Origin of the sequence: Pseudoalteromonas sp. P1-11 (assembly GCF_001399995.1) — a bacterium.
Classification (GTDB): domain Bacteria; phylum Pseudomonadota; class Gammaproteobacteria; order Enterobacterales; family Alteromonadaceae; genus Pseudoalteromonas; species Pseudoalteromonas atlantica.
Genome location: NZ_LJSP01000006.1, coordinates 57,672 through 115,342, shown reverse-complemented (window position 1 = coordinate 115,342; position 57,671 = coordinate 57,672). Strand labels below are relative to the sequence as shown.

Below are 57,671 nucleotides of genomic sequence, written 5' to 3'. Positions count from 1 at the left end.
ACGCTAAACCCTCAGCAGCGCGAGCAAGCACCCAGCGACATTGCAGCGACATGGCAACATGGTTTAGCACAAAATGCACTTGCAGTAGATCAGCAATGGCTGCAAACGTTAGAAAACCCTTACATTGAAAACCTTGTAAATAAAGCACTTAATAATAATCAGGCTTTGCTGCAAAGTGCCTACGATGTACAAATACAAAAGCAGCAATTAATAATTTCAGGCTCTGCGCTTTGGCCCGATCTTGATTTATCTGCGCAAACTAGGCGCAGTAAAGACAATAGACCTGTAAGTTATGATAATGCCAGCTCTGTCACTTTAGAGCTAGGCTATGAAGTAGATGTGTGGGGTAAGTTATCTGATGCTAAACGCCAAGCCAACCTAAACTACTTAACGCAACAAGCTAGTTTTGAGCAAGCTAAGCAGCAATTGGTGGCCGATGTTGTCACCGGCTGGTTTGATTTAGTAACCGCCCAGCAGTTACTCGATTTATATAAACGCCGAGAAGAAAACGCACAGCAAAACTTAGATATTATTGAATCGGGCTACCGCCAAGGTATTAATGAAGCACTCGATGTATATTTAGCCCGTAATGAGCTTAATAACGAGCGTACGCGTATTGCTAATCAACAAGCCACGCTTGTAAGCGCGTCGCGTTCTTTAGAGCGCTTATTAGGCGGCTACCCCAAAGGCGATATATCAGCAGAGGTTGAACTGCCTGTTTTTCTTTCGCCAATTAATACCGGTATTCCCTCTGAGCTAATTACACGCAAGCCTCAATTGCGCGCAAGCTGGTACCAGTTATTAGCAAGCGATGCAGGCCTAGCCTATGCACATAAACAGCGTTTCCCTAGTTTAAACTTATCAGCAAGCGTGAGTGATAGCACCGATAGAGTGAGCGATTTATTCTCGCCATCAAGCTTAGCGTGGTCTTTATTAGGCAGTATTTCTGCGCCAATATTTAATGGTGGCCAGCTAAAAGCAAATGAAGAAGTAGCACGCTTAAATGCACAAAAACAAGAACAAGCATATTTAGATACCTTGTACGATGCATTCAGCGATGTTGAAAACGCAATTACTCAGCAGCAATCCTTGCAAGCCAGTTATAAAAGCACGCTAGAGGCGCAAGAAAACGCCCTTGCAGCAGAGCAACTGTCGTTTGAGCAGTACCAAAGCGGCTTAGTAACTTACACTACAGTGCTTGATGCCCAGTCGCGCTCTTTTGATGCGCAAAGCTCACTCATTGAAACAAAAAACCAGCTAATTGCTAACCGAATAAACCTATACGTTGCCCTTGGCGGCGATTTTAACGCCCCAACAAGCGAACCTAAGAGCAATAACGATGAAAACTAAATCAGCAAAACTTTTAATCCCAGCCGTAGTGATGGTGGCCACCATTTTAATTGTTATGTTTATTAAGGGTAATCCACCTGAAGCAAAACGTTTTGGCTCACCTCCTAAAGCCACGGTGAGCGTATCGGTAAAAAAGATTGAGCCACAAGATTACTTAATTTTTATCGATAGCTATGGCACGGTAAAGCCGCGTACTCAAAGTTTGTTAGTTGCTCAAGCATCTGGGCAAATTAATAAAGTAAGTGATGATTTTAGAGAGGGTGGTTTTTTTGAAAAAGGCGATGTACTGCTACAGCTAGACGATAGAGATCATCAAGCTGAGGTCAAATCGGCGCAGGCAGCATTACTTACTGCAGAGCAAAGTTTGTTAGAAGAAAAAGCCCGCGGCCAACAAGCAATTACTGATTGGAAGCGTTTAGGCGGCTCATCGCAAGCGAGCAGCTTAGTACTTCGCGAGCCCCAACTAGCGGCTGCACAAGCACAAGTACTTTCAGCACAAGCCGCACTTGAAAAAGCACAGCTTGATTTAGAGCGTACCCAAATTACAGCGCCTTACGCTGGGCGTGTGCTTAGTCGTAATGTAGACCTTGGCCAAGTGGTAAGCGAAAACACAGAACTTGCAACTATTTATGCCATAGACAGCGTTGAAGTGCGCTTACCAATTAAAAATAAAGACCTTTCGTATATTAGTTTGCCAGAGCAATACAGAGATGGCAGTAAAAACCAAGCCGGCTCACTCGTTAAGTTTAAATCTGACTTAGTGGGCGAGCAAACATGGCAAGGGCAAATAATACGCACTGAAGGCGCTATCGATGAAGGCGCACAGCAATTGTATATTGTTGCGCAGATAAATGACCCTTACAAAGCCACGGCTAATAACCAATACCCAATTAAAATTGGGCAATACATTACTGCGCAAATTAGCGGTAAAACAGTGCCTGATGCGTTAATAATCCCTAATAGTACTATTTACCAAGGCAGCTACGTGTATGTGGTTGAAAAGGGGCTGTTAAAGCGTAAAAACATTACACTTGCATGGCAAAATGCTACACAAGCTATGGTAAAAACAGGCCTTAATGCAGGCGATAAGTTAGTAATTACACCGCTTGGGCAAGTAAGTTCAGGCACAGCAGTAAGCATTTTAGGCGAAACCGATACGCAAAATATGCGAGCAAAAGGCCCAGATGGCGCAGGTAAAGGTAAGCGTCCATCGCGTGAGCAGCTAGAAAAAAAAGCGCAAGAAATGGGAATTAGTGTTGAAGAGCTAATACAAAAACGCCGCGCTGCACAAGGAGATAAGCCATGATTGCTTGGTTTACAAAAAACCATGTAGCAGCCAATTTATTGCTTATTACGTTAGTGCTATCGGGTTTATTTAGTTTATCGAGTCAAATACCGCTTGAGGTGTTTCCATCGTTTGAAACAGATCGCATAAGTGTAAGCGTTACTTTGCGCGGCTCAACCCCTGAGGATGTAGAGCAAGGGGTTACCATTCGAATAGAAGAAGCCGTTCAAGATTTAGAAGGTATAGAGCAAATATCTAGCCGCTCATCAGAGGGCTCTGCGTCGGTAACCATAGAAGTAGAAAGTGGCTACGACCCACGCGAATTATTAGCCGATATAAAAAGCCGTGTAGATGCTATAAACACTTTTCCGGCCGATGCTGAAAAGCCCATTGTGGCGCTTGCCGAGCGAAAACGCGAAGTAATAGCTGTTACCGTAGCGAGCGATTACGGTGAAAAAGAAACCTTAGAATACGCCGAGAAAGTACGCGACGATATTTTACGCCTTCCTAATGTTACGCAGGTTGAGCTAAGTGGTGTACGCGATTACGAGCTCGCCATAGAAGTAAGCCAAGATACACTACGCCAATACAACTTAACCCTTGCGCAAATATCTACCGCTGTGGCTAAGTCGAGCTCTGATATTTCGGCTGGTAATTTAAAAACAGAAGGGGGCGATGTACTTATAAGCTCAAAAGGGCAAGCTTACCGAAAAGATGAATTTGCAAACATTGTAGTTAAAAATCAAAGCGACGGTACAGTAATACGCTTAGGTGATATAGCAAACATTAATGATGACTTTGAAGAGACCCCAGTACGTACACGCTTTAATGGTAAACAAGCCGCCTTTATAGATGTATACCGCATAGGGCCGCAAAGTGCGATAGATGTCGCAGATGATGTAAAAAACTACATAGAGTCCAAGCAAAGCTCGTTACCACAAGGTTTTGAATTAAGTTACTGGGATGACGACTCTCAAGTTGTAAAAAGCCGTATTGCTACGCTAACCAGCAGTGCCCTACAAGGGGGCATTTTAGTACTGGCTTTACTAACCCTATTTTTACGCCCAGCCATCGCATTTTGGGTGTTTATTGGTATTCCGGTTTCGTTTATGGGCGCATTTATTGCGATGCCTATTTTTGGTGTAACCCTTAATATTATGAGCTTATTTGGCTTTATTTTAGTACTGGGTATTGTGGTGGATGACGCCATAGTAACGGGGGAGAACGTTTATACTCATTTAAAAACCGCAGAGTCGGGCGAACAAGCTGCCATTTTAGGCACGCAAGAAGTTGCAACACCAGTTACCTTTGGGGTACTAACAACCGTAGCGGCCTTTTTACCTTTAGCGTTTATTGAAGGCGCACGGGGTGCCTTATTTGCACAAATTCCGGTGGTGGTTATTCCGGTATTACTGTTCTCGTTAATTGAGTCTAAGTTTGTGCTGCCAGCTCATTTAAAGTACATAAAACTACGTAATCAAAAAACAAAATCATCAAAGCTTGAAGTACTTCAGCAGCGTTTTGCAGACGGATTTGAAAGCGCTATTTTAAAATACTATCAGCCTATTTTAGCTAAAGCATTGCGCAATAAATTAGCGACGGTGAGTTTGTTTGTTGGCGTGTTTTTTATAATTTTAACTTTAATAACCAGTGGTTGGACTAAGTTTGTATTTTTTCCGCGTATCCCAAGCGAAACCGTACGAGTAACATTAACCTTGCCAACAGGCACGCCGTTTGAAGTTACCAATAAGTATGTAATGGATATGTCGCAAAAAGCGCAGTTATTGCAAGACAAATACCGCGATGAAGATACCGGCGAAAGCGTTATATTAAATATTTTAGCCTCAACCGGTGGCCGTGGTGGCGTGTCTAACTCAGGCAGTGTGCGCTTTGAAATAACCCCTGCAGAGAGCCGCGACTCAGACATTGGCTCACGTGAGCTGGTAAGTGAGTGGCGCGATTTAATAGGGATTATTCCTGGCGCCGAAAGCGTAACCTTTAGGGCTGAAATAGGACGCAGCTCAGACCCTATAGATGTTCAGCTAAGTGGTACATCGCTCGATACGTTACAAAAAATTGCCGAAAGTGTTAAAGCACGCTTAAGTACTTACCCAACCGTATTTGATATTGCTGATAGCATGTCTGATGGTAAAGAAGAGTTGCAAATAGAGCTTACCGAGCAAGGCTTTGCCTTGGGCTTAAATCGAGTTGATGTAGCAAACCAAGTACGTAACTCGTTTTTTGGCTCGCAGGTGCAGCGTATTCAACGCGGTCGTGACGATGTACGCGTTATGGTACGCCTACCTATTGAAGAGCGCCGCTCTGTAGCCGACTTACAAAATATACTTATTACTACGCCTACGGGCGGCTCGGTGCCACTTTCGCATGTAGCCACATTAATTGCAGGGCAAAGCCCATCTACGATTAACCGAATAGACCGCTACCGCACACTTAACGTGACCGCCGACATAGAAAAAAGCAATACCAACATGACCGCGCTGCAAGCCGACCTAACTGAGTATTTAGATGAATTAATGCAGCAATACCCAGGTGTTGATTACAAGCTAGAAGGTGAAGCTAAAGAGCAAAGAGAGTCGTTTGGCTCGCTTGCTTGGGCATTGTTATTTGTATTTTTTATTATTTACTCACTATTAGCGATACCGCTTAAATCGTACATGCAGCCAATTATTGTAATGAGCGTAATACCGTTTGGCATGATAGGCGCTGTAATAGGGCACTGGGTTATGGGGATGGAGTTAACCATTATGAGCTTACTTGGTATGTTGGCACTTATTGGTGTGGTGGTTAACGATTCACTTGTGTTGGTCGACTTTATTAATAAAAAACGCAGTGAAGGCGGCAAAATTATTGATGCGGTTAAACTTGCAGGGGCTGCACGTTTTCGCCCAGTAATGCTCACAAGTTTAACCACCTTTATTGGTTTAATGCCGCTACTATTTGAAAAGGCGACACAAGCACAGTTTTTAATTCCAATGGCAGTAAGCCTTGGCTTTGGTATTGTGTTTGCTACGTTTATTACGCTTATATTAGTGCCAGTAAACTATATGCTGATGGAGCGTTTTCAAAGCTGGTTTAGATAAATAACGAAATGTGTTCTAGGACTAAGCTGTGGTTGATTAATATCAATTGCAGCTTTTTTTGCTAAAAATTTATAAAGGTAATAAAGGGTATTTAAAAACAGGGGAGTAGCAAAAAATGCAAAAACAGAAAAATAAGAAAAGTGTTCCCCAAGCGTGCGGTGTCCGGCGTCAGTCCTGAAACCAGAAGGTTTCAGGGCGGAAAGCTGCGGTCTACCGTAGGCTTCTCGGTACATGCCGAGCTTGCACAATAGTAGACGAACAGAAATCCTGGTATAAAATTTATCGGCTCAGGGACTTAACCAAACTCCGGCACCCCAGGGAACAAGTTCAGTATATAAGACATAATCCATTCCTTAAACCCCAAACGTAAAAAATTGAACCGTTCGAGCAGTTTTTGCCCGCTGGTAACTCGCTATTTACTTATCATGCTACTTTTTGAGCAGGATCATACAATTAATTGGAGTTGCTTTTTATCGAGTGGTAGCATTGCCTTAACTAGCAAAGCGAAGATATAAACATGAGCGACTTACCAGATTACCAAAAAGCCCAGCTGCTTTTAGAAAAAAACGAAATTTTTGTCTCACCGGCAGAAGCGCACGGCGTAATTAGCGGATTACTAGCCTGTGGTTTAAGTATTGATGACAAAGAATACTTAGGCTTATTAAGCGATGTATTTAATGATGGCCAAGCGTTTAGCAACGACCTAAAGCAGTTTTTTGGCACCATTTATAAGCAAGTGGTAGCAAGTTTTAACGATGAAGCTTTTGCGTTCGATTTATTTTTACCAAGCGATGATGAAACACTCATCGATCAAGCCAATGGCCTCGTATCATGGGTTGCAGGGTTTATGCTTGGATTTGGTTTAAAGCAAAAAGATTACGGTAAGTTATCGGCAGATGTAAAAGAAGTTATTAGCGATTTTAGCGAAATTACACGCTTAGATACCATGTTTGACGAAACCGAAGAAGACAGCCAAGCCCTGCATGAAGTGATTGAATATGTACGTGTATCGGCATTGCTTTGTTTTGCCGAGCTTGGCAAAGAAAAAGCACCTAAAAAAACACTACATTAATCTAAATAAAACGGGTTGTTAAAGCATGGTTGAAATACAAAAGTCAGAATTTAAAGCACGCCGTGAGCGTTTACTTGCGAAAATGGATGCAAATAGTGTGGCCATTATTCCTGCGGCCAGTGAAGTAACGCGTAGCCGCGATACGGAATATGCATTTAGACAAGACAGCGACTTTTTTTACTTAACCGGCTTTAACGAACCCGATGCCGTTTTAGTGCTGTGTAATAACAGCGATACGCCAAGTACGTTATTTTGTCTTGATAAAGATAAACTGGCCGAAATTTGGCACGGACGCAGAATTGGCTTCGAAAAAGCTAAAAATGAGTACTTATTCGACGAAACTTACGCATTAAGTGAGCTAACTGAACAATTAGTAGATTTGGTTAACGGTCAGCAGATTTTATTTTATGCACAAGGCGCTTACCCAAGTTTTGATACCAAAGTATTTACCTTGTTAAACACACTTCGCAGCGCGCCTAAAAAAGGCTATCAGGCACCGAGCACTATAAAAGATGTGCGTGGTCTTATTCACGAAATGCGCTTGTTTAAATCGCCAAGCGAAGTAAACATTATGCGTGAAGGCTGCGAAATAAGTGCCCGTGGGCATATGCGCGCAATGCGTTATTCGCACCCTGGTGCTACAGAGTTTCAGCTAGAGGCAGAGCTGCATCATCATTATGCAATGAACGGAGCCCCGCACCCAGCGTACGGCACCATTGTTGGTAGTGGCGATAACGCTAATATTTTGCACTACACGCAAAATAGCGATGTGCTAAAAGATGGCGACCTAGTATTAATTGACTCAGGGTGTGAGTTACAAGGTTACGCTGCCGATATCACGCGTACTTTTCCGGTTAATGGCAAGTTTAGCGAACCTCAAGCCGCGCTTTATAACATTGTACTTAAAGCGCAAGAAGTGGCTTTTGAAGAAGTTAAACCCGGCGGGTTTATGTCGCATGCCAATAAACGTGCAATGGAAGTAATGACTCAAGGATTACTTGATTTAGGTATTTTAACCGGCGACTTTGATGAGCTAATGGCAAAAGGTGCCTGTAAAGAATATTACATGCACGGTCTTGGCCACTGGTTAGGCCTTGATGTTCACGATGTAGGCGATTACAAACAAAACAACGTTGAGCGCGCATTTGAGCCAGGCATGGTGTTAACCATAGAGCCTGGGCTTTATATTAGTGAAGATTCAAATGCACCGCAGCAATATAAAGGCATTGGTATTCGTATCGAAGATAATTTACTTATTACTGAGTCAGGGCATGAAAACCTCACCCTGAGTGTGCCTAAAACCATAAACGATATAGAAGCACTTATGCAAAGTGCAAAAAGCGCATAAGCTTGGAGAAATAAAGTGGCTAAGCAGTTTGATGTCGTTGTTATTGGGGGCGGGCTTGCAGGGGCAAGTTGTGCGCTAAGCATTGCTAAAACAAACCCTTCACTCGCTATTGCGGTAGTAGAAGCAAACCAAGTAACAGGCGATTACCACCCAAGTTTTGACGACAGAAGTATTGCCCTTGCACAGCAGTCGGTTGAGTATTTACAGCAGTTAAATTTATTTGAGCCAAGTGCGCCATATACAGCAGCAATAAAAAAAGTAAGCGTGTCGGATCGTGGTCACTTTGGTAAAGCGCATATTAGTTGCGACGAGTTTGCTAAACCGTCATTAGGCTACGTGGTTGAGGTAAACCCGTTTGGCCGCGCACTGTATCAGCGTTTAACGCAAGCGAGTATTGCACTTTATTGCCCCGATAGCGTAAGCGCTATTAAGCAAAGCCTAAACAGTAATGAGGTTACTTTACAAAGCGGCGAGCAACTTAATACTAAGCTACTGGTTATTGCCGATGGTGCGCAATCTCCAACCCGTAACTTACTGGGTTTAGGCTTTAATACTCAGCCCTATGAGCAAGGCGCTATTATAGCCAATGTTGAAGTAGCAGGCGGGCATAACAACCATGCGTATGAGCGCTTTACCGAGCACGGCCCGATGGCACTTTTACCAATGAGCAATAGCCGTTATTCGTTAGTGTGGTGCATAAAGCAACAGCACGTTGAGCAGCATACAGCCTTAAACGAAAATGATTTTTTAAACGCGCTGCAAAGTGCATTTGGTTATCGGGCAGGGCAATTTACAAAAGTGGGCACACGCACAAGCTACCCGCTAGTATATGGCCAAGCTGAATCATTAACAGCGCATCGTACGGTAGTCATTGGTAACGCTGCTCATGCTATTCACCCCATTGCAGGGCAGGGCTTTAATTTAGGCCTGCGTGATGTACAAGTACTTAGTAATTTAATTGCAACAAGTAAAAACGAGTTAGGCAGTTATGCGTTTACCCGTGAGTATTCACTAAAGCGTAGCAGCGATATAAATACCGTAATGAGTTTAACCGATGCACTGGTTAGGCTTTTTTCAAACTCGTCACGGGTATTAGCGCTTGGGCGCAGCATTGGGCTTTTCTCAATGGATTTATTTCCCGCATTAAAAGCACCATTGGCCAAGCAGCTAATGGGGCAAGTTAAACAAGGTACACGTTTATGAAGCAAGCACAGGTTTGTATAGTGGGTGGTGGCTGCGTAGGCTTAACCCTCGCGTTAGGACTCGCTAAAGCCAATGTAAGTGTTGTGGTGCTAGACGCCGCGCCAAAGCAATTACCGCTAAGTGATGAATACGCCTTGCGGGTAAGTGCGCTGAGTATTGCAAGCCAAAACCTGTTTGAGCAATTAAACGTGTGGCCACACATAATGGCAGAGCGAGCGTGTGCATATACGCATATGGACGTACGCGATGCCGACAGCTTTGGTAAAATAACCTTTAATAACGAGCAACTTGAGCTTGAACACTTAGGACATATAGTTGAAAACGATATTATTCGTTTTGCACTTATAAAAGAGCTAGAGCAACAACCAAGTGCCACACTGATGTTTGATACTGAGTATCAACAAATACACCAAAGTGAGTCCGACGTATTTATAACCCTTAAAAGCGGCGAGCCTATTATTGCTAAGCTGCTGGTGGCGGCCGATGGCGCAAATTCGGCTATTCGTAAACAATTTAATATGGCGCTAAGCTTTAAAGATTACGACCATCATGCATTGGTTGCTACGGTTAAAACCAAAGAGCCACACGCAAACACCGCACGCCAAGTGTTTTTACCAACTGGACCACTGGCTTTTTTACCACTTAGCGATGCAAATACCCACTCTATTGTGTGGTCTACCAGCCCTAATCATTGCGATGAATTGCTAGCAATGGACGACACTACTTTTAATAAAGCTGTAATGGCAGCCATAGATGGCCAATGCGGGCTGTGTGAAGTGCAAAGTAAACGCGCAGCATTTCCACTTAAAATGCGCTACGCCCAGCAATGGGTAAGCGGCAAAGTGGTATTAATGGGCGATGCAGCACACACCATTCACCCACTTGCAGGGCTTGGTATGAACCTAGGCCTAAAAGACGCCGCGTATTTAATTGAACTACTGACAAGTGATAGTAAAGAGTTTGCGAGTACCCGTACACTTCGCGATTACGAGCGCACCCGCAAGCTCGATGCGCAAAAGCATATAGCCATGATGCAAGGGCTTAAAGAGTTATTTGAAGGTGCCAACCCGGTTAAAAAGCTGATACGTGGAGTCGGGCTGTCACTCGTTGATAACCTAGGCCTAATAAAACACCTATTCGCCAAAGAAGCGATAGGCAAATAACGTAGGTTGGGAAGAGCGAAGCGAAACCCAACAGATAAAGTAAAGTGGTTAGTTTTTAGCTATCAGCTATCAGTAAAGAAAAACCGATGTTTAGTTTAAACATCGGTTTTTTGTTTTTAAGTGGCTTTAAACAGATTAAAAATTGCGCTTTTCACGCGAGCAAGCTCAGCGTCTACATGCAAAGTTTAACACTGAGCTTAATTTTACCTGTAGGCGTTTAGCTTGCTGACGCGACGAGCGTAGCTCGTAATTATCGTTAGTTAAAAAGCGCTTTGCGTTAAATCAGTTACAAATTGGCTTGGGCTTCATTTACCATATCTTGTAGTGCATCAATTAACAGTGGGTCGCGCGAGTTTTGTTTAGCAAGTTTTAGTGCGTGTTTCATACTGGCAACAGCTTCTTTAAACTGTTTGTCAGCCGTGTAGCCTTGCGACAATCGCATGTGGGAGTAAGCAGCATTAGGGTAATCACGAGTAAAGTGTTTAAGTGTAGTTATCGCTTTTTTAGTGTTATCAAACTTTTGCAGGCTGTGGGCAAACTCTACGTACACATCTTGTGGAATTTTAAGCTCAAATCCGTACTTATCGCTCAGTGCTTGGTAGTAACCTGTGATAAGTGATACATCGGCAAACTTTCCGTGCTCATCAGTTACGTTAAAAATTAGGTCACTAAATAAGTGAATTAGGCTATCGCTAAGGGCTGGCAGTATAGTGCCCATATGAGTAAAAGTAGGGTAATGCTTATATTCCCATTTTAGCTGTGTGGGCATTTGTTGTTCTAAATTTACTAACGTATTTAATGCGCCTGTATAAAAACGTGCGCCTTCACTCGCTACACTAATAAATAACTCTTGAGTGCCTTTAGGGTTTTTAGTGTATTTAATAATATTATTTTTTAACTCTTCGTCACTCCACCAACTATTTGGGCTAATAGCTATGTAGTTGTTAAATAATTCAGGCTGATTAACTAAAGTGTAAAGCGCTAATGTACCAGCATTAGAGTGACCAATTAAGGTGTTGTAGCCGTTAGTTGAGTAATTGCTATTTATGTAGGGCATGAGCTCGTCAGACACAAACTTTAAAAAATTGTCGGTTTGTCCAGCATCGGGCCATTTATTTTTTACAAAGGTTTGAAACTCAGTTTTCGGCTCACCATCTACTTTAGGTAAGTAATCACGCACGCGGTTTGTTGTATCAATACCAACAAGCATGGCATTAGGTATTTGTTCGTAATCAACTAAGGATTTTATAACACCTGACGCCGTATGAAAGTGCTCAACACCATCTAGTAAATAAATAATATAAAGCGGCTGATCGTCTTTTACAGTGTCAGGTATGAAAATTCTGATAGGCCTGTCTTCGTTAAGTATTTTTGATTGTAAAATGACTTTTTTACCAACGGTTATTTCGGTTGTAGCAGTGTCTGCGTGGCTTAAAAAAGAGGTACTAAAAGTAAGTGCAAATACAAATGATAGTAAGAGCTTCATAAATATCCTTATTAAATAATGTGTTGCTTAATAATTGCACGGCTTTAGGTTTGAGTAAATGTTTATATTTTAGGCGCAAATGGAGGGGGTAAGTAATTAAAAGCTGCGCTTTTTACGCAAGCAAGCTTTGCGTTTACACAAACCCAACGCACTTATCGTAATTCTGCTTGTTGATGTAAAGCGAATGCATATTAATATGACCCTGATTGATAGCTGATAGCTGATAGCTGATAGCTTTAACACTTATCTATCAAAGCTTAAAAAACCTGCTTGCTTAATTATCCATCTAAGCGTAAAATGCGCGCTCATTTCGGCTTTTACACTATTAATTCCTTGCCTTAAACCGACCGGCCGAAACGGTAGAAGGCTCTATTAACCGTAAGGAATATCCATGCGTCATTACGAAATCGTATTCATGGTTCACCCTGATCAGAGTGAGCAAGTATCTGGTATGATCGAACGTTATACTGGTTCTATCACTGAAGCTGGTGGTACTATCCACCGTCTTGAAGACTGGGGCCGTCGTCAACTGGCTTACCCAATCAACAAGCTTCACAAAGCTCATTATGTTCTTATGAACGTTGAAGCACCTACTGAAGTAATCAGCGAGCTAGAAACTACTTTCCGCTACAACGATGCAGTGCTTCGTAACTTAGTTATGCGTACTAAAAATGCAGTAACTGAAGCGTCTCCTCTTGCAAGAGAAGAGAAGAAAGAAGCACCAGCTGCTTAATTGTTTTGAGTCCTAGCATGGCACGTAGTCAGCAGTTAATGTAATGGTTAGCCCATATATGAATCAGCTGGTTATATCGGGGGTTGTTTGTAAAACACCCAAGTTTAGCCAAAGCCCTGCAGGCATACCGCATTGTATTTTTGTTGTAGAACATAAATCGATGCAAACCGAAGCAGATCTTAACCGTAATAGTTACGTTAGGCTTCAGGTTGTTGCCAGTGGTAAGCAAATGCAACAACAGACTCAACATTTGCACGTTGGGCAGGCATTGCAAGTGAGTGGTTTTTTAAATCGCCACGAAGGTCGTAACGGCCTTAGCCAATTGGTTTTGCATGCTCAGCATATAGAAAGAATTATTTGAGGAATTAATCTCATGGCACGTTATTTCAGACGTCGTAAGTTCTGCCGCTTTAAAGCGGAAGGCGTACAACAAATCGATTACAAAGATCTAGCTACTCTTAGAAACTATGTTACAGAAAGTGGCAAAATCGTACCTAGCCGTATTACAGGTACTAGCGCTAAATACCAGCGCCAGCTAGCAACTGCTATTAAGCGTGCTCGCTACTTAGCCCTTCTTCCATACACTGACTTACATAAGTAAGCAGCGGATTAACAGTTTTTAAAAGGTGTAGAAACATGCAAGTTATTCTACTAGATAAGATCGCTAACCTAGGTGGCCTAGGTGACCAGGTTGTTGTTAAATCTGGCTTCGCACGTAACTTCCTTTTCCCGCAAGGTAAGGCAGTTCCTGCAACTAAAGCAAACATTGAAACGTTTGATGCTCGTCGCGCAGACTTAGAAGCGAAAATCGCTGAACAGTTAACTGCAGCACAAGCACGCGCTGACAAACTAGAAGCATTAGCAGAAGTTACTTTAGTATCTAAAGCTGGTGACGAAGGTAAGCTATTCGGTTCAATCGGTACTCGTGACATCGCTGACGCTATCTCAGCTGTTGGTGTTGAAGTTGCTAAATCAGAAGTTCGTTTACCTCACGGTACTATCCGTGAAACTGGCGAATTCGACGTTGCAATCGCAGTACACTCAGACGTAACAGCTACTATTAAAGTAATCGTTATTGCTGAAGCTTAATTTTTAATTAAGCCCAAAAAGCCGTGCTTTTAGCGCGGCTTTTTTGTATCTAAAATTCCTCTTTAATACCCATCTAATAGCTCTATATAAAATTATTTAACTATTTTTATTATTAGTTTAAACCTTTCTTGTCTGTCTTTGCGTCTTAGTAATCAATACACTCATTAATACACGTTTTTAAATAAAAATAATTAAAAGGCGACATCACGGATGTTACACACAAAACCCGAGCACACGCCCCTATGCGACCTTGCTCTCATTGAGCGTGTTAAAGCGGGGGATCAAAATGCTTATAAGGCATTATATGAGCTGCATATAAAGCGTGTTTACGGTTTATGTTTGCGCTTATTGGCCGATGAAGCGCACGCTGAAGATGCCGCTCAAGAAGTGTTTGTGCAGGTGTGGCATAAAATAGCGCAGTTTGACGGGCGCTCACAATTTTCTACTTGGCTATATAGCGTAGCAAGCAACATTGCGATTAGTTATGTACGCAAGCATAAAAGCTGGTTAAACAAAGTTGTGAGCATAGAACAAAGCGGTATGGATGAGCAAAGCGCGCAAAGTTGTAAGGGATTAAACGGGTTAGATAAATTAATTGTTCGCCTACCAGAGCGCGCCCGCATGGTGTTTGTTTTATATGCCATTGAAGGCTACCGCCACGAAGAAATAGCCCAGCAATTGGGAATGGCAGTGGGGTCGAGTAAGTCGCAATATCATCGTGCAAGGCAGTTATTACAAGAGTGGTACGAGTATGAGTAAACAAAATTTTGATGACTACTTAAACGAGTCTTTAAACAATTTAAATAAAGACATAGCGCCCAATAAAGCACTTTGGCAGGGCATTGAACACGCCATAGTGACAGCTAAGCCACCTGCTGTTAAAGCGCCACTATGGCCTAAATTAAGCGCTATTGCTGCGTGCAGTGCAGCTGCGTTATTAGCAATAAATATATTTATGAGCAATAACGAGCCAAGCCAAGTGGTTGCTATGAGCGATTATTTTAAAGCGCAAAAGCAAAGTTTATTAGTGCAGTACAAAAACCAGGATGCACTTACCAATAACTGGCAAGCACAGTTACAAGAGCTTGAAGAAGCAGAGCAAGCAATTAAACAGGCACTTGAAAACGAGCCGCAAAATCAGGCATTACTGACCATGTTGGCGCAAGTTTACCAGCAACAACTCGACTTAATTAACAAGGTGCATGCACCGCGTTGGCAGCAAATATAGGGGAATAACATGAAAGCAATTTTACTTGGGCTAAGCCTATTACCACTGAGCGTTTTAGCGGGCGAAAAAATAGATAAGCAAATAGAGGTGCCAAGCGGCGGCACTATTTTTATTGAAAACCAACGCGGCGATGTAAACATAACCGGCTGGGATAAAAACGAATTTAAAGTCTCCGGCGAGCTTGATGACAAGGCCGAAGGGTTTGAGCTTAAAACGACAGGCGATAAAACCGAATTTATAGTAAAAATGCCACGCAATTTGGGATGGGGTAACAATGGAGATGGCTCTAACTTAACGGTATTTATGCCAAAAAGCAGTCGCTTAGAATTTGCTGGCGTAAATGTGTCAGTGACTGCAAAAACACTTAAAAAAGGCGCTGAGGTTGATGTTGTTAATGGTGAAATTACGGTAGATGACATTAGCGGCACTGTTAAATTAAGCACCGTTAATGGCGATGTAAACGCACAGAACTTAAGCGGCAATATTCAATTTGAAACCGTAAACGGTGAAATAAACGATAAGCAATCAAGCGGAGAGCTGCGCTTTAGCGCCGTAAATGGCGATATTAAATCAAGCACAACCGCAAACGACGTACGATTAGAAAACGTAAATGGCGATATCGATTTTACATTATCGAGCATAAAAAGCTTACGTATTAATACTGTAAACGGCGAAGCTGAAATACACATCAGCGAACTGCTAAAAGGGGCTGATGTTCGCTATGAGTCGGTAAGTGGTGATGCTGATTTTTACTTCCCGCAAAGCGTGTCGGCTCAGTTTGAGATTAAAGCGCACGCCAACGGTAAAATTATTAATAAAGTTACCAGCGATAAAGTTACTAAAGCTAAATATGGCCCTTCTAGTGATTTAGAGTTTAGTGCCAATGGTGGCAGCGCAAGTGTTGAAATGGATACTATAAGCGGGCGCATTGAGCTGCGAACTAAATAACGCTAATTAGCGTTAATGATTACAAAAAGCAGGAAAAGATTTCCTGCTTTGCTATTTGCACAGCCCCGCCAAGTCGATAGAATAGAGCCATTCAATTTTAGTACTGTGAAGTTATGGCCAAACCAGATAAGCAAGTCGATACCCTTAAAGTTCCTCCCCATTCAATAGAAGCTGAACAATCTGTTTTAGGTGGCTTAATGCTTGATAACCAAGCTTTTGACCGCGTAGCAGAGCTGGTTGTTGCGCAGGACTTTTATACCCGCACCCATAAGCTTATTTTTGAAGCCATGACCGCGCTTGCTGAAGTGGGCGATCCGATAGATTTAATCACAATTTCAGAAAGTCTTGAAAAAAATAACCAACTAGCAGGCATTGGTGGTTTTGCTTACTTAGCTGAAATAGCTAAAAACACCCCAAGTGCTGCGAATATCGATGCATACGCCAATATTGTGCGTGAGCGCGCGGTAGTACGCGAAATGATTGGCGTAGCTAATGAAATAGCCGAAGCTGGTTTTAACCCAGAAGGGCGCACCAGCCACGACTTATTAGACTTTGCCGAGAGTAAAGTATTTAAAATTGCTGAGCAACGTACAAAAAGTACCGAAGGCCCGCAAAGCATTCATAACATTCTTGAAAAAACCGTCGATAAAATCGAAGAGCTATACCAGTCGCCGCAAGACGGTGTAACCGGTGTAAGCACTGGGTATGCTGATTTAGATAAAATGACAGCAGGTATGCAGCCTTCTGATTTAATTATTGTTGCAGCACGTCCTTCAATGGGTAAAACCACGTTTGCGATGAACCTTGCTGAGCATGCCGCAATGACGCAAGACAAGCCTGTGCTTATTTACTCATTAGAGATGCCCTCTGAACAAATTATGATGAGGATGTTGGCATCACTTGGTCGTATTAACCAAACTAAGGTACGTACTGGCCAGCTAGATGATGACGATTGGGCACGCCTTTCATCAACTATGGGGCTGTTGATGGAAAAAGGCAAAATGTATGTTGATGATGCATCGGGGCTTACACCTACCGATGTGCGTTCACGTGCAAGACGTATAGCGCGCGACCACGGTGGTATTAGTATGATCATGGTCGATTACCTTCAGTTAATGCGTGTACCTAGTTTATCAGATAATCGTACTTTAGAGATTGCCGAAATATCGCGTTCATTAAAAGCGCTCGCTAAAGAGTTACAGTGCCCGGTTATTGCGCTTTCGCAGCTAAACCGTACGCTAGAGCAACGTGCCGATAAACGCCCAATTAACTCAGATTTACGTGAGTCGGGTTCGATAGAGCAAGATGCCGATTTAATCATGTTTATATACCGTGATGAGGTATACAACGAAGACAGTACAGAAAAAGGCATCGCCGAAATTATCATAGGTAAACAGCGTAACGGCCCAATTGGTAAAGTGCGCTTAACCTTCCAAGGGCAATTTTCTCGCTTTGATAATTACGCGGGGCCAGCAGTTGATGATGAATACTAATGCGCCTAGCCACTGCCGAAATTAACCTAACCGCCCTTGCGCATAACTTATCGCAGGTAAAACGTTTTGCGCCAAATAGCAAAATAATGGCGGTATTAAAAGCCAATGCGTATGGGCATGGTTTAGTAAAAATTGCCCAGCACTTAAATAGTGCTGATGCTTTTGCTGTTGCCCGAATTGATGAAGCCCTCGCACTGCGCGCCGGTGGTTTAACAAAGCCAATAGTACTGCTTGAAGGTTTTTTTAATAAAGCCGACTTACCTATTTTATTGGCTAATAATTTTCAAACTATTGTGCACGACGAAAACCAGCTTGCAGCAATAGAAAATGCCACCTTAGATGCGCCAATTACTTGCTGGCTAAAAATAAACACCGGCATGCACCGATTAGGCATAGCACCTGAGCAGTTTGACGCATTTTATAGCCGCTTGCAGCGCACACCCAATGCTAAAAGCACCATTAATTTGATGACCCATTTCTCGTGTGCCGATGATACGCACAATACTAAAACGGCACAGCAAATTAGCTTATTTGATACGCTTGTAAAGGGCATAGACCAAGCACATTGTTTATCAAACTCGGCCGGTATTATAGCTTGGCCAGCAGGACACGGTGATTGGATACGCCCAGGACTTATGCTTTATGGGGTGTCGCCAATGGCAAACTGCACAGGGCAAGAGCACAATTTAAAGCCGGTCATGCGTTTAACCACAAAGGTGATTGCAGTGCGTGATGTTGCCGCCCATGAGCGAGTAGGGTACGGAGGCCGTTGGCAAAGTGACAAACCAACCCAATTAGCCGTAGTGGCTATGGGTTATGGCGATGGCTATCCGCGTCATGCCAAAGAAGGCACACCGGTTATGATTGCAGGGCAGCGTTACGGTATTGTAGGCAGTGTGTCTATGGATATGATAAGCATTGATATAGGCGAAAACGAGCACAATGTTAAAGTAGGCGACAGCGTTACAATGTGGGGGCCGGAGCTTCCGGTTGAAGAAATAGCCCACTGCGCCGATACTATCCCTTACGAATTACTGTGTAATATTACGCCGCGCGTAAGTTACGAGTACCAGCGATAGTTAATAAGTGATATTTATTCTTTAATAAAGTAAATATCACTAAAGCCCATACGGGCAAATTCTTGGTCACGAAAGTTACGTACAGCCGAAGAGCCTTTTGAGGTCATTTCTATTTGGCGTACCATGTTTAAGTAGTTAGTTAAATCAATACCTTCGGCAGCGGCAATAGCTTGATACATGTCGTGGTATTTGTCTTTTGCGAAGTTAATTTCGCGCGGTTGGTTTTTAAATGTATAGGTTATTCTGCGTGCCATAATAAGCTCAGCTAATTGAGTGTGAGTGTAATTTTACACTGTATTGAACTGGCATTGAACGATTTGTTGAAATCAAATAATTAAAAGTAGAGTTTAAAATGAAATTATCAGTAGAGATCAGTAAATACCCACTTCATCAAGATTACATCCCGTTTATTAAGGGCTTTATTGACCGTTTAAACGAATACGACAACTTAAAAGTGATCACCAATACGCTTTCTACGCAAATTTTTGGCGATTACGATTTAGTAATGCAAGTGCTAAACACCGAAATTAAACGCTCGTACGAAGAGTTTGGTAAGGCTATTTTTGTTTGTAAGTTTTTATCTGGCGATTTATCTCCAGAGTAATCGCCTTTATTTAACGTGTATTAAAAACGGTAACCGCACACATGGATTTTTTAACACAAACCTTAAGTGGTTTTACAGCAATGTCGCATTGGGAATATATTGCGGTAGGGTTGTCTATTGCTTATTTATTACTGGCAATAAAAGAGAGCCTATGGTGCTGGCCTGCCGCTTTTTTTAGCACGCTTATTTATACCATAATGTACTGGAATGGCGCGCTGCTTATGGAGTCGCTACTCAATTTTTATTACATGTACATGGCTGTATTTGGCTGGATGGTATGGCGCAAAGGCAAAGCAGATAATATTAGTATTACCTCATGGTCTACACAACGCCACGCCATTCTTATAGGCGCTACGGGCTTAGCGGCCATTATTATTGGCTATGTAATGCAAAACTACACCCACGCCGATTTTGCCTACCTAGATAGCTTTACAACCTGTTTTGCGGTGGTAACCACGTATTTAGTTGCTAAAAAAGTACTCGAAAACTGGCTGTATTGGATTGTTATTGATGCGGCCTCTATGTATTTGTATTACGAAAAAGGCTATTACCCAACGCTCGCGCTATTTATTTTTTACACTATTATGGCCGCGTGGGGATTTAAAACCTGGTACGAAGAGTACGAGCAAAGCCAAGCTAAGCCATTAGCGCAATTATAACGCATGCACCGTAATCCAAATATTGCCGCGTTATGTAGTGAGTTTGTGGCACCTGAGCACGTGCTACAAACTACTAAATTAGTGAATGGTTTAAGTAACGACAATTACCTAATAAAAACTTCACAGCAAAACTACTTATTAAAATGCTACAAATCGCATTGGCCTAAAATAGGGCTACAAGCCCAAACTGCACTTAGCCAGCATAACGTTTGCCCTAAACCCATTTGGCTCGATAAGGCTAACAGGCGAGCTGCATTTCGCTATATTTGTGGTGATATCGCTACTAATAATTACAGTATTGACCTAGTTGAAAAGTTGGCACGCGTTCATAGTTACCCTCTAGCTACACAGCCAATGGACATTGCAAAAGAGCTTGTGTATTACGCTAATAGCAACATATATCAACAGCACAGCCGCTTAATTGAAGATACGCTAAGCGCCATTAGTGATATGCCCTACAGCAGTGGCTTTTGTCATAACGATTTAGTTAAAGATAACCTAATAGTAAATTCAAGAGGCATGTATTTAATTGACTTTGAATATGCGCAAACAAACGACGTGTATTTTGATTTAGCGGCACTTGCGGTTAGCTTAGAGCTAAATGGGCACGCAGAGCACACTTTGCTTGAGCAATATAGCGCCCAGCAAGCAATACCCAGTGAGTTTTATTGCGCTTATGACAAGCTACGTTACTTTAAAGTGGTGTTTTTGGTGTTGTGTATAGGGTGGTATGAGCAGCGCGACATAAATAATAAGGCAAGCACATTACGCGCGCAGCTAAATAAGTTATTAAACGAGATAAAAGGTTAAAGCCCGCCAAAACGCGCGGCAAGCTCTTTGTACTTTGCTACTTCGTCAGCATCAAATTGGGGTTCACCGTTTTCATCTTCAGACTTGGCAATAAGCAAGCTCTCACGAGCAAGGCGTTTTACCCGCTCGGCTTTTACACCTAAAAACTCAGCCACTTGCTCAGTCGACATTAAACTCATAATTACATCCTCTATATAATCCGTAAGCATTCAGAACATGTTGCCAAACGGTTACTATTTTTTTATCGAATACCAATAAATAGCTTGTTTTTGGCAAGTTGTGAAGTGTTTTATCAAAAACAGTTTGATTTATAGGCATATAACTCAATGATGCTGGTATTTATTTAAAGATCTCTTTATTATTGCCAGTGCTAAAGCATTGATATCGCGAGTTAGTGTTTTAGCAACAAATGTGCTCTTGTGGTGAAATGGATATCACGTGGTCCACCCTTTGGTGAGCTATATAAAACAAGCGCAGTAATAGTGAGCTTATAATGCATTTTTGTAAGTTCACATTACAACTTAAGGTAATTATCCCCTAACTCATTAGTAGTTATGATTATTGGCCGCCCGTAGCTCAGCTGGATAGAGCGCACCCCTCCGGAGGGTGAGGCCAGAGGTTCGAATCCTCTCGGGCGGGCCATTTTACAAATCACTTCAATATTATTTATCTTCCATACCTTACACCGAAAAAGCCCCCTTGAGGAAATATGCGCTTAAATGCATATTTTTGTATTAATATATAATAATTATTCATATACTTGTAACAAATGTAATTTACTCTTGGATGTTAGACTAAAACTCATAACGTTTTGGCTGTGTTTTATTCTAAAGTGATGCTTATTAGCTTTTGAATCATAGGGATATTTTTTATGCATTTATTAACCTATGTTTTGGCGGCCTATTCGTGTATACAATTTTTAATATTTATTGGATTAACTCTGTAAAACCTGTAATTACAGCCTTAGTATTGATTGCTGTTATTTTGGCAATATTTTTTGTCGATACATTTTGCTCAATTAATATCTCAATACCTGTCTTTTATATTGTTGTTATAATTTTTTACTCTAATAAAGAATCGTTACAGCGAGTATATGGTTTAAGTGCAGCCTGTATGCTGCTAACCGTTTTAGCCTTCTTACTTGGCCATTATAACAACATATGGTCTATCGAATTTGCCCACTGCTTTGTTAACCTAGTTGCTATTATTAGCACCACCTTTTTGATCAGAAAAAACAAATTAAAAAGTGAAAAATTACGCTACAGCGAAGAGCTTTTAACGCAAACTCAAGAGCTGAGCAAAACAGGCAGTATTCGCTTCGATTCCCCAACAAAACAAGTTACTTGGTCACATGAAACGGCCCGTATTTTTGATTATGATTTAACTAAACAGCCAACCTTGGCATGTATTTATCGACGAGTACATCGTGCCGATATAGTTAATTTAAAAGAAGCGTTAACTGAATTTAGTGATGAATCATCCCTTGTTTCTGTGCAATTTAGGCTAATGCTTTCAAATCATAAAATTAAATATGTTTGTATGCTGTTAAAAAGGGTACCCCTTGGCGATACAAGCGCTGTATACATTGGCGCAATTCAAGATATTACAAAGTTTAAGTTAAATGAATTTGCTAAAACCAAAGCCCAGTCTGATCTGGCTCATGCAAACCGTGTAAGTGTGCTTGGAGAGCTGACGACTACGCTTGCCCATGATATTAATCAGCCGCTCTCAGCAATTACTATAAATAGCGAAGCTGCAGGACGCTGGCTTGCGCAAAGCCCGATAAACACGCACGAAATAAAACAAAATTTACTTGGAATTAATAAAGGGGCTCAAAAGGCCAGTGACATTATTCAGTGCATTTATGCACTTGCTAAAAAATCACCTATCGATAAAACCTTAGTGCCAATCAATAGTATATTTAGCGAATCGTTTGCGCTTATGGATGGGTTAATTAATAAAACAGATGTGGCAATTGATTATCAAGGGAACTCGGCTGATTGCGCTTTATTTGCTAATAAAGTGGCTCTTCAGCAAGTGATAATTAACCTCTTACTTAATAGTATTCAGGCGTTTAAACATGACCAAGCAGATAAAAAAATTAGTATTACGGTACAAATTAATGGCTCAAATATAGAGATAATAATGAAAGATAATGGGCCTGGTTTTAAAAGTGATAGTGCGTCAAAATTTTTTAATGCGTTTTACACAACCAAAAAAAATGGCATGGGAATGGGGCTTACTATCTGTAGCACTATTATTAAAGATCATAACGGGATCATTAAGATTAGTAACAATCCAACAGGGGGAGCATGTGTCATATTAAGCCTAAAGGCTCAATGTGATGGGGGAGAAGTATATGAATAAGCCTTTAGTAATAGTGATTGATGATGAACAAGCAATTCGTGAGGCTATAGGCAGCCTTGTGCGCTCTGTAGGATTAGACTTTTGCGGATATGGTTCTATTCACGATTTTAATGCTACTGTAGATCAAACTCGCCCTAGTTGCCTAATTTTAGATGTGAGAGTTAATTTGGATAATGGGCTAGATTTTCAAAATAACTTAAAGCAATTAGGCTTACAAATCCCCATTATTTTTATAACGGGTTATGGCGATATTGCTATGTCGGTTAAGGCAATGAAAGCCGGTGCTATCGACTTTTTAACTAAGCCATTTAGAGAGCAAGATTTACTTGATGCAATAATGCAAGGCCTACAAAAAAGCCAATCGCATCTAAAGCTGCTGCAATTACAACAAAAATATAAGCAGTTAAGTATGCGAGAAAGAGAAGTAATGAGTATGGCTGTAAGTGGTTTACTTAATAAACAAATTGCATCTGAGCTTAATTTAAGCCTAATAACAGTAAAAATTCACCGTGCGAATGCGTCTAAAAAAATGCAAGCCAGTTCATTTGCCGAATTAGTAAGAATGAACGAAATGTTACTTTCTTCGATGAATGGTTAATGAATAAATACCCAATAAAACACCTCATTAACTTTAGGATCAATCACCCTATACCAAGGTATAGGCAGTACATACGCACGTACAGATACAGTAACATTTGAGTACAATTTTCATTATAAAGTTTACAGCGTAGCATTGCGCACAATTTAAACTACTGTGAAATATAATGGATATTAGAAAAGTAAGCATCGCAAAACGAGCTGTATTATTTTGCGCATTTTTAACATTAGTATCATGCCTAATTGGTAGCGGTGCTTTTTTTGTTTTATCTAAAGTTAACTCTATAACGAACACCATTAATGAGTATTGGGTGCCAGGCCTTATACAAGCGCAAGAGCTAAGTAATGATATTGCGAGTATTCGCTTAGAAGGTCAGCGCATTCGTGCCACAGAGCTCTCTTCAGTGATTGCCACGAGTAAACAAATTATTGTGCAAAACGAAGCAAATATTACAACCACCTTATTTACTTTAAAAAATGCACATAATGATCCAGAAAAAACCGCAATAGCTAATCAGCTCAGTACTGCGGTTAATACTTATTTTCAAAGCCTAAATGAGCTTATTGGCAAAATAGAAAACAATTCGCTAAGCCAGCTGCGCTCAATTGAGCTCAATAAAGAGCTGGCTGTTAAAGGCAGTGAGCTATACCGCCACTTAGGCGCACTTATTAAATATAATGAAGTGGGCGTGAGCAAAGCAACTCGCTCTGCGGATCAAACATTTAATAACGCAATCATAATTCTTGTTGCTGTTATTTTAGCCGCTGTGATAATTAATATATTGCTGGGAATGTTGTTTATTCGCAGTATTGTTACTCCACTAAATCAGGCTGTAATACTGTTAAATAGCATTTCACAGGGCAATTTAAACAACCAAATTGAAATTAACGAAGCACATAATGACGAAACCAGTCTGCTTTTTCATAGCATGCGCGCTATGCAGCATAGCTTATCAAGCATGGTTGAAAAAATTACCTTAAGCTCACAAAACCTGTCCTCAGCTGCATTTCAAATTAATGAAGTGATGGCGCAAAGTAATAATGATTTACGCTCGCAAAGTGAGCAAATAGATCAGTCTTCAGAATCAATTTCGCAAATGAATATTGCGATTGACGAAGTTTCGCATAATGCCAGTGTCACCTCGGCGTTATCGCAATCATCCGATCAAGATGCGCAGCAAGCAAAGGCTAATTTAGATGAGTCAATGCGCGCAATTTCTGAGTTAGTAAATGAAGTACTAGCCGTATCTAGCAGCACCAGCTCACTTGAAAAAAGCACAGATGAAATAGCCAGTGTTTTGGTCGTTATTCAAAGTATTGCCGATCAAACCAACCTACTTGCACTTAATGCCGCTATTGAAGCTGCTCGTGCAGGAGACTATGGCCGCGGTTTTTCTGTTGTTGCAGAAGAAGTGAGATCGCTTGCTCATCGTACGCAAGAGTCTACTAAAGAAATTGAGTCGTTAATTAGTAACATTCAACACCATACCAAAAACACCGTGGAGTCTTTAAAAGAAAGCTCGCAAAAAGCAGGCTATACCCTCACTCAATCTGAGCAAGTAAGCACCTCACTTGATAAAGTAACGCGGGCAATTAGTGAGATAAACGGTAAAAATATTGTGATTGCTACAGCCACAGAACAACAAGCTATGGCAACGAAAGAGCTCAACCGAAATATAGACAATGTAAAAGAGTTATCTACCTCTACGGCCAGTGGCGCAAATCAGACATTTGTTGCTACGCAGGAACTTAATAATTTAGCGGCAGATCTTAATGATGCTGTGATGAGCTTTAAAATTTAACTGTTAAGGTTATAAATACATGAATAGCATTATTGGTGTTGAGCTAGATAAAACTAAACCTAAGCTAAATATAAAGTCGTTTTTAGTTAATAAAACCTTTAAGTGGGCAAGCTTTTGGGGCGGAACATTATTGTTACTTTGCTGCTTTTTGTACATGAGTTATACGCAAATTCAAAAGCACACCATAGCGCAACAGTACAATCTTAATTTAGCATTAGAGTCACGTATTTATGATGGTCTTATTTTTCCGCGTTTAAGCTCGCTAAGAAAAATCGATCAGTTTATAAATCAGCAGGTGATTTTACAAAAGCAAGAAGTGTTCGCTTATAACCAGTCGCTGCAATACTCTCTGGCAAATATAAACGTATACAACTCTTTAGGCGATATTGTCCTTGGTGCAGAGCACGTAGAGCTTGAAAGCTTTATTAAAGCAAAACCACCTTTGCGTGAAACGTTATACGCCGATCAAGGCAATAACTCTCTGCATATTATTATTCCTACACAAAGAAGTGGCGAGTTGTCGGGCTGGGTCTCTACACAAATGCCACTGGATGCAATTACTGCACTTTTTGCCTCTATAGATGTGGGTAAGCATGGCATATTAGCTATACGTTTAGATAATACTTATAGTGATTTAATCCATTACCCACGCCTTTTACCTAGCTCTGAGCAAAACTACCCTAAGCTTTTAGATAGCATGGTGAGTACGTCAAACTCAGGCACGCTAAAAAGTGCTGATTACTACGATAAAAAGAACCGTTTATATAACTATAAGCGCATAGGCGACACCGCCCTTTACCTAGTCACCGGCTTAGCAGTAAAAGATTACTTAGCCGAGTGGATTATTTATGTATACATAGCCATTGGCCTAAGTGGCGCTATGTTGTTTTTAGTTTATTGGTTTAACAACAAGTTAGGGTTATCGGTAAAGCGTGAATACACCGCACTAGAAAGTTTAAAACTACACGAGATACAAACCAAGTTATTGCTCGATAGCATAGGCCAACCAATTATTATTGTGAATTTAGACGGGGGGTGTCGCTATTTAAATAAAGCGGCTTATAAACTCACGGCTATAGCTCAAGATGTGGTTGATGAAAATTACACGCTAAACGAGTTGTTTGGTCATAATGCGACATTTATACCTAGCTTGCTTGATAACATAAATAGTGCAAAAGAGTTCTCGGCTGAGCTATTAGAGTACACGAATGATCACGGCGATACCTTTTCGTTAGAAATTAGAGCGTACCCAAACTTGCAAGAGCAAAAGCTGCTTGGCGCATTTATTAGTGTTCACGATATATCTGAAAAGAAAGCCGCAGCCGAAAAACTAGCTTATATGGCGATGCATGACCCGTTAACAGGTTTAATTAACCGCTGGAAGCTAACCGAAGAGTTTGATAAAGCTGTTGCTAAGGCCCGTTACACGAAACAAGAAGTTGTGCTCATTTTACTTGATTTAGACAACTTTAAAGCGATTAACGACTCATTAGGGCATGGCGCTGGCGATTTAGTGTTAGTTGAAGTGGCAAAACGTTTGCAGCAATTTAATAATGAAAGCCATTTGATATCGCGTTTAGGGGGGGATGAATTTTTACTATTAGCCAATACTCAAGGGCTTGCTCAGCTAAATATTCTGTTAAAAGAAATGCTATTTTTGTTTAATACCGCATTTGTAATTGACGACTACCAAGTTGTTATTACGCCTTCTATTGGCGTTGCGCGTTATCCAGAGCATGGAACAAGCTTTGAAGAAATGCTAAAAGCGGCTGATGTTGCGCTTTATGATGCAAAAGACAGTGGTAAAAATGCATATAGTTTTTACGCACCGCATATGGGTGAAGAAGGGGTTCGTAAGCTCTATGTACAAACACAATTAAGGCAAGCATTTGAGCAGCAAGATCTGTATTTAGACTACCAACCACAGTTTGATATAAATAGTCGTAAAGTTGTTGGTGTGGAAGCCTTATTACGCTGGAAGCATGCAGAGCTTGGGCAAGTTTCACCTGCTGAATTTATACCGGCAGCGGAGCGAAGTGGCTTGATTATTCCTATTACGCAATGGATTTTAAACCAAACATGCGAGCAAGCCGCAAAGTGGGAAGCGCAATATAATCAAAAAATTGTATTAGCTATTAACTGCTCTGCGCATCACTTTACACAGGGCTGCCTTGTAAGTGATGTAAAGAGTGCGTTGTCTGAGTCAGGATTAAGCCCTGAACTACTCGAGCTTGAAGTGACCGAATCGGCATTATTAGAATCATCAGAAAAAGTAACAACTATCATTTCTGCTCTAAAAGAGCTTGGTGTTAAATTTGCGATAGATGACTTTGGTACCGGTTACTCTAATATGGCTTACTTAAAGCAATTTGCCGCTGACAAATTAAAAATTGATCGTTCGTTTATCTCTAAACTTGATAGTAAAAGTGATGTCTCTATCGTAGAGGCCATTATAACGCTTGCTCATAATTTTAATTTAATAGCGATTGCAGAGGGCGTTGAAATGGAAAGCGAACTCAAAACTTTACAAGATAATGGCTGCAACCAAGTACAAGGGTTCTTATTGTCAAAGCCAATATCGAGCGATTCAATACATAGTATGTTGGCAACACAATGTAATGCTTAATACTTACTATAAAATAACTAGATTTGTACTTTTTAGTATGGATCTAGTTATTTATTATTTGCTAAATCTCAAAAAGTAGACTTTTAGGGTTAAACAATGCTATTTAGTAGGCATATTTAATTGTAGAAAACGCTTCTGCCATGCTCATCGCGTTACCCATTTCAGAGCTCACCCCAGGTATGTTTGTTGACAGTGTTACCAAACAGCATGAAGGGCTCAACAGTATAAAAATAAAAACCAGTGGCTTAGTGCGAAACCAGGCAATTATAAAACGCTTAGTAACCGAAGGCGTTTTAGAGCTGCTTATCGACTTTACCAAAGGCGATGCCGCCATACCCGATAAGTACAAACCTAAGAGTGCGCCCTCACAAAAGAGCACCACATCAAGCAGTAAAACAAAGCCACCTGTTGTAAAACCTGCGATTACCCTTGAGCAAGAATTTGCCAAAGCTAGCATCAACTTTGAGCAGTATAATCGCAAGCTGCAAGCTTTGTATGGTGATGTAACCACAGGGTTGTCGGTTAATTTAAAGGTGATTGATGAAATGGCTAACGATATAGTCAGCTCGGTATTTAGAAATACCAGTGCAATGACCATTTTAACCCGCATAAAAGACAAACATAGTTACAATTGGCGCCACATGATTAACTGCGCTATTTTCACCGCCGTGTTTGCTAAATATTTAGGATATAAAGAAGAAGCCGTGCAGCAGCTTGCTATGGGCGCGTTACTTCACGACTTAGGCCAAGCTAAACTCCCGCAGGGGATTATTTCTAGGCCAAGTAAACTCACTAGCAGCGAAATGGATATTATTAAACGCCATGTGGCTCAAGGTTTAGGTTTGGTTAAAGGTGAAAAAGGCATTACCCCCCTTATACTCGACATGATAGTTAACCACCATGAACGATTAGATGGCTCAGGCTATCCGCGTGGTATTACAGCTGAAAAGCTTAGCCGCCCAGCGCGCATAATGGCGATTGTTGATGTGTACGATGCGCTAACAGCCGATAGACCGCATCAAGAAGGGGATGAACCCATTAATGCGCTGCGTTATTTGTTGGCTAACAAAGAGCTATTTGATGCAGAGCTAGTACAGCACTTTATTAAATGTTTAGGTGTGCACCCAGTAGGCACTATTGTTAAATTAACTAATGAGCGATTAGCTCTCGTGCTCGAGGGCAATAAATCAAATCCCATCAAGCCTAAAGTTAAGCTATTTTATAATGCTAAACACGGGCACCACGTCACCCCTAAAGACTTAGACTTAAATGAGCCTGATCAAAGTATTAAAATAGTGTCGAGTATCAAGCCACTCGACTATCAAATTAATTTGGCTCGTTTGTTAAAAGAGCACTTGTTGAATTAGCTTTTTTACAGCGCTTAAGTTTTTCGCGTTTAGCAGAAATATAAGCGCCTAAAAAACAACTCGCCATTAACGTTAGCCATAATAATGTTCCTTGCTGTACATGCAGTGCAATACAGCAAAAAGCTAACGACACTAATGCATTTAGCATGGCCCCTAACCAGTAATGGTTTACGGGGTTATCGCATTGGCCGGCTTGTGTGCAGGCACAATAGTTTGCTTTATAAAAACAAAACACACTGGCGCCACAAAAAATGAGCCCTGCAATAATAAGTAAAATGATCACCTATTTGCTTCCTTTGTGATTTTGTAATGAGTTTAAAATGCAGGGAATTACAAGTCAATCTAAATGATAATTAATTACAATTAGAGTATAAGCTCTAATAACACATTTCTGCTCCGATGAGTTTTAAATAGTTGTTAAAATGTAGTTAAAAAACGTGTTTTTTGGTGTTTTTTGTCGCTTTGTTACAGTTTTTTATAAAAAATTAAGGTAGTGTAGCCAAGTTTAAAATCCTAATAACAACACATAGATACCCAAACGCTTGTTTGGTTAAGGACACAACAATGAAATTTTCTAAAACTCTTATTGCAGCTTCGCTTGCATTTGTTTCGGCTGATAGTTTTGCAGCCGCGTTTCAATTAGCAGAGCAAAACGCGTCAGGTTTAGGCCGTGCATACGCAGGTGAAGCATCTATCGCAGATGATGCGTCTGTTGTTGCTCGCAACCCTGCATTAATGACTTTATTTAAAGATAAGCAACTTAGTGTTGCTGCTATTGGTGTAATTCCAGATGTGAGCTTAGAAGGGACGCAAACCAATAACGGTATTGATCCAAGTGCCCTAGATGATGACAGCATAGCACCAAGCGCAGTAGTACCTGCCGCTTACTTTACTATGCCGTATAACGATAAAGTATCACTAGGTTTTGGCGCGTTTTCTAACTTTGGTTTATCTACAGAGTTTAACGATGACTACGTAGCGGGCCAAATTGCAGGCGAGACAGAAATTTTCACCGTTAACCTTAATGCAAGCGTTGCTTATAAAGTAACTGAGCAATTTAGCTTTGGTATTGGCTTAAACTACATTTATGCAGATGCAACCGTAATCCGTAAAGTAGGCGCTAATACAAGCGGCTTTGATTTTGGTGCTGATGCAGTAAACCTTCAAGGTGACGACACAGGCCTAGGTTTAAACGTTGGTTTAATGTACCAACTAGACGAAAATAGCCGTTTTGGTTTTAACTACCGCAGCGAAACAGACATCACATTTGAAGGTGATTTCTCAAATGACTTACCAGTAGCTGTAGGCGGCACTGGTGGTGCACAACTACCGGGTTCTGTAGAGCTAACGTTACCAGCTATTGCTGAGTTTTCTGGTTCTCACCAGTTAGATGAAAAACTTGGCTTACACTACAGCGTATTATGGACAGGTTGGAGCAGCTTTGAGTCACTAGAAGCGCAAGTAACTGCACCAACAGGCGACAAGTTTGTTGCTTTTGAAAAGCAAGAGCAGTTTGATGATGCGTTTCGTTACTCTATCGGTACAGATTACCAATACAACGAAGACTTACTACTTCGTGCAGGTGTAGCGTTTGATGAGTCGCCAGTATCGCAAACTCACCTTTCTATCTCTATCCCTGATACAGACCGTTTTTGGTTCTCGTTTGGTGGTAACTACACTATCGACACGCAATCAAATGTTGATTTAGGTGTAAGTATTATTCGTGGTAAAACACAAACATTTACTGAAGCTGATGAGTCAGGCAGTGAGTGGGGCTTTGAGTCTAAAGGCCACGCTGTACTTGTTGGCGCACAGTACAACTACAAGTTTTAATGTAGCTATGCCTTGTGGTTAATCGCAGGGCACAAAAAAGCCGCTCACTTTAACAGTGAGCGGCTTTTTTAATGCCTGCTAAATTGCTTTAGCAGGCAACTAAAATTATAAGCTTTCTATTTTAGTTTTTTGCTCAAGTAGCTTGGTTTTAGCATCAGTGAATTCAGCAAGCTTCGCGTTCTCTTTTGCAAGTACGGCTTCTGGTGCGTTATTTACAAACTTTTCGTTAGCCAGCTTGTTTTGCACTTGGGCTAGGCCTTTTTCTGCTTTTTCGAGTTGCTTGTTAATACGTGCAAGCTCTGCTTCAACGTCAATTAAGCCCGCCATAGGGATCATAATTTCAAGGTTGCCAACATAGGATGTTGCACACGCTGGTGCATCGTCTTTGTTTTCAAGCAGGGTGAACGATTCAAGTTTAGCAAGCGAGGCAATAAATGACTCGTTCTCGTTAATACGGCGCACATCATCGCTTGATGCGTTAGCTAGCAACACGTTAAGTGGCTTACTCGGGCTGATGTCCATCTCACCACGAATAACACGAATTGCTAAAATAAACTGTTTAACCCACTCTAAGTCGTCCATAGCTTGGGCATCAACGTTTGCTTCATTATAAACAGGGAAGCCCTGTACCATGATGCTGGTGCCTGCTGTTTCAAGCCCTGCCAGTGGTGCAACGCGCTGCCAAATAGTTTCGGTAATGTATGGCATCATTGGGTGCATTAAGCGCAGTAGGCTTTCTAGTACCGTAATGAGTGTATTACGTGTACCACGTTGCTGTGCTTCATTGCCTTTAAATAATACCGGCTTAGTCAGCTCTAAGTACCAATCACAGAACTGGTTCCAAGTGAATTCGTAAAGTGTGTTAGCGGCTAAATCAAAGCGGTAGTTATCAAGATGTTCAGTGTAGGTTTTAACCGTTGCTTCAAATTGACCTAATATCCAACGATCGGCTAACGAGAACTCTTTTTCAGCATCGTTGAAGCCACAATCTTGCTCTTCTGTGTTCATTAATACGTAACGGCTTGCGTTCCATAGTTTATTACAGAAGTTACGGTAACCTTCTAGGCGGTTCATATCCCAGTTGATATCACGACCAGTTGATGCCATTGCTGCAAGGGTAAAGCGAAGCGCATCGGTACCGTGTGCTTCAATACCATTTTCAAATACTTTGCGCGTATCTTTTTCAATTTTTGCAGCAAGTTTAGGCTGCATCATGTTACCGGTACGCTTTTGTACTAAATCTTCAAGCTCGATGCCGTCAATCATATCTAGTGGGTCAAGTACGTTACCTTTTGACTTAGACATTTTATCGCCGTTGTCATCACGTATTAGGCCAGTAACATACACTGTTTTAAACGGCACTTGCGGCTTACCATTTTCATCTTTTATAAAGTGCAGCGTCATCATGATCATACGCGCAACCCAGAAGAAAATAATATCAAAGCCCGTTACTAACACGTCAGACGGGTGGAAGGTTTTTAAATCATCCGTGTTCTCTGGCCAACCTTGCGTTGAGAACGTCCAAAGCGCAGATGAGAACCAGGTATCAAGTACGTCTTCGTCTTGGCTTAGCGCAACATCATCGGCAATGTTGTTGTCGCGGCGTACTTCAGCTTCATCGCGGCCAACGTAAACGTTGCCTTCGCTGTCGTACCAAGCTGGAATACGGTGACCCCACCAAAGCTGGCGTGAAATACACCAATCTTGTACGTCGTTCATCCACGAGAAGTACATGTTCTCGTACTGTTTAGGCACAAACTGAATGTCGCCATTTTTAACGGCATCTTTTGCAGGTTCTGCAAGTGGCGCAACACGTACATACCATTGGTCGGTAAGGAGTGGCTCAATGACCACACCAGAGCGGTCGCCGTAAGGTACAGTTAACGCATGGTCTTCGATTTTTTCAAGTAAACCAAGTTCTTCAAATTCTGCGATAATCGCTTTACGTGCAGCAAAACGGTCTAGGCCGTGTAAGCGCTCAGGAATTGGCGCATCAAACTCAAGTTCTTTACCGTCAAAGGTGTATGTTTCTCCTTGGCTAAGAATGGCTGCGTTTTTATCGAAAATATTGATCATTGGCATTTTATGACGCTTGCCAACTTCGTTATCGTTAAAGTCGTGTGCAGGGGTGATTTTTACACAACCCGTGCCTTTGTCTTTATCAGCGTGTTCATCTGCAACAATTGTGATACGACGATTTACGATAGGCAGTAAAATCTCTTTACCAATTAAATCTGTGTAGCGTTCGTCATCTGGGTTTACTGCAACACCTGAGTCACCTAGCATGGTTTCTGGACGTGTTGTTGCTACGACAATGTAGTCTTTGCCGTCTTGTGTTTTAACGCCATCAGCAAGTGGGTAGCGCAAATTCCACATGTGGCCTTGTTTGTCTTTGTTTTCAACTTCAAGGTCTGAAATAGCTGTGTGTAATTTTGGATCCCAGTTTACTAGGCGCTTACCGCGGTAAATTAGGTTTTCTTTGTGAAGACGTACAAAGACTTCTTTAACCGCTTCAGATAAGCCATCGTCCATCGTAAAGCGTTCACGGTCCCAATCAACCGATGCGCCAAGACGGCGAAGCTGTTTAGTGATAGTACCGCCAGATTCGTTTTTCCATTCCCAAATTTTATTAATAAAATCTTCGCGGCCTAAATCGTGACGTGTTTTACCTTCTTCAGCGTGTAGTTTACGCTCAACCAACATTTGCGTTGCAATACCCGCGTGGTCAGTACCTACTTGCCATAATGTGTTGTTACCTTGCATACGCTTAAAACGCGTAAGGGTATCCATTATTGTATCTTGGAAGGCGTGGCCCATGTGCAAGCTACCGGTGACATTTGGCGGCGGGATCATGATCGAATACGGTACGCCTTGGCCAGATGGCTTAAAGTAGCCTTTTTGTTCCCAGTCTTGGTATAGCGACTGTTCAATATCTTGCGGATTGTAGGTTTTATCCATTACACAGAACCTTAAATAAGTACTTAAATTAGTTGGTTAGCTTTATCCTAAACGGCTAGCTATTAATCTCTTGCGTGCTGATATTGGCACCAAGTTGGCGCAGCTTTTTAAAGCGCTCACGAGCGGCTTGTTTAGCTACAGACTCTACTGGTACAAAATCAAAAACTTGGCTAAAACGCCTAATAAAATCAGGCAGGTTATTAGCTAAGTTAATTAAAACGTTACGTTTGCCAACAGGAGGCGTGGTGCCTATTTCTACTGGTGCGCCGGCTTTAGGGCCTTCGCCTTGCAGGTTATGCGGCACAAAACTGTCGGGATCAAATGCCCAAATGGTTTCGTCAATGGCATAGGCGGTGTGTTCGTTATCTACAAAAATAAATACACGATGCCCTAATCGATACTGCTCTGCGGCAATTTGAGCTGCTAAAGCAAAATGATCATCAGCCTGCGCTTTAGATTCATCTTGTTGCTTTAGAACGAAAAATTGAGCATTCATGTTCATTGTATCGGGGTTTCCCATGACATTGAATGTGCACATAGTTGATACACATAAATTAAGAGGCAGATTTTGCCATATAACGGGGTTTGCTTCAATTAATACCCAGATAATTACAGCAATAAAAAAGGCGCCAAATGGCGCCTTAATACAAGTTAAATAACCTAAGCTCTGGTTAAAATATTTTTGCCTATGGCAAATAAATTTAACGTTGTTAGCGCTAAAAATATCTGCTGAGTGGCTTTTCTAAATAAGGCTCAGGTTAATTAGGCTATTAGTCGTGCGTAGCTTCGCTTACACCCGCTCGGTTTAATAAATACTGAGTAAGCATAGGAACAGGGCGACCCGTTGCACCTTTTTTAGCGCCACTGCGCCACGCGGTACCGGCTACGTCTAAGTGAGCCCAGTTATACTTTTTAGTAAACTTAGATAAGAAACACGCTGCGGTAATAGTACCAGCAGAGCGCCCACCTAAGTTTGTAAAATCAGCAAATGGGCTATCGAGTTGATCTTGATAGTCATCCCACAGTGGTAACTGCCATGCACGGTCGCCACTTTGCTCAGACGCTTTTAATAAATCATGCGCAAGTGGGTTGTGGTTTGACAGTAAACCTGTTGCGTGTGCACCAAGGGCAACAATACATGCGCCTGTTAGTGTTGCTACGTCAATTACTGTATCTGGGTCAAAACGCTCAACGTAAGTTAACGCATCACATAATACTAATCGGCCTTCGGCATCAGTATTAAGCACTTCAACGGTTTGCCCCGACATTGTTGTTAAAATATCGCCAGGGCGATACGCATTAGAGCTTGGCATGTTTTCACAGCCGGCTAAAACGCCAATTACATTAATAGGTAGCTGCATTTGTGCCAGTGCGCGCATAGCGCCAATTACACCGGCTGCGCCGCCCATATCGTATTTCATTTCATCCATGGCTTCGCCTGGCTTAATTGAAATACCGCCTGAGTCAAACGTTAAGCCTTTACCTACTAGCACAATAGGCGCTTGCTCATCGCTTGCACCTTTGTAGTTAATAACCGACATAACCGATTCGTTATCACTGCCGCGACCAACTGCTAAGTACGAGTTCATACCTAGTTCGGCCATTTTTTCTTCGCCAATAATATCAACGGTGATGTTGTCAAAATTGCTAGCCAGCTCTTGCGCTTGTTCGCCTAAATAAGCAGGGTTACAAATATTAGGTGGCATGTTGGCTACGTCTTTACATAGCTTACTACCTGCGGCAATGGCTAAACCATGCTCAATAGCGCTTTCACCAATGGTCAGCTCGCGACGTGTTGGTACGTTAAACACAATTTTACGAAGTGGACGACGAGGGTCTACTTTTTTGCTTTTTAGCTGGTTAAATGTGTATAGGCAATCTTGTGTTGTTTCTACCGCTTGGCGAACCTTCCAGTAGGTATCACGACCTTTAACGTGTTGCTCTGTTAAAAAGCACACCGCTTCCATTGAGCCGGTTTCGTTTAAGGTATTAATTGTTTTAGAAATTATTTGCTTATATTGCTTATCATCAAGCTCGCGCTCTTTACCACAGCCAACAAGCAATACGCGCTCGCTTAAAACGTTAGGTACATGATGCAATAATAAAACTTGCCCCGGCTTACCTTCTAGGTCGCCACGGCGTAGTAAATTTGAGATATAACCATCGCTGATTTTATCGAGTTGTTCACCAATGGGGGATAACCTACGTGGTTCGTAAACGCCAACGACAATACACGCGCTGCGTTGTTTTTCTGGGCTACCACTTTTTACGTTAAATTCCATTGTTACTCCTGGTTGTGAGTCATATACGCTATTAATTGGGGCTAAAAAAATAAAATCTAGTCTTCGCTACGCAACTTATGTAGAGATAATCTTAATTTTAGCTGATTTTTTCTGACTCTTACTGTGTAATTGAACTTTATATGTTTAAGGGCTACTAATGCAACAATATATCGTGCACTTAGGTAGGATAATTAATTTTGTTAGCTTATAATAACGACTTATTTACCAGATAAAACTGGGTAAAATAGCTACTTTATTATCAAATTATCACTATTGTAGTGAAATTCTATGTTTAACAGGGGCGAGCATTGCTTATTTTTCGTTATTTGACCGCTGAGGTTTTAAAATCGCAGGTCGCCGTATTTTTAACTTTAATGACCATTTTTGTGTCACAAAAGTTTGTGGTTATTTTAGGAGATGCTTCTGAAGGGAGCATTCCTGCCAAGTTAGTATTATCGATGATTGCGCTTAAACTGCCGCAATTAGCTTCGCTGATCCTGCCATTGAGTATATTTTTGGGCATTATTTTAGCCTACAGCCGTATTTACGCCGACAGCGAAATGACCGTTCTTAAAGCCTGTGGGGTGAGTGAATGGTATGTGGTACGCGTTACTTTAATTTCGAGTGTGGGTTTGGCTATATTAGCAGCCTCTCTCACCATGTACCTTGCGCCGTGGGCGAGTGAGCAAGAGTACCAATTAAAAGAGCAAGCCAAAGCCGATGCGGGCTTATCTGCGTTAAGGGCTGGGCGGTTTCAACAAACCGGTAATGAAAAAGCCGTGGTGTTTATTCATAACATTGAAAACGGCGGTAAAGAGCTTAACAAAGTATTTGTAGCGCAACTGCCGGATACCGAAAAAGATGACCTTGCACGTTTAGTGTATGCCGAACAAGGCGTGGTGGTAGAGGCAATAAACGGTGAGCAACAATTAGTGCTAACCGATGGTAAACGCTACGAAACCGATGGCAAAACACCGGCCCTTAATTTAACGCAGTTTGATGGCTACAGCGTACAAATACGCGAGCAAGAAATAGAGCATCAGCGCCGTAAATTAGAAGCAATACCTACTAATCAACTATTGCCACTCAATACCTCTGAATCTATAGCCCAGTGGCAGTGGCGTATTGCAATACCGCTTTCTATTCCGTTACTAACGTTAATAGCAGTACCGCTAAGTGTGGTTAATCCGCGCCAAGGTAAGTTTGCTAAATTAGTGCCAGCCATTAGCTTGTACTTAGGTTATTTTATCTTACTCAATGCTGCAAAATTTGCCGTAGAAGATGGCAAAATACCGCCTTCAATTGGTTTGTGGTGGATTCACTTGAGCGCTTTATTTATAGGTAGTTTATTAATTATAAAAGGTCGCCCATTGGGCGCCTGGCTTAAAGCCGTTGTAACAAAACGGGAGTTAAGCGCATGATGAAAACACTCGATTGGTACTTAGGCCGCAGCATTTTACAAACCACCGGATTTGCTTTGTTGGTGCTAGTAGGAATTAGTACATTAATTAAGTTTATTGATCAGCTAAAGTCGGTTGGTCGTGGCAGTTACGATTTAATGACCGCAACGCTTTACACCTTTTACAGTATGCCGGGCGATTTAGTTATATTCTTCCCGATGGCCGCGCTTATTGGTGGCTTAACAGGCTTAGGTGCACTGGCTTCAAACAGTGAGCTGGTGGTAATGCAAGCTGCGGGTATGTCGCGCTTGCAAATTATAGGCTCGGTAATGAAAACCGCCGTGTTTATGGCTGTGTGTATGATGGCTCTTGGTGAGTGGGGCGCACCAGAGGCGCAACAACACGCCAAAGAAATGCGTAATCAGGCAATTTATGGCGGCGATGTATTCAATGCACAAAAAGGCGTATGGGCTAAAGATGGCAACAACTTTATTAATATTGAAGATGTAGATCAAAACGGCCGTTTAAACGGTGTGCACATGTATCAATTTGATAAGTCACTCGATTTAACTCAAATAACCAAAGCTAAAGTGGCCATTGGTCGTGATGAAGGTTGGCTATTACGCGATGTAAACAAGGTTCATATTAGTGATGAGCAAATAAGCAGTGAACACATTGATGAAGAGTTTTACCCTTCGCAATTAACGGGCGAAAAGCTTGGTGTTGTATCGGTAAAGCCTGAGTCGCTTTCCTTTACAGGGCTTTGGTCGTACTTAGGATATTTACAGCAAAATGAGCAAGATACCAGCACCTATGAGCTGGCCTTGTGGCGTAAGCTAATGCAGCCTGTGTCTGTTGCCGTAATGCTACTGGTTGCACTGTCGTTTATATTTGGCCCGTTACGTACCGTTACTATGGGTGCGCGTATCATTATGGGTGTAGTAACGGGAATTGTATTTCACTTAATAAATGAGATATTTGGCCCTGTGGTAATGGTTTATCAAATACCCGCTATTATAGGCGCGGTATTGCCAAGTATACTATTTATAGGCTTTGCTACGTACATGATGAATAAGCGGGTATAGCCGTTATAAGCGCTTATTTAATACTAAAAAGGTGACCTATGGTCACCTTTTTTGTTTTTATAATGCGTTATTCAAAAACTAATACCATTCAGCTTAATTAAGTGATCAATTTTGAGGCTGGAAAAACCTGTTGATAGCTAGGAAAAAAATCGCTATTTAGGTTCTCGGCAATTGCTCCTGCATTGCTCTACCTTCTGCATCCATGCAGCCGTAAATGAGAATTTTTAACGCAGGTAGCGGCACGTTTAGCCCAGCAAAATGATTAAGTATTATTGCGCATTGGTATAAATCAGTATTAATCTAGCTCGCGGTAAATACGTTTGTTTTCTTCTTTTGTAAGGGTAATTACCTCAGTTTTTGAGATATAGTCTTGCAACGCTTTTTTGTTTTTAAAGTCAATTAATACCACAAGATTACCTAAACCAAGCAGGGCGCTTAGGCTGCGAACAATAGACTGCGGCCAACTAATTAAGCTTCCTTCACTAGTTTGTACTTTTAAACGCCATGCGCGCATGCCAATAGTTTGCCCGCTTTTAGTCCAAAAATAGCCAAAAAATACTAAAGTAACAATAACAAGTAAGGCACTTCGAATACTCGACAGCAGCAGTGACTCTTGAATAAGTGCCGATACATCTTCAGCACCATTTAAACTAATAACATCAAGTGAAATAAGCCCTTGTACGGCAAACAAATAGAGCACAACCGTTAACATAGCAAACGCAATAATAGCTAACGTATCATAAACTAACGACGCAAAACGACGCCAAAAACCAGCTCGTGGAAACTCACCCGACATAAATACACTCTCACTGTTAATATGCGCGCTAGTTTAGCAAAAAAGCTCACAAATACTAAGCGCTATAGTTCAGTGATATACCTTAGCGTTATTATTAGCTGTATTTAATACTTCAACCAGTAAACGACATTTTGCACAGGCTGTCTAAATGTTAAGCGGTTGATCAGGCTAATGTCATAAAACGCTTGCTGCCACCTCTATTGTTTGTATAATGCTTGGCATAGAGACGAAGGCACATAAATAATCCTGAGCTCTAAAGTGGTTTTTCTTTATCTTCTCGTGTTTAGAAGGTTAAAGAAAAATGACGCCAGCGTGATGAAATTGGTATACATGGGGGATTCAAAATCCCCTGCCGAAAGGCGTGCCGGTTCGAGCCCGGCCGCTGGTACCACTTTTTATGACCCTAACCAAATTGGTTAGGGTTTTTTTATGCCTGAAATTTGTGTCGGGGCGGACTCGAGCGCCACTCAGAGTGGCGCTAATATCAGTGGTAGTACGCCCGCTAGGTAAGAGTGAACCGAAACGAAGTTTCGCAGTTACTCGAAGTGAGTTAATGGATTAACGATGGATACTGCTTCAGGATGAATTAATTACTCTTACTTCATTAAAATGGGCTTATATGAGCTTTACTTAGCACTGCGCACGCTTATTTATTCTCTAAAAACGCGATGAACTCTCCAGCCGATACATACCAAATATCATCTTTATTTGAGATTGTTTGAACGAGCTTTTCGGCGTAATCCCAGTTGTTATTTACTGTGTTTTTATCAAATTCCCACGAATGACCCCAAATCATCATTACAGTGAGCTTATTGCTTTTAAGCGCAATATATTGCTCTATTAATGGCATTGCTTTTGAGTGGTGAGCGGTTGGGTTCCATGCCGTGTAGTTGGTAGGGAGCTCAAAATTAAGAGTGTCGTTTACTGTTCGGGCATTAGTAAAGCCCGCTTGCTTTACTAATTTCATAGCGGTTTTATCGTAAGAGCCTAAAGGGTATGCAAAAGAGTGTAAGGGGTTGCCTTTTATGGGCGATAAAATGTGCTTATCGCGGGCTAATTGTAATTTTAATTCTGCTGTATCTAAGCCCGCAAAGCCCGGATGTGAGTAACTGTGGCTTGCTATTTCATGGCCTTTATAAAGTGTTTTTACTTCACTTTGTTTTATATATTCGCCTTCTTTACCGGTAAAGGCTTTCATCCAAGGTAGCTTTTTAGCAAATAAACCTGAGTTTAAGTTAAACGTACCAACAACCTGGTACTTATTAAATAGTTCAACAAGCTTTCTGTCTTGTATGACGCCATCATCGTAGCTAAAAATAACAGCTTTAGTCGCGCCGTTAGGGTAGCTTTTTAAAGGTGCTTTACTGGCTGCACACGTAAAGCTTGCCGCCATTAATATAGCAATTAATAAACTCTTCATTTTAAGGTTTTCATTATTGATGCAAGCTGTTTAGCCCAAAGGTCATAGCCTGCCTTATTTAAATGGGTGCCATCGGTCGTGAGCGATTTTTTAAGCGTACCTTGAGGGCCTAAAAATACGGGGTGTAAGTCTATATAGGTAAAATTTGCGTGCTCAATTGCTTTAATTTGTTGGTTAACCGTTTGCGCCATTTGCGTAATAAAATTGCGATGATCGGGCAAAATACTTTGTACATAAATTTGTGTATTTGGGAGTGAGTCATTGAGCTGAGTCACTATTTTTTCGATATTTTCACTTACCGACGCTAAGTCTTTAATTTGCTTTATATAATGGTAATTAAAAATATCGTTTACACCAATTTTTAAAAATATAGCTTTAGGCGGGGCTGCTTTTAATTCGTTTAAACGCGCTAAAACACCGTAGGTCATATCGCCACTAATACCGCGGTTTCTTACGCGCAGGTCGTTAAACCGAATGCTCCAATTTAGCCCTTGCTCTGTAATGCTATCGCCAATAAATACAATATCGCCTTTGCGTAAAGGTTGTAGCTTAAAAAGGGCTATACGCTCAGCATAGTGGTTTTTTAGCCATTGCGATTGAAATGGAATTGCCTTTTCGGCATTAGCTTTAAAGCTTATTAATACAGCACCTATAATTAATGTGCCAAGTAGAAAACTGATGTGTTGGAGTGTGTAATTACTTGGTTTATAACTCATAAAAACCTGCGCTTATAGACATACTAACTTAGCAATGTATCTATAAACGCCGGTTTTTGATACGTGTTGCATTCGTATTCAGGCTTTGTTTTTAACCACCCTTTTTATTAAGCCTAATAGTTTAGCAATCCCTAAAGTAAGTAACATAGGTACGCCTATTAAAATAAGCTCTTTTACAAAGGGTAAAATGTACATCAAAATAGGGGCTATTTTCGGCTTTTCACCCTCAGCTGCACCGTGGGAGTATCCCTGCTGATTTATTTGTGCGGCCCAATCGGTGAGCTCTAAACTAACCAGTAAAAGGCTCACTAAAACAGATACAACTAACACAATGCTGGTGCGGGTTTTCCACTGTTGTTTTAGGTGCTTCATTATTTAGCCTCCTTGGCAAACATGCGTTTAGTCAGTTTTACTATCCAAGAAAAATTAAGCGCTAAATGCACACCTAGCATGGGCATAATAAAGGTGGCTGAATCGTGATGTATTTTCGACCAAAAGTCTTGAATGTTTAAACTAATATTAAGTGCGGGTAGTAGAGCTACCGACACTAAAAAGCCACTTACAAATACTAATAACATCATTATATAAAGTAGGTAATCCCACACTATATTAAAGCGCTCGCGTGCTGTTATATTGGCAAATAAACGGCCAAAACTGCGTGTTACCCAATCCCAATGTAGCAATAAATGTATAACAAAAGGGATAATAAAAAATAGGCTAAACCATTCGTGTAAAGGGATGCCAGTGGCTTGAGGTGCACTTACTAGCATAAAGCTAATAAGCAGTAAGGTGTCCATTACATAACGGAACTTTTGTAAGTTTTGTTTCCAATCAGACATTATTGACCCTGAAATAATTTATTTATTATTTATGATTGACGCTATTTAAGGTACGCCCCCCTTAAACAGCAAAAGGCTCAATAAAATATTGAGCCTTAAATCATGCGCAAATTATTAAATTAAAAAACGTAAGACGCGCTTAATTTAACATTACGACCCGCTTCGTAATCTTGCACTGTGTCGCTTGAGTATGAAGCGTGAGAGTAATACGTTTTATCAAAAATATTCTCAACACCTAAGGTCATGCTTAGTGCTTCAAGCTGGCTTGGTAGCCACTGCATGCTGATGTTATGAACCTGATAACCCACTTTATGAATATCAGCACCGCTTGATACAGAGTCATCAGTTCTGTTAACTAGGCTGGTCCAGTTAAATTTTAAGTCGTATTTTGGTACTTCGTAGCCAAGGTTTAGTGAAATGCTATCACCTACTTCATAACGCAGTTGCTCGCCAGTCTCTAGTTGTTCAGAGTCTGACTTAGAGTAACTTAAACGTGCACTAAATAGCGCTTTACGCAGTGAAAGCGTTGATTCAAAACCATCTATATCGTAATCACCCGAGTTTTCATAGGTACCAATTGGGCGACCTTTACCAATTGCCCAGTTGTCTATGTAATCTTCTATACGGGTTTTAAACAGGTTTAATGAAAAACCAAATGAGTCTAAGCCCATAATGTTTTGATCTTTAAAGGCAAAACCAATGGCGTTATTTACACCGGTTTCTGCTTTTAGGTCTTTATCAAAGTTAGTACTGTAATCAACATAGCTTTCACGCAGGCCAGGACCTTGAAAAAGTTCTGTTGAGCTTGCGTTAACACTCCAGTTATCGTTAATTAGGTATTTAGCCGCTAAACCAAACGTTAACTCGTTCCACGATTTATCTAACGAATCGTTAGTACCGGCTGAGTACATATCTACTTTAAAGTAGTTGTAACGCACGCCAGGGGTTACAAATAACTGATCGGTTACAGCGATTTCGTCTTCAATATAAATAGCGTGAGAGTCGGCAGTGTCTTTATTGGTTTGTACGTGGTTTTCGATACGTTTTGATACCTGCTCATATCCTTCGCCGCCGTAGCGTAATGTATGGTTAAATCCAGCAAGTGCAATTTTAGATGTTGCAAGGGCAGTGTAGCCCGTATGCTCAGAGTTACCCTCAGTTCCTAGTGCAATATAGCTTAGTTCGTTGCGATAAACGCTAGCGCGTAGGGTAATGGCATCGCCTTTATCTAGCTCGTAGGCAAGTGAAGTGCTGGTACGTGTGTAGTCAATATCTTCTGTTTGCGCGTCTGAATCTTCAGCAAAGCCTGCACCAAAGTTGGTTTTTACGTAGTAATCGCCTTCATCGTTATATCTGTCGTATGAGAACACTAAACGGTTACTCTCGTTTACATCCCAGCCGAGCTTGAAGATGCCATCTACCGTGCGGCCTTCGTTACCTGTAACTTCTTTACCATTGCCGTTTTCAAAGTTATTTCTGTCGGTGTAGGTGTAGTAGGCAAGGGCGTCTATGTTGTCGGTTAGCTGACCATATACCGCAGCAGAGCCACCTGCGTAATCATTAGTACCTAAGTTTGTGTATAAGCGCGCGCCAAAATCTTCACCTGGCTCTAGTAAATCTTTAGCATCTTTGGTTTCAAAGGCTACACCACCAGAAAGGCCGCCAGTTAGCACCGAGTTAGTCCCTACTTTTATATCTACTGCTTTTAAAATATCAGCATTAATAAGTAAGTTTCCTGAGTGGTGGAACATATTATTGTTTTGGCTAATACCATCAACAGTAATGTTTAGGTCTAAATCGTCAACACCACGAATATTAATACCTTGTACAATAGAGTGCGAGCCACCTACGTCAATACCAGCTTGGTCACGCAGTAAATCACTTAAATGGTTGGCTTGTTTTCTTTCAATATCGTCTTGTAATAGCGAGTCATTAGTAATTGTTGTGCCCCATACTTCAATGGTTTCTGAGGTATCGGGAGCTTGTTCCGCTAAGCTTATGAATGACATACCAGTACACAAAGTACCAATAACAACGTTAAGCGCATGCTTATTAAATGGGAGCGTGTTTTTCATGGTGAGTATGTTTATCTAATTTTAATATTATTAAGAATGATTCGTATTAAACCGTTCACCGCCTTAAATGGCAATTTAAAATACATACCCTACATGAATAACAGTTATTTAAACTTCAAATACTTTATTTTTTACAAGCTCTCTAAACCATTGACATACAGGGTCATTATGGTGGCGTTGATGCCAGTATAAAGCCACTTGTGCATACTCTGAGCTAAGCTCTGGGGGCGGGGTTCTGGCAACTACGTCATGCTGTTGGCACACATCTGCAGCAAAATGATTGGGCACATAAAATATTAAATCAGTGTTTTCAGCAATGCTGCCAATACTGTAAAAGTTTTTTAAGCGTATTGGTGTCGCTATATTATCAATGCCTAGCGCGGCAAAATTTTGTGCAATAGTTAATGCTTTTTCACCCTGAATTGATATTTGCCCAAAATTACAATCACGCAATAAATCAACGCTTAATTCTTGTTTAGCCAGCCTGTGGGAGCGAGCCATTACTAATTTAAACTCGCGCTCAAACAACGGTTGCTGATATAACTTACCCTCTGAATTAGCGGGCTTGTGGCCAGTAATCACAAAGTGCGTATCGCCTTTAAGCAAATCAGAAAACTGCGGCTTAGGCAGGGTGTCTATTTCAAGGGTGATATTAGGCGCTTGCTCGCGAACATCTTTAATTATTGTTTTTATAAATAAATGCATTTGCGGCGGTAGGCCAAACAGTTTTATGGTGGCAGTGCTGGTTTTAGGGTCGAAGGTTTGTTTGTTAACCAGTGTTTCTACCATATTTAAAATAGAATTTAGGTCTTGCTGAATTGATTGCGCTTTTGGTGTTAGCTCATACCCTCCAGCCATTCTTATTAATAATTGATCGTCAAACAAGGAGCGCAATTTACTTAACGAGCGGCTTATAGAAGGTTGGCTCATGCCTAAGGTTAAGGCGGTATTGCTAATATGTTTTTCGTTTAAAAGCTGCTTTAAAATAATAAGAAGGTTTAGATCGAGCTGATTTAAATTCATAGTTAGGTTTGCAAGTTATCAGTATTTCAAGCCATTATCCTAGCACTTAAACAGAGCTTGGCGTAAATGTGTTTTTAATAAAAATAAGCCAGCACATCAAAATACACCGCTGTTAAAAAACAAAAACCAGCAATTAAGCTGGTTTTTGTAGGTTATGTGCGATTAGTTTTTTAAATCTATGGTGTATAGCGCAAAACCATTTTCATCTGTTTTAAGTGGTGAGGTAGGCGCAACAGCAGGGAGTGCTTGTGCAATAGTAGCTACCTCATCAAGCGGTGATGTTCTAAACACAACGTTTAGCTCTGTGCTGGTGGTCACGGTGCTAAAGCGCCAGTTATTATCGGCCGAAGGGTCAATACTGCCTGTGCTACTTTTAGCGGCTTCGCTAATAATGTAACTACGCAGCACACCGCGGTTTTCATCTGGGCCTTCAAATGTTTCACGGCTAGTACCGTCAATCGCCGGGAAGTTACCGCCGCCCGATGCACGATAGTTATTAGTTACAATTAAAAACTCTGCCTCTAAATCTATCGCTTCACCTTGGTATTGCAAGTTAGTAATGCGCGAATTGTTTTCACTTATTAATACCCCATCGTTGTCGTATCGTTTTGGCTGAGTGACGTCAATTTCAAAGGTAACACCGTCAATAATGTCAAAGTTAAAAGTGGGAAAAGTGGTATCGAGTAGGTTTTGCTCAGCGCTGCTGTTTACATCAATTTGATTAAACTGACCCGCAGAGCGTTCAAGCCACTCTTTAACATCGCTACCTGTTACTTTTACCATACGAATAGTGTTTGGAAACACATATAAACTAACGGTATCTAGTAAGGTAATATCGCCTGCTTTTACATTGGTGTAATCTTCAATACCATTGCGGCCAGCTCTAAAAGGGGCAGCTGCCGAAAGCACAGGTAAGCCATCAAGCTCAGTGCCTTGAATAAACGCTTTACCCCACGCTATTTGTGCATCTGATACTATTTGAATTGACGGGTCGTCTTGCACCAAAGCAAAAAAGCTATAAATTGGGTTTGAAATTTCAGCAAATGGTTCGCTTACCCAATCAATCGTTGCTTGGTGTTCAAGCTCAATTGCGGCAGCTACATCGGTATCTACAGCAGCTAAATCAATAAAGTCGCCGTTTTCATCTGTACCACTAATGGCGCGGGTTTCTACTTTTGAGCTGGTTACTTCCCAGCCGCCTTCATCGTTTGGCTCAACAATTAAATCAATAACCCCTAAGTTATTGCCAAAAAAGCCAGGCATAACAGCCGGTACGCCATTAAGTTTACCGTTTACGTTATCAATACCCGCCGATTCATAGCCATCGTACGACGAATCACCCGGAAACAAACGGTGGTTATGACCAAACAATATGGCGTCTACGTCATCTACTTTAGACAGGTAAAGGGCCGTATTTTCAGCGAGGTCTTCTTGGGCGCTGGCTGTTAACCCAGAGTGCGGAATGGCAATGATAATATCGGCGCCTTGTGCTTTCATTTGTGGAATGAACTTTTCAGCAGTAGCAACAATATCTTTAGCAATGACCTTACCTTGTAAGTGCGCGCTATCCCATTGCATAATTTGCGGTGGGGTAAGGCCTAAGTAACCAATTTTAATTGTTTGTTCGTTGCCGTTTATATCAAATACGGTTTTATCTTGAAGGTAGTACGGGGTGTAACGGTTTTCATCGTTGCTGTCGTCATCATCACCATCATCAACGTATACATTGGCATTAATATACGGGAAGTCGGCACCACTTAATGTGGCATCTAAAAACTCTAAGCCAAAATTAAATTCATGGTTTCCTAAGTTAGCAACATCGTAATCAAGCAAGTTCATTGCTTTAAAGGCCACATGGGTTGCGCCATTTAAAATATCGTCTTTACGTACAATCGCTTCGTAATCGCCAAGCGGGCTGTTTTGAATTAAATCACCATTATCAACAAGTACACTGTTTTGCACTTCATTGCGGGCTTCTTTTATAAGGGTAGCGGTATTAACAAACCCTAAGGTTTCTGATGGGGCTTGTGCAAAGTAATCGTAGTTAGATAAATACATGTGTATGTCGGTTGTTTCCATCACGCGCAAAGTAACCGGTGCAGGCTCTGGTGTTTCTACAACGACAGGGTCGTTATTATCGTTATCATCAATGTCGCAGCCACTCAATGCGAGTGCAATAGTCAGTGCCAATGTTGATTTTAAAACGTGCTTTTTAGCGATTCGATTTTTCATAGTCATTCCGTGTAATTTAAAAAGAGTACAGTAAAAAAGATTTATTAAAGTATGATGAATTAAAATGTGAATCCAGATTTACATTTTTGGGTGGTGCATTTATAGTAATGTCTTCTACCCAGATGAGCACACACTATGAGTATATCTATGTACGCATTTAAAAAAATTAAAAAATCTTTATTATTAATTGCTTGCGCTTTAACTAGCTTTACAAGTTATGCAGTTGATGAGCAATTTGTACGTTATCAAGCGGGGCGTTATGCAATTAAAAATATCACGTTAATCGATGGCACCGGCAAACCGGCACAAACTAATCAAACGGTTGTAATAAATAAAAATAAAATTGTGAATATAGGCGCCACAGCAGAAGTAGGCGTCGCTAAAGGTGTGAATATTATTGACGGTAGTGGAAAAACATTAATTCCGGGATTGGTGATGATGCATGAGCACATGTTTTATCCAACTGGCAAGGCTCATTACACCGAAATGCTTTACAGCTTTCCTCGCCTATATTTAGCAGGCGGTGCAACCACAATTCGTACTGCAGGCACCACTGCACCATATGCTGATTTAAAATTAAGAGATGATATAAACGCAGGTAAAAGTTTAGGCCCAGATATAGATGTAACGGCGCCGTATTTAAATGGCCCCGGTTTACCTATTTTAAAAATAAAGTCGCTACGCGATGCAGACGATGCTAAAAAAATGATGGACTACTGGGGCTTAGAGGGGGTTACCTCATATAAAGCGTATATGCATATTAATCAAAATGAGCTTGATGTTGTTATTAAAAAAGCGCACGAGCAAAATAACAAAGTAACGGCTCATTTATGTTCAGTTACATACCGCGAAGCAGCCGCTTTAGGTATTGATAACCTAGAACATGGCTTTTTTGCCGCCACCGACTTTGTTAAAAACAAACAAAAAGATGTATGCCCAAGTAATAAAGACGTACAGCAATCGTTTGTTGAGTTAGATATAAACTCGCCAGAAGTAACGAGCCTAATAAATTACTTAGTGGCTAAAAATGTAGTACTTACCTCTACACTTACTGTATTTGAAACCTTTACTAAAGGTCGCCCTAAAGCCTACCCAAAAGCACTTGATGCATTAATACCGCAAGTACGTGATCAGTACGAGTCGCGCTTTGAAAAAATAGCAAAGCAGAGCGAATCTAGTTGGCCTTTAGTATTTAAAAAAATGATGCAGCTAGAAAAAATGTTTGTAGCCGCTGGTGGTAAATTAATGGTGGGCACCGACCCAACAGGTTATGGCGGCGTTATTGCTGGCTTTTCCAACCAGCGTGCAATTGAATTACTCGTAGAGGCTGGGTTTATGCAGCCACAAGCAATAAAAATAGCTACGTTAAATGCAGCGCAGTATTTAAATAAGCAAAATACAATAGGTAGTATTGAAGTAGGTAAACATGCCGACTTGGTTATTGTTAATGGCGACTTTGCTAAAGATGCGTCGGCTATCCGTAATATGGAAACTGTATTTAAAAATGGTGTAGGCTATAACTCAACAGCACTTTTCGATAACACTAAATCGGTTGTTGGGCTTCATTAAAATAATAAAGGAAATCAGGATGAAAAAATCACTACTTTCGGTGGCATTAGGTTTTGCTGCACTTGGTGCGTTTAACGCGCAGGCAAACCTTGATCAACACGTTAAAAATGTAGAGCAGCAGGTAATTGAATGGCGACGCGACTTTCACCAAAACCCTGAGCTTGGTAACCGCGAAACGCGTACCGCAGGCATTGTGGCTAAACATTTAAAGTCGTTAGGTATGCAAGTACAAACCGATATTGCTTACACAGGTGTTGTTGGTATTTTAAAAGGCGCAAAGCCTGGCCCTACAGTAATGCTACGCGCCGATATGGATGCACTACCGGTAACAGAAAAAACAGATGTGCCATTTAAATCAACCAAAACCACAAATTTCCGTGGCGTTGATGTAGGCATAATGCACGCTTGTGGCCACGACACGCACGTAGCTATGCTAATGGGCGCAGCCGAAGTATTAGCAAATATGAAAGATGAATTGCATGGCAACATCATGTTTGTGTTTCAGCCTGCTGAAGAGGGCGCACCTTTAGGCGAAGAGGGCGGTGCAGAGCTAATGCTTAAAGAAGGTATATTTAAAAAATACAAACCTGACGTAGCATTTGGCCTGCATATTACATCGAGCCTACATACGGGTAAAATTGGCTATCGAAGTGGGCCGTTTATGGCCAGTGCCGATCGCTTTGAAATAACCGTACACGGTCGCCAAGCACATGGCTCAGCACCGTGGACAGGCGTTGACCCTATTGCTGCCGCTGCGCAAATTGTAACGGGCGTTAACCATATTGTTAGCCGCCAAGTTAATATAACCAAAGAGCCCGCTATTGTGTCGTTTGGTAAAATTGCCGGTGGTGTGCGTAATAATATTATTCCTGAAGAAGTTGAAATGGTTGGTACTATTCGTAATTTTGATATGGATAACCGCGCGCAAATCTTTGAAAATATTAAAACAACCGCTACGCATATTGCTAAATCATCGGGGGCAACGGCTGATGTGCATATTCACGAAGGTTACCCGGTAACGGTTAATAACCCTGAACTTACTGCGCAAATGTTACCTAGCCTTGAAAAAGCAGCCGGTAAACAAAACGTGCAAGAAATGGGTAAAATAACCGGCGCAGAAGATTTTTCGTTTTATGCCCTAGAAATACCTAGTGTATTTGTATTTTTAGGTGGAACGCCTGACGATCAAGACTTAAAAACGGTAGCAAGTAACCACTCACCTTATTTTTACGCCGATGAGTCATCGTTTAAAGTGGGCACAAAAACACTTAGCCAATTAGCGGTAGATTACTTAAATAGCCACAAATAATGCCGTAGTTACCCAGCGAGTAAAGTAATTGCTGGCTGGGTATTGTTGTTTATATTAACAAGCTGCACTATGTGTGCACTTTAACCTAACACGTTTAAATTTATGTCTGATCAACCCTTTTTGGCACCTAAGCAACAACGCAGTCAACAAACCCAAGAAAAACTAGTAAAAGCGCTGCATCACAGTTTAAAAAGTAAGTTTTTTGAGCACATAAGTATAAAAGAGCTGGCCGATTACGCCGAGGTGTCGGTAGGTACGTTTTACCGTCGCTTTAAAAATAAAGAGTCGCTGCTGCCCATGTTGTATCAAGACTTTGGTATTGCATTAGATAACTGGGTAACAGAGCTTGAGGCGCAGCACTATAAAAACTTAGACGATGTAGTTAACACTTTATGCCATAAAACCTATGTGTTTTTATCATCACAGCAGGGGGTATTTAGAACCCTGCATTTAAATTCGCGTTTACACAGCGAGTTATTAGGCAGTGATAAACACATAAACAGACGAGTAATTTATCAGCGTTTAGCGCAATTAATTAGCCAAACAGATGCCAAAGTGAGCGAGGCGGCGGCAGGTACGGCAGTATTTTTAATTGTCAGCTCATTGCTTGATAAAGTGCTGTATCAAGATTTAACCCCTGCGATAGCCTGTGATTTATCGGCGCAGCAATACGCGCAAGAACTACCTAAAATTATTTTAGCTTATTTAGGTTAAACACCTTTAAACATACTCAAGGAGAGTAAAATGAAAATTACTGGAAGCTGCTATTGTGGTGAAATTAAATACCAAGCTCAGTCGCAAAATAATAACGTACTTGTATGTCATTGTAGCGATTGCCAACGCATGTCGAGTGGGCCATTTAGAGCGGTAATTATGGCTGAGCCAAACTCGGTGGTATTTACTAAAGGCGAGCCAAAAGAGTATGTTAAAACAGCACAAAGCGGCAATAAACGCGCACAAGGTTTTTGTGGTACGTGCGGCACTACACTTTACGCAACCAACGAAGCAAAAGCCGATAGAGTGTACGGCCTGCGCATAGGGGCCGTTGATCAGCGTGATGAATTTACCCCAGCTGCGCAAATTTGGTCGCAATCAACGCTTGCATGGCTAAACGATTTACACCAAGTGCCGGCTTTTGAAACTACACCTAAATAAACAGGTAGGCTATTAATGAAAACACTGACAAAAACAGCCTTATTAGCAAGTGTACTACTGACGAGTTTTGCCCAGGCAAAACCCAGTAATGTCGACTTTTTAAATACAGGCAAAGCTAATCCTAACTTACCATTTTCGCAAATAGTAAAAGCCGGTAATACGCTTTATATGTCGGGGCAAATAGGGATTAACCCTGCAACCGGTAAGTTAGCAGCGGGTGGTTTTGAAGGTGAAGCTAAGCAAACCCTTGAAAACATTAAGCGCACTTTAGAGCAGCATAACTACAGCCTGAGCAATATTGTAAAGTGCACTGTTATGCTTACCAATATTAACGATTTTAAAGCGTTTAACGCTATTTATACGCAATATTTTAGTGCGCCGTATCCTGCACGTAGTGCATTTGCAGTAAACGCGTTAGCCCTTGATTCGTTAGTAGAAGTAGAGTGTATTGGTGCTGTATAACACCAATCGACTTAAATATTTAATCATTCTAACGTGCTAAATAGAGCGCTAACAGCGTTGTAAATTTCTTATGTAGAACAACTGCATGTCGATATTCATGCCTTGTTATCACGCTATTTATCTGTCGCTATAAATGCCTAATAACTTAACACGATTGGTGTAAGTAATTTTAGGTTGCGTAATTTTATAAAGATAACGTTGCGCTTTAAATTTGTGTGAAATTTTTTTAACCAAATGACTGTCTATTTATAAGACAGTCATTTGGAGAAAAATATGTGCAGTTCACCTAAAAGTAGCCGAGCAGTTAAAAAGTCAGCCATTAACTTTAATGACGAACTAACCCAAGAGCAGCGTTTGCGTTTTGCTGCAAAAGCTAATTTAGCACAGCTGCGCCGCGAGCAACGTCAAGCCGCTAATAAGCGCTTTGAGCAAAAGCATCGCCCCGCAAAAAAGCCAGCAACGGGCTTGTTTTCATGGTTACAGCAGCTAGTAAGTTAACTATTATTAAGCGTGGTTTTTTTGCCGCTAAACCATCCACATGTAGCACATAACACACCTGCACCTGCACATAACCAAAGCGGCGCACTCCAGCTACCGGTACTTGTATGTAGCGCCCCTGCTACCATAGGGCCAATAGCCGCCAGCAAATAGCCAATACTTTGTGACATACCCGAAAGCGAAGCCGCTTGCGTGGAGTTATCGGTACGTAAGCTAATAAACGACAGCCCTAAAATAAAACACGCCCCCGAGCTAAAGCCAAGTAGTAGCGTCCACACTAATGCAAAGCTTGGCATATAAAGTAACCCTAGCGCACAGCACGCACTCAGTGATGCAAGTATAAAGCTAAGCGCACTTTGATCTTTTAATTTTCCTAGCAAAGGTATAAGCACAAGCCCAGGTATGGCGGTCGCAATTTGAAAAGCACCATGATACGCGCCTGCTTGCGTTGCGCTTTGGCCCGCTTCGGTGAGTATGCTAGGCAGCCATGTGATAATGATGTAATTTAAAAATGAATTTAGCCCCAGTAACAAGGTAATTTGCCAAGCAAGTAGGTAGCGCCATACGCTTTTATTAAGTGTTGAGGCCTGTGCTGTTTGTGCCGGTTTTGTGTGTTTATTTAATTGCGCCATCCACACAATTAAAGTGGTAATTGTAATAAGTGCACTTGCCCCTAATGCAAACTGCCAGCCTAACCCTTCATATTGGCTAAGCGGATAAACTAATGCTGAAAAGCCACCCGAGGCAATGCCCATAGTGAGTACATAAGCAGAGGTCATTACCGCCACTTTTGCCGCAAAGTCGCGTTTTATTATACTTGGTAGCAATACGTTAGCTATGGCAATACCTGCGCCTATTATGGCTGTGCCTACAAAGAGCATAATGGATGAATTAACCACCCGTGCGGCAATACCCAGTAATATTAAAAATACAGCAAAAAACAATGTGCGCTCAAGCCCTTGGCGTTTAGCCAGGCTTGCAGCCATAGGCGATATAATGGCAAAGGCAATTAGCGGTAACGTGGTAATAAAGCCTGCTTGCGAAGCGGTTAAATTAAAATGCGCAATTATTTGTTCAAGCACAGGGGCAACCCCTGTAAAAGGCGCACGTAAATTGGCGGCAATAAGTAAAATACCTATTACAAGCAATACGCTTGAAAAGCGCGACATACCAGCATTACTGTGAGGTGTGTGAGTCATTATTACAAAATAAGTTAGCTAATTATTGGCGCTAGTATAAACAAATCAGCAGTATTATAATTTAGCTATACTGACATTAAATAACTAAAAACTGACAAAATATGTTTGAGCCTAAAGGGTGGGGATACCTACAAAACTACGAGCACATGGCACAGCCTATAATTGCCAAAGTAGATACCGCACAAGGCAGTAAAGAATACCCGTTACACACTCACCCTAAGGGGCAGCTAATTTTAGCGCTTGATGGTTATGTAACCTGCGAAGCGGCTAATAAAATGTGGATGGTGCCAACGCACAGTGCTATTTGGGTACCTGCAAATACCTTACACAGCAATCGCGCATCTGATAACGCCAAATTATGTTTTGTATTTATTGATGCCAATAAGCACGGCATGCCACAGCATACCTGTACATTAGCAATAACGGGGCTGGTAAAAAGTTTAATGCTAAAACTAGCAAGCGAACACCAAGCCTATAATGAAGACACTAAAACAGCACGTTTAGCTCAGGTACTGTTTGATTTATTAATTGAAATGCCCGCCCAGCCGCTCGACTTTGTGTTATCTAAGCATGCGGTTATTCAAGCAATGGGGCAGCAGTTACTCGCACAGCCAAATAATCGTAAAACCGTTGCACAATGGGCACAAAATTTTGCATTAACCGAACGTACGTTGGCACGGCTTATAAAAAAGCAAACCGGTATGACCTTTGGTAAGTGGCGAATGCAATTACATATAATTACAGCGCTGCAGGCTCTATCAGATGGGCAAAGTGTACAGCAAGTGTCGGCATTATTGGGGTACGAATCGGTGAGTGCGTTTATAACTATGTTTAAAAAGGTAATGGGAAAGTCGCCCACTAAATATATGGGCGACTTAAATTAACCTTTATATATGGTTTTACCACGTGTACGTAGCCGAAAGCATGGCGTTACGCGGTTTACCCGGGAAGTACCTATCGCCAGTAAAGCTGGTGTAATCAGCACGCTCTGCATAAGCTTCGTCGGTAAGGTTAATTATACGTGCAAGCACTTCTAAATTATTGGTAACTTGCCACTTTGCACGCAAGCTTAAAATATCATGCCCCTCGTAGCTATGTAGGTTTTCTGGGTCGGTATAGTAACTACTTACGCTATGCCATTGCAGTGCAAGCGCTAGGTTATTAAAGGCTTGCCAGGTTAAATCAAGGTTAGCCACATTGCGTGGCGCGGTGTCTACGTTGTTACCGTTTATATTTAGCCCATTAATTAACTGATTATTGGTATACGTGTGCTTTGCATGTGTACCTGCAAATTGTAAGTTAAGCGTTTTGCTTAATGCATAATCTACTTCAAGCTCAATACCTCTGTGACGTGAACTGCCATCATTAACGTTAAAGAAGTCGCTATCGCGATAAATAGTATTGTGTTTGCTCATAGCATACACAGCCAATGCGTAACTTACATTGCTGTAATATCCTTTTAAGCCAAGCTCGACATTATTGGCTATTTCGGGGTTTAAATCGGCGGTGGTTTGCTCGCGTTGTAATTGGTAAAGCTCTGCCGCTTGCGGCGCTCGGTAGCCACGCGAAAAGTTAGCGTATAGCGTATTATTTTTGTTGGCCTTGTAGCTCACGCCAAATTTAGGTGAGGTATTGCTAAAGCTATTTTTACCACTGGCTGGGCGACTATAACGGCAACCGCCAAAACCACATTCTGTGCCGTCTTCTGTTGTGCGGCCACTAAGCATATTATTAGTGTAATCGTACTGCATATGCTCATACCTGAGGCCGGCACTAATAAACCATTTATTTAATTGCCACTCAACTGATGCAAACGGCGCATACAGGGTTGCGTTTACATCGTAATCGTAGTGTTTGCCTTGCGGTACTGTGGCTACTAAAAATGCAGAGCCTTGAGTTGGCTCGTTTTGGCTTTGAGTAAAGTCGCTGCGAGTGTATTCGCCATCAAGCCCTAGGTTTATTTTTATATTACTTTGCAAGTTATGTTGATAAAGCGATTGCACACCTATGCCTGTTTGACTGTTGGTTTCAAGCGGGGTGCCAGGTAAAAAGTGCTTAAAAAAGTCCATGCTTTGGTCGCGCACATAAGGCGTAATAGAAAGCACATTGCCGTTCTTTAGTTGCCACTGGGCGTTGCTCCACGCTCTAAATGAGCGGGCTTTTCTAAATGCATCGGGGTCAAAGTTTTGCTGTGCTATGTCTTCGTTTTTATAGCTTTCAAAACCCGTAATAAAGCCCGCAGTGTGCTGATCTAAATTTGTGTATGTAAGGCCAGAGGTAAGCAATAGGTTTGAGTGCTCAAAGCGGTGGCGAATATTTATTTTTTGCTGTTTAACGCTTTCATCATCACGGTAACCGGTATCGTCGGTAACACTGGCGTTTATGCCAATACCACTGTTGCCGTAGTCTTGCCCAGCGCGAAGCTTATAACGGGCATATCCGTATGAGCCATAATCAAGCCCGACTAATCCACCGCCTTGCGTGGTATCGGGCGTTATTACATTAATAACACCATGCACAGCATTTGAGCCATAAAGTGCAGAGCCGGGGCCTTTGAGTACTTCTATGCGCTGCGCCATTTCACTATGCGCTTCAAAAAGCTCGTTAATATTACAAAAGCCTGCAGCACGCAGTGCAATGCCATCTTCAAGGGTTAGTATGCCGCCACAGGCTGCCGCGCCCGAGAGCACAGGCGAGCGAAGTGCCGGTAGGTATTCTTGCCCATTTCCGCGCTGTACGTTAGCACCTGCAATACGCTGTAACGACTCTTCAACATGAGTAGGCGCAATGCTATTTAACTGCGCTTCAGATAAGGTACTAATAGTAAGTGGATAGGGGGTAGCCAGTGCTTCTGTACGTGATGCGGTGGTTGTTATGGTTTCTATTGCATCATCGTTTTTATTATCAGCAAGTGCAACGTGGCTGAGAGGCAATAACAGCGGCAAAATATAAGGTTTCATACATTCCTTTAAGGTGAGTAACGCTTTATTAACGCCATGGTAAGGTGTTTTAAACGGTTTTTAAACCGGTTGCGTTAAAGTGCGCGTATTCTATATACCCGATAAGTTAGCGATAATATAAAGCAAGCCCCAGCGGGCACGGTTAAAGCAAGTAGGGCTAAGTGCTCATAAAGCATAAACCCGCACACTCCACCTAATAAAAAGCCGGCAATAATAAGTATAAATATTACGCCTTTGCGGGTATCAAAGGGTTCACCTTTTAGCGCTTTGCCTATCATTAAACCTAGGTCGGTAAAAATACCGGTTAAATGAGTGGTGCGCACTACTGCGCCGCTGTAGTTAGTGGCAAGGGCGTTTTGTAAACCACAGGCGGCAGAGGCAAGCGTAATGCCATAAACATGGGCGCGGCTGAGTAAATAGGTGCTTAAAAGCAGTAATAGGCCTTCAATA

Annotated in this window: 52 protein-coding genes, 2 tRNA genes and 1 other RNA gene (2 of these 55 cut by a window edge); 36 read left to right on the top strand and 19 right to left on the bottom strand. The window is 41.5% G+C overall.

Translation table 11 applies throughout. The features are described 5' to 3' along the window. The 3 genes in view from AN390_RS12205 to AN390_RS12195 are tightly spaced (each overlapping or abutting the next) and all read left to right on the top strand, a layout consistent with a single transcriptional unit that may run on beyond the window. Positions 1-1,350, top strand: the 3' portion of a protein-coding gene (locus tag AN390_RS12205; RefSeq protein WP_055254799.1) for a TolC family protein. Its footprint begins 66 nt before the window's first position; 1,350 of the gene's 1,416 nt are visible here — the last part of the coding sequence; its start codon lies off the left edge, out of view; it ends in the stop codon at positions 1,348-1,350. After that, positions 1,340-2,656, top strand: a complete 1,317-nt coding sequence (locus AN390_RS12200; RefSeq protein WP_055254798.1) for an efflux RND transporter periplasmic adaptor subunit — start codon at positions 1,340-1,342, stop codon at positions 2,654-2,656. Before AN390_RS12205 ends, AN390_RS12200 begins: the two co-directional genes overlap by 11 nt. Then, positions 2,653-5,736, top strand: a complete 3,084-nt coding sequence (locus tag AN390_RS12195) for an efflux RND transporter permease subunit (RefSeq protein ID WP_055254796.1) — start codon at positions 2,653-2,655, stop codon at positions 5,734-5,736. Before AN390_RS12200 ends, AN390_RS12195 begins: the two co-directional genes overlap by 4 nt. Before the next feature lie 140 nt (positions 5,737-5,876). Here the strand turns inward: AN390_RS12195 and ssrS are convergent. Then, a non-coding RNA gene (gene ssrS / locus AN390_RS19655) (6S RNA) lies at positions 5,877-6,060 on the bottom strand. 193 nt (positions 6,061-6,253) lie between these two features. Between ssrS and AN390_RS12185 the strand changes: the two genes are divergently transcribed. The 4 genes from AN390_RS12185 to AN390_RS12170 are packed head-to-tail and all read left to right on the top strand — an operon-like array spanning position 6,254 to position 10,522. Further along, positions 6,254-6,808 (top strand): UPF0149 family protein, encoded by a 555-nt coding sequence (locus AN390_RS12185; protein WP_004589599.1) that lies wholly within the window; start codon positions 6,254-6,256, stop codon positions 6,806-6,808. A gap of 25 nt (positions 6,809-6,833) precedes the next feature. Then, entirely contained in the window at positions 6,834-8,156 is a 1,323-nt protein-coding gene (pepP, locus tag AN390_RS12180; protein WP_055254794.1) for a Xaa-Pro aminopeptidase, read from the top strand. Positions 8,157-8,171: 15 nt separating this feature from the next. Then, positions 8,172-9,359 carry a 2-octaprenyl-6-methoxyphenyl hydroxylase gene (gene ubiH, locus AN390_RS12175; RefSeq protein WP_055254792.1) on the top strand — a complete coding sequence of 396 codons (1,188 nt, stop codon included), beginning with the start codon at positions 8,172-8,174 and terminating at the stop codon, positions 9,357-9,359. Beyond that, the gene (locus tag AN390_RS12170) at positions 9,356-10,522 is read left to right on the top strand and encodes an FAD-dependent monooxygenase (protein ID WP_055254790.1); all 1,167 of its coding nucleotides are present in this window, start codon (positions 9,356-9,358) and stop codon (positions 10,520-10,522) included. The genes ubiH and AN390_RS12170 overlap by 4 nt, the downstream gene beginning before the upstream one ends. 286 nt (positions 10,523-10,808) lie before the next feature. Here AN390_RS12170 and AN390_RS12165 read toward each other — a convergent pair whose 3' ends face one another. Continuing rightward, positions 10,809-12,008: an alpha/beta hydrolase-fold protein gene (locus tag AN390_RS12165; RefSeq protein ID WP_055254788.1), complete on the bottom strand. Its 1,200-nt coding sequence runs from the start codon at positions 12,006-12,008 to the stop codon at positions 10,809-10,811. Between the two features lie 391 nt (positions 12,009-12,399). Here AN390_RS12165 and rpsF point away from each other — a divergent pair, with 391 nt between their 5' ends. From rpsF to alr, 9 genes are all read left to right on the top strand, one after another. Continuing rightward, on the top strand, positions 12,400-12,741 hold the full coding sequence (rpsF, locus tag AN390_RS12160) for a 30S ribosomal protein S6 (protein ID WP_004588455.1): 342 nt from the start codon (positions 12,400-12,402) through the stop codon (positions 12,739-12,741). 43 nt (positions 12,742-12,784) lie between these two features. Then, positions 12,785-13,102, top strand: a complete 318-nt coding sequence (gene priB / locus AN390_RS12155; protein ID WP_004588456.1) for a primosomal replication protein N — start codon at positions 12,785-12,787, stop codon at positions 13,100-13,102. 12 nt (positions 13,103-13,114) lie between these two features. Continuing rightward, the gene (gene rpsR, locus AN390_RS12150; protein WP_002962753.1) at positions 13,115-13,342 is read left to right on the top strand and encodes a 30S ribosomal protein S18; all 228 of its coding nucleotides are present in this window, start codon (positions 13,115-13,117) and stop codon (positions 13,340-13,342) included. Positions 13,343-13,377: 35 nt separating this feature from the next. Further along, the gene (gene rplI, locus AN390_RS12145) at positions 13,378-13,830 is read left to right on the top strand and encodes a 50S ribosomal protein L9 (protein WP_004588457.1); all 453 of its coding nucleotides are present in this window, start codon (positions 13,378-13,380) and stop codon (positions 13,828-13,830) included. A gap of 210 nt (positions 13,831-14,040) precedes the next feature. Then, positions 14,041-14,589: an RNA polymerase sigma factor gene (locus AN390_RS12140; RefSeq protein WP_004588458.1), complete on the top strand. Its 549-nt coding sequence runs from the start codon at positions 14,041-14,043 to the stop codon at positions 14,587-14,589. Beyond that, positions 14,582-15,058, top strand: coding sequence for a hypothetical protein (locus AN390_RS12135; RefSeq protein WP_004588459.1), 477 nt, complete (start codon positions 14,582-14,584; stop codon positions 15,056-15,058). The genes AN390_RS12140 and AN390_RS12135 overlap by 8 nt, the downstream gene beginning before the upstream one ends. Positions 15,059-15,067: 9 nt before the next feature. Continuing rightward, entirely contained in the window at positions 15,068-16,006 is a 939-nt protein-coding gene (locus AN390_RS12130; protein ID WP_055254786.1) for a DUF4097 family beta strand repeat-containing protein, read from the top strand. A gap of 113 nt (positions 16,007-16,119) precedes the next feature. Continuing rightward, a complete protein-coding gene (gene dnaB / locus AN390_RS12125; RefSeq protein WP_004588461.1) occupies positions 16,120-17,499 on the top strand; it encodes a replicative DNA helicase in 1,380 nt (459 codons plus the stop codon). Next, the gene (alr, locus tag AN390_RS12120; RefSeq protein ID WP_024031627.1) at positions 17,499-18,578 is read left to right on the top strand and encodes an alanine racemase; all 1,080 of its coding nucleotides are present in this window, start codon (positions 17,499-17,501) and stop codon (positions 18,576-18,578) included. Before dnaB ends, alr begins: the two co-directional genes overlap by 1 nt. 14 nt (positions 18,579-18,592) lie before the next feature. On the opposite strand, the gene AN390_RS12115 is transcribed toward alr, so the two are convergent. After that, positions 18,593-18,832, bottom strand: a complete 240-nt coding sequence (locus AN390_RS12115; protein ID WP_004588463.1) for a DUF2960 domain-containing protein — start codon at positions 18,830-18,832, stop codon at positions 18,593-18,595. 98 nt (positions 18,833-18,930) lie between these two features. Between AN390_RS12115 and AN390_RS12110 the strand changes: the two genes are divergently transcribed. Genes AN390_RS12110 through AN390_RS12100 form a run of 3 tightly spaced genes read left to right on the top strand, consistent with a single transcriptional unit; the run spans position 18,931 to position 20,651 of the window. Then, positions 18,931-19,182, top strand: coding sequence for a hypothetical protein (locus tag AN390_RS12110; protein ID WP_004588464.1), 252 nt, complete (start codon positions 18,931-18,933; stop codon positions 19,180-19,182). 41 nt (positions 19,183-19,223) lie between these two features. Continuing rightward, positions 19,224-19,841: a nicotinamide riboside transporter PnuC gene (pnuC, locus tag AN390_RS12105; protein WP_055254784.1), complete on the top strand. Its 618-nt coding sequence runs from the start codon at positions 19,224-19,226 to the stop codon at positions 19,839-19,841. A gap of 3 nt (positions 19,842-19,844) precedes the next feature. Further along, on the top strand, positions 19,845-20,651 hold the full coding sequence (locus AN390_RS12100; RefSeq protein WP_055254782.1) for a phosphotransferase: 807 nt from the start codon (positions 19,845-19,847) through the stop codon (positions 20,649-20,651). On the opposite strand, the gene AN390_RS12095 is transcribed toward AN390_RS12100, so the two are convergent. Further along, positions 20,648-20,830: a hypothetical protein gene (locus AN390_RS12095; protein WP_024031630.1), complete on the bottom strand. Its 183-nt coding sequence runs from the start codon at positions 20,828-20,830 to the stop codon at positions 20,648-20,650. The genes AN390_RS12100 and AN390_RS12095 overlap by 4 nt on opposite strands. A gap of 386 nt (positions 20,831-21,216) precedes the next feature. On the opposite strand from AN390_RS12095, the gene AN390_RS12090 reads away from it, so the two are divergent. The 6 genes from AN390_RS12090 (at position 21,217) to AN390_RS12065 (ending at position 29,410) form a co-directional block, all read left to right on the top strand. Further along, a tRNA-Arg gene (locus AN390_RS12090) sits at positions 21,217-21,293 on the top strand. Between the two features lie 471 nt (positions 21,294-21,764). Beyond that, positions 21,765-23,018: an ATP-binding protein gene (locus AN390_RS12085; protein WP_157686046.1), complete on the top strand. Its 1,254-nt coding sequence runs from the start codon at positions 21,765-21,767 to the stop codon at positions 23,016-23,018. Continuing rightward, positions 23,011-23,616 (top strand): response regulator transcription factor, encoded by a 606-nt coding sequence (locus tag AN390_RS12080; RefSeq protein WP_201780875.1) that lies wholly within the window; start codon positions 23,011-23,013, stop codon positions 23,614-23,616. Before AN390_RS12085 ends, AN390_RS12080 begins: the two co-directional genes overlap by 8 nt. Before the next feature lie 166 nt (positions 23,617-23,782). Next, entirely contained in the window at positions 23,783-25,417 is a 1,635-nt protein-coding gene (locus tag AN390_RS12075; protein WP_055254777.1) for a methyl-accepting chemotaxis protein, read from the top strand. Positions 25,418-25,436: 19 nt separating this feature from the next. Further along, complete coding sequence (locus AN390_RS12070; protein WP_055254775.1) at positions 25,437-28,043, top strand: EAL domain-containing protein; 2,607 nt, start codon at positions 25,437-25,439, stop codon at positions 28,041-28,043. Between the two features lie 140 nt (positions 28,044-28,183). Then, positions 28,184-29,410, top strand: a complete 1,227-nt coding sequence (locus tag AN390_RS12065) for an HD domain-containing phosphohydrolase (protein WP_055254773.1) — start codon at positions 28,184-28,186, stop codon at positions 29,408-29,410. On the opposite strand, the gene AN390_RS12060 is transcribed toward AN390_RS12065, so the two are convergent. Next, positions 29,370-29,693, bottom strand: a complete 324-nt coding sequence (locus AN390_RS12060; RefSeq protein WP_029772472.1) for a hypothetical protein — start codon at positions 29,691-29,693, stop codon at positions 29,370-29,372. The genes AN390_RS12065 and AN390_RS12060 overlap by 41 nt on opposite strands. Positions 29,694-29,974: 281 nt before the next feature. Between AN390_RS12060 and AN390_RS12055 the strand changes: the two genes are divergently transcribed. Next, entirely contained in the window at positions 29,975-31,243 is a 1,269-nt protein-coding gene (locus AN390_RS12055; RefSeq protein WP_029772473.1) for an outer membrane protein transport protein, read from the top strand. 105 nt (positions 31,244-31,348) lie between these two features. Here AN390_RS12055 and AN390_RS12050 read toward each other — a convergent pair whose 3' ends face one another. The 3 genes from AN390_RS12050 to pepA form a co-directional block, all read right to left on the bottom strand. Continuing rightward, positions 31,349-34,201 (bottom strand): valine--tRNA ligase, encoded by a 2,853-nt coding sequence (locus AN390_RS12050; RefSeq protein ID WP_055254771.1) that lies wholly within the window; start codon positions 34,199-34,201, stop codon positions 31,349-31,351. A gap of 55 nt (positions 34,202-34,256) precedes the next feature. Next, positions 34,257-34,703 carry a DNA polymerase III subunit chi gene (locus AN390_RS12045; RefSeq protein WP_024031635.1) on the bottom strand — a complete coding sequence of 149 codons (447 nt, stop codon included), beginning with the start codon at positions 34,701-34,703 and terminating at the stop codon, positions 34,257-34,259. Positions 34,704-34,971: 268 nt separating this feature from the next. Next, a complete protein-coding gene (gene pepA / locus AN390_RS12040) occupies positions 34,972-36,483 on the bottom strand; it encodes a leucyl aminopeptidase (RefSeq protein WP_029772475.1) in 1,512 nt (503 codons plus the stop codon). Between the two features lie 308 nt (positions 36,484-36,791). Here pepA and lptF point away from each other — a divergent pair, with 308 nt between their 5' ends. Further along, complete coding sequence (lptF, locus tag AN390_RS12035; protein ID WP_024031637.1) at positions 36,792-37,904, top strand: LPS export ABC transporter permease LptF; 1,113 nt, start codon at positions 36,792-36,794, stop codon at positions 37,902-37,904. After that, positions 37,901-38,968 (top strand): LPS export ABC transporter permease LptG, encoded by a 1,068-nt coding sequence (gene lptG, locus AN390_RS12030; protein WP_031289389.1) that lies wholly within the window; start codon positions 37,901-37,903, stop codon positions 38,966-38,968. Before lptF ends, lptG begins: the two co-directional genes overlap by 4 nt. Positions 38,969-39,263: 295 nt before the next feature. Here the strand turns inward: lptG and AN390_RS12025 are convergent, their stop codons facing one another. Next, entirely contained in the window at positions 39,264-39,764 is a 501-nt protein-coding gene (locus AN390_RS12025; RefSeq protein ID WP_055254769.1) for an RDD family protein, read from the bottom strand. A gap of 306 nt (positions 39,765-40,070) precedes the next feature. Here AN390_RS12025 and AN390_RS12020 point away from each other — a divergent pair. Next, positions 40,071-40,155 (top strand) — tRNA-Leu (locus AN390_RS12020). A 255-nt stretch (positions 40,156-40,410) separates the two neighbouring features. Here the strand turns inward: AN390_RS12020 and AN390_RS12015 are convergent. The 7 genes from AN390_RS12015 to AN390_RS11985 form a co-directional block, all read right to left on the bottom strand. After that, complete coding sequence (locus tag AN390_RS12015) at positions 40,411-41,184, bottom strand: polysaccharide deacetylase family protein (RefSeq protein ID WP_055254767.1); 774 nt, start codon at positions 41,182-41,184, stop codon at positions 40,411-40,413. Further along, positions 41,181-41,900, bottom strand: a complete 720-nt coding sequence (locus tag AN390_RS12010; RefSeq protein ID WP_055254765.1) for a GDSL-type esterase/lipase family protein — start codon at positions 41,898-41,900, stop codon at positions 41,181-41,183. Before AN390_RS12010 ends, AN390_RS12015 begins: the two co-directional genes overlap by 4 nt. A gap of 78 nt (positions 41,901-41,978) precedes the next feature. Beyond that, a complete protein-coding gene (locus tag AN390_RS12005; RefSeq protein WP_055254763.1) occupies positions 41,979-42,272 on the bottom strand; it encodes a hypothetical protein in 294 nt (97 codons plus the stop codon). Continuing rightward, entirely contained in the window at positions 42,272-42,739 is a 468-nt protein-coding gene (locus tag AN390_RS12000) for a DUF4405 domain-containing protein (RefSeq protein ID WP_055254761.1), read from the bottom strand. Before AN390_RS12000 ends, AN390_RS12005 begins: the two co-directional genes overlap by 1 nt. A gap of 119 nt (positions 42,740-42,858) precedes the next feature. Next, positions 42,859-44,814, bottom strand: a complete 1,956-nt coding sequence (locus tag AN390_RS11995; RefSeq protein ID WP_055254759.1) for a TonB-dependent receptor domain-containing protein — start codon at positions 44,812-44,814, stop codon at positions 42,859-42,861. A gap of 108 nt (positions 44,815-44,922) precedes the next feature. Beyond that, positions 44,923-45,837 carry a LysR family transcriptional regulator gene (locus AN390_RS11990; protein WP_024031645.1) on the bottom strand — a complete coding sequence of 305 codons (915 nt, stop codon included), beginning with the start codon at positions 45,835-45,837 and terminating at the stop codon, positions 44,923-44,925. Between the two features lie 162 nt (positions 45,838-45,999). Next, positions 46,000-48,069 (bottom strand): bifunctional 2',3'-cyclic-nucleotide 2'-phosphodiesterase/3'-nucleotidase, encoded by a 2,070-nt coding sequence (locus AN390_RS11985; protein ID WP_095206769.1) that lies wholly within the window; start codon positions 48,067-48,069, stop codon positions 46,000-46,002. Positions 48,070-48,204: 135 nt separating this feature from the next. Here AN390_RS11985 and AN390_RS11980 point away from each other — a divergent pair, with 135 nt between their 5' ends. The 6 genes from AN390_RS11980 (at position 48,205) to AN390_RS11955 (ending at position 53,062) form a co-directional block, all read left to right on the top strand. Further along, complete coding sequence (locus tag AN390_RS11980) at positions 48,205-49,638, top strand: amidohydrolase family protein (RefSeq protein WP_055254757.1); 1,434 nt, start codon at positions 48,205-48,207, stop codon at positions 49,636-49,638. Between the two features lie 19 nt (positions 49,639-49,657). Next, on the top strand, positions 49,658-50,947 hold the full coding sequence (locus AN390_RS11975) for a M20 family metallopeptidase (RefSeq protein WP_055254755.1): 1,290 nt from the start codon (positions 49,658-49,660) through the stop codon (positions 50,945-50,947). Between the two features lie 102 nt (positions 50,948-51,049). Beyond that, complete coding sequence (locus tag AN390_RS11970; RefSeq protein WP_055254753.1) at positions 51,050-51,661, top strand: TetR/AcrR family transcriptional regulator; 612 nt, start codon at positions 51,050-51,052, stop codon at positions 51,659-51,661. 30 nt (positions 51,662-51,691) lie between these two features. Beyond that, positions 51,692-52,102 carry a GFA family protein gene (locus tag AN390_RS11965; RefSeq protein ID WP_055254751.1) on the top strand — a complete coding sequence of 137 codons (411 nt, stop codon included), beginning with the start codon at positions 51,692-51,694 and terminating at the stop codon, positions 52,100-52,102. 15 nt (positions 52,103-52,117) lie between these two features. Continuing rightward, the gene (locus AN390_RS11960; protein ID WP_055254750.1) at positions 52,118-52,564 is read left to right on the top strand and encodes a RidA family protein; all 447 of its coding nucleotides are present in this window, start codon (positions 52,118-52,120) and stop codon (positions 52,562-52,564) included. 273 nt (positions 52,565-52,837) lie between these two features. Beyond that, positions 52,838-53,062, top strand: a complete 225-nt coding sequence (locus tag AN390_RS11955) for a hypothetical protein (protein ID WP_004588490.1) — start codon at positions 52,838-52,840, stop codon at positions 53,060-53,062. Here AN390_RS11955 and AN390_RS11950 read toward each other — a convergent pair. After that, positions 53,059-54,261, bottom strand: coding sequence for an MFS transporter (locus AN390_RS11950; protein ID WP_055254747.1), 1,203 nt, complete (start codon positions 54,259-54,261; stop codon positions 53,059-53,061). The two genes, AN390_RS11955 and AN390_RS11950, sit on opposite strands and share 4 nt — an antisense overlap. Positions 54,262-54,362: 101 nt before the next feature. On the opposite strand from AN390_RS11950, the gene AN390_RS11945 reads away from it, so the two are divergent. Continuing rightward, positions 54,363-55,145, top strand: coding sequence for a helix-turn-helix domain-containing protein (locus AN390_RS11945; RefSeq protein ID WP_055254745.1), 783 nt, complete (start codon positions 54,363-54,365; stop codon positions 55,143-55,145). A gap of 15 nt (positions 55,146-55,160) precedes the next feature. Here the strand turns inward: AN390_RS11945 and AN390_RS11940 are convergent, their stop codons facing one another. After that, positions 55,161-57,221, bottom strand: a complete 2,061-nt coding sequence (locus AN390_RS11940; protein WP_055254743.1) for a TonB-dependent receptor — start codon at positions 57,219-57,221, stop codon at positions 55,161-55,163. Between the two features lie 74 nt (positions 57,222-57,295). Continuing rightward, positions 57,296-57,671 carry the 3' portion of a YoaK family protein gene (locus tag AN390_RS11935; protein ID WP_055254741.1) on the bottom strand. It continues 281 nt past the right edge of the window, so 376 of the gene's 657 nt are visible here — the last part of the coding sequence; its start codon lies beyond the right edge, outside the window; it ends in the stop codon at positions 57,296-57,298.

What these genes read in the sequence shown, in the direction of transcription:
- AN390_RS12200 (WP_055254798.1), top strand. Translation starts at nt 1,340, where the DNA reads ATGAAAACTAAATCAGCAAAACTTTTAATCCCAGCCGTAGTGATGGTG.
- AN390_RS12195 (WP_055254796.1), top strand. Translation starts at nt 2,653, where the DNA reads ATGATTGCTTGGTTTACAAAAAACCATGTAGCAGCCAATTTATTGCTT.
- AN390_RS12185 (WP_004589599.1), top strand. Translation starts at nt 6,254, where the DNA reads ATGAGCGACTTACCAGATTACCAAAAAGCCCAGCTGCTTTTAGAAAAA.
- pepP (WP_055254794.1), top strand. Translation starts at nt 6,834, where the DNA reads ATGGTTGAAATACAAAAGTCAGAATTTAAAGCACGCCGTGAGCGTTTA.
- AN390_RS12170 (WP_055254790.1), top strand. Translation starts at nt 9,356, where the DNA reads ATGAAGCAAGCACAGGTTTGTATAGTGGGTGGTGGCTGCGTAGGCTTA.
- AN390_RS12165 (WP_055254788.1), bottom strand. Translation starts at nt 12,008, where the DNA reads ATGAAGCTCTTACTATCATTTGTATTTGCACTTACTTTTAGTACCTCT.
- rpsF (WP_004588455.1), top strand. Translation starts at nt 12,400, where the DNA reads ATGCGTCATTACGAAATCGTATTCATGGTTCACCCTGATCAGAGTGAG.
- priB (WP_004588456.1), top strand. Translation starts at nt 12,785, where the DNA reads ATGGTTAGCCCATATATGAATCAGCTGGTTATATCGGGGGTTGTTTGT.
- rpsR (WP_002962753.1), top strand. Translation starts at nt 13,115, where the DNA reads ATGGCACGTTATTTCAGACGTCGTAAGTTCTGCCGCTTTAAAGCGGAA.
- rplI (WP_004588457.1), top strand. Translation starts at nt 13,378, where the DNA reads ATGCAAGTTATTCTACTAGATAAGATCGCTAACCTAGGTGGCCTAGGT.
- AN390_RS12140 (WP_004588458.1), top strand. Translation starts at nt 14,041, where the DNA reads ATGTTACACACAAAACCCGAGCACACGCCCCTATGCGACCTTGCTCTC.
- AN390_RS12135 (WP_004588459.1), top strand. Translation starts at nt 14,582, where the DNA reads ATGAGTAAACAAAATTTTGATGACTACTTAAACGAGTCTTTAAACAAT.
- AN390_RS12130 (WP_055254786.1), top strand. Translation starts at nt 15,068, where the DNA reads ATGAAAGCAATTTTACTTGGGCTAAGCCTATTACCACTGAGCGTTTTA.
- dnaB (WP_004588461.1), top strand. Translation starts at nt 16,120, where the DNA reads ATGGCCAAACCAGATAAGCAAGTCGATACCCTTAAAGTTCCTCCCCAT.
- alr (WP_024031627.1), top strand. Translation starts at nt 17,499, where the DNA reads ATGCGCCTAGCCACTGCCGAAATTAACCTAACCGCCCTTGCGCATAAC.
- AN390_RS12115 (WP_004588463.1), bottom strand. Translation starts at nt 18,832, where the DNA reads ATGGCACGCAGAATAACCTATACATTTAAAAACCAACCGCGCGAAATT.
- AN390_RS12110 (WP_004588464.1), top strand. Translation starts at nt 18,931, where the DNA reads ATGAAATTATCAGTAGAGATCAGTAAATACCCACTTCATCAAGATTAC.
- pnuC (WP_055254784.1), top strand. Translation starts at nt 19,224, where the DNA reads ATGGATTTTTTAACACAAACCTTAAGTGGTTTTACAGCAATGTCGCAT.
- AN390_RS12100 (WP_055254782.1), top strand. Translation starts at nt 19,845, where the DNA reads ATGCACCGTAATCCAAATATTGCCGCGTTATGTAGTGAGTTTGTGGCA.
- AN390_RS12095 (WP_024031630.1), bottom strand. Translation starts at nt 20,830, where the DNA reads ATGAGTTTAATGTCGACTGAGCAAGTGGCTGAGTTTTTAGGTGTAAAA.
- AN390_RS12085 (WP_157686046.1), top strand. Translation starts at nt 21,765, where the DNA reads ATGCTGCTAACCGTTTTAGCCTTCTTACTTGGCCATTATAACAACATA.
- AN390_RS12080 (WP_201780875.1), top strand. Translation starts at nt 23,011, where the DNA reads ATGAATAAGCCTTTAGTAATAGTGATTGATGATGAACAAGCAATTCGT.
- AN390_RS12075 (WP_055254777.1), top strand. Translation starts at nt 23,783, where the DNA reads ATGGATATTAGAAAAGTAAGCATCGCAAAACGAGCTGTATTATTTTGC.
- AN390_RS12070 (WP_055254775.1), top strand. Translation starts at nt 25,437, where the DNA reads ATGAATAGCATTATTGGTGTTGAGCTAGATAAAACTAAACCTAAGCTA.
- AN390_RS12065 (WP_055254773.1), top strand. Translation starts at nt 28,184, where the DNA reads ATGCTCATCGCGTTACCCATTTCAGAGCTCACCCCAGGTATGTTTGTT.
- AN390_RS12055 (WP_029772473.1), top strand. Translation starts at nt 29,975, where the DNA reads ATGAAATTTTCTAAAACTCTTATTGCAGCTTCGCTTGCATTTGTTTCG.
- AN390_RS12050 (WP_055254771.1), bottom strand. Translation starts at nt 34,201, where the DNA reads ATGGATAAAACCTACAATCCGCAAGATATTGAACAGTCGCTATACCAA.
- AN390_RS12045 (WP_024031635.1), bottom strand. Translation starts at nt 34,703, where the DNA reads ATGAACATGAATGCTCAATTTTTCGTTCTAAAGCAACAAGATGAATCT.
- pepA (WP_029772475.1), bottom strand. Translation starts at nt 36,483, where the DNA reads ATGGAATTTAACGTAAAAAGTGGTAGCCCAGAAAAACAACGCAGCGCG.
- lptG (WP_031289389.1), top strand. Translation starts at nt 37,901, where the DNA reads ATGATGAAAACACTCGATTGGTACTTAGGCCGCAGCATTTTACAAACC.
- AN390_RS12025 (WP_055254769.1), bottom strand. Translation starts at nt 39,764, where the DNA reads ATGTCGGGTGAGTTTCCACGAGCTGGTTTTTGGCGTCGTTTTGCGTCG.
- AN390_RS12015 (WP_055254767.1), bottom strand. Translation starts at nt 41,184, where the DNA reads ATGAAGAGTTTATTAATTGCTATATTAATGGCGGCAAGCTTTACGTGT.
- AN390_RS12010 (WP_055254765.1), bottom strand. Translation starts at nt 41,900, where the DNA reads ATGAGTTATAAACCAAGTAATTACACACTCCAACACATCAGTTTTCTA.
- AN390_RS12005 (WP_055254763.1), bottom strand. Translation starts at nt 42,272, where the DNA reads ATGAAGCACCTAAAACAACAGTGGAAAACCCGCACCAGCATTGTGTTA.
- AN390_RS12000 (WP_055254761.1), bottom strand. Translation starts at nt 42,739, where the DNA reads ATGTCTGATTGGAAACAAAACTTACAAAAGTTCCGTTATGTAATGGAC.
- AN390_RS11995 (WP_055254759.1), bottom strand. Translation starts at nt 44,814, where the DNA reads ATGAAAAACACGCTCCCATTTAATAAGCATGCGCTTAACGTTGTTATT.
- AN390_RS11990 (WP_024031645.1), bottom strand. Translation starts at nt 45,837, where the DNA reads ATGAATTTAAATCAGCTCGATCTAAACCTTCTTATTATTTTAAAGCAG.
- AN390_RS11985 (WP_095206769.1), bottom strand. Translation starts at nt 48,069, where the DNA reads ATGAAAAATCGAATCGCTAAAAAGCACGTTTTAAAATCAACATTGGCA.
- AN390_RS11980 (WP_055254757.1), top strand. Translation starts at nt 48,205, where the DNA reads ATGAGTATATCTATGTACGCATTTAAAAAAATTAAAAAATCTTTATTA.
- AN390_RS11975 (WP_055254755.1), top strand. Translation starts at nt 49,658, where the DNA reads ATGAAAAAATCACTACTTTCGGTGGCATTAGGTTTTGCTGCACTTGGT.
- AN390_RS11970 (WP_055254753.1), top strand. Translation starts at nt 51,050, where the DNA reads ATGTCTGATCAACCCTTTTTGGCACCTAAGCAACAACGCAGTCAACAA.
- AN390_RS11965 (WP_055254751.1), top strand. Translation starts at nt 51,692, where the DNA reads ATGAAAATTACTGGAAGCTGCTATTGTGGTGAAATTAAATACCAAGCT.
- AN390_RS11960 (WP_055254750.1), top strand. Translation starts at nt 52,118, where the DNA reads ATGAAAACACTGACAAAAACAGCCTTATTAGCAAGTGTACTACTGACG.
- AN390_RS11955 (WP_004588490.1), top strand. Translation starts at nt 52,838, where the DNA reads ATGTGCAGTTCACCTAAAAGTAGCCGAGCAGTTAAAAAGTCAGCCATT.
- AN390_RS11950 (WP_055254747.1), bottom strand. Translation starts at nt 54,261, where the DNA reads ATGACTCACACACCTCACAGTAATGCTGGTATGTCGCGCTTTTCAAGC.
- AN390_RS11945 (WP_055254745.1), top strand. Translation starts at nt 54,363, where the DNA reads ATGTTTGAGCCTAAAGGGTGGGGATACCTACAAAACTACGAGCACATG.
- AN390_RS11940 (WP_055254743.1), bottom strand. Translation starts at nt 57,221, where the DNA reads ATGAAACCTTATATTTTGCCGCTGTTATTGCCTCTCAGCCACGTTGCA.